This is a genomic window from Pseudomonas sp. ICMP 460 (assembly GCF_002723595.1).
Classification (GTDB): domain Bacteria; phylum Pseudomonadota; class Gammaproteobacteria; order Pseudomonadales; family Pseudomonadaceae; genus Aquipseudomonas; species Aquipseudomonas kitaguniensis.
Genome location: NZ_LKBR01000010.1, coordinates 1 through 57,004, shown reverse-complemented (window position 1 = coordinate 57,004; position 57,004 = coordinate 1). Strand labels below are relative to the sequence as shown.

Sequence of the window (57,004 nt, the reverse complement as noted above, 5' to 3'; positions counted from 1 at the left end):
CAGTGCAGCCAAAGCCACAGCGTTGAGGGTTAACAGAAGGGCGCTGTTCATGTTCTTGATCCGCAGTGGCTGGGTCGAATGGTTTTGTAGGATAAGTATTGCAGGTGTCGTGCCAATATTTTATGCCAATAAAAACAATGAGTTAGATATGTTTTTAGGTGCTTGAGCGTTGCAATTTGCAAGACTGGCATTTTGAGGGCGTGCAATTTGCACGACGCCGCCAAGTACCCGTATTTACGGGGCGAAACCGCAGTGCCTTATTCAAGGAACGGCCTACACTCAAAAAGCCCACGGACGACATGACAAAACCGACCTCGGCCGTTAACATGCACGCCGTCCGCCGCTGCGCGTTTCGCCTGGCAGCTGTCATTTGTCCCAGTAGCTCAATTGGATAGAGCATCCCCCTCCTAAGGGGAAGGTTGGCCGTTCGAACCGGCCCTGGGACACCATATAATCAAAGGGTTAGCGAGTTTTTTGTCTGACCCTTCGCTGTGGTTGTATTTTCCCTGCGGCAGCTGGCCGCCAATTACCTAAAAATTCGCCGTGCTCTGAAGCAATCAATGCTCACTCCTTTTTGTGTGATTGATTTCCTTGCTCCGTGCACCTGCGACGATTTGTGGCTAAATGCCATCGACCGTTGCACGCCCCTTTAGAATCCCCTCTTAAATCGTCTTGACGCCACTAGGCCAAATTCTGCGTGCCAGCTGGCCATGCAGTCCCGAACGAGACCTATACGGGGCGGGCGGTTGAGGGAAAACTAATAGTTTTGATAGTTGCGATTAAAATTACGAAATGACATCTTTTGATCCAGGACACGGATAATTAAGTAAGGGATGTTCATGCATTTAGTCATCACGGCAAACAGAAGGAAGGCCGCTGAATACTTGGCCTCAACGGCAGAGGAAGGGCAAGACTATCCTCAAAATCATTTTGATGAAATTGACCTGGAGAATATGCTTCAACATATTCCTGTTCAGAATAAGACTGATTTGATTGATTATGCGGAAGAGCATCGCGACTCTTTTTTGGAAAATGCGGTGTTGTTCAGCGAAACTTCCGGAACCACCGGTAAGCCGCTGCAAACGCCACGCGGTAATATCGAGCTGAATTGGAATACGCAGAACCAGATGTACGCGTACTCCAGGCTGTTAAAAAAAAAGCAGGACCGAGTTGCGATCATACACCCGGGCATGCTGAGTCCTTTTATTGAGGCTACGACATTTGCCTTGAGAAAACTCGAAGTCGGTTACGTCAAAGTTTTCCCTATCGAGGGTATCTGTGATTACCGTCGAATTCGTGATGTATTGGTCAGGTACCAAATTACCACCCTCATGACCACGCCATCGCTGGCGTTGAAAATTCTGTACGAGATCAAAAAACTTGGCGAGGGTGCGGCGCTAAAGCTGGACAAGGTATTGTTGACCGGGGAACTGATAACAGAAGCCTGTGAAGCAAACTTTAAAAAAATCCTGGGGCCGGCGTGTGAGGTCGTTGCTTTTGTATACGGCGGCAGCGAAACAGCCAGCCTGATGTACGGGATTGGTAACGGCCAATATCTGCCGTTTCAAGAAGATTTCATCTTTGAGATCGTCGATGGCGAGGTCACGATTGCCAACGCTGATGAGTACAGGGTCAAAGGTGAGTTGCACGTGACCTGGCTTAAAGGCGGGTTACTGCCGATAAAACGCTATAACACCAATGATGTGTTCGAAGTGACGGTCAAGAAGAATCACCCGTTCAAGTTCAAGCCCTTGGGGCGTATCGTAAATCTGCAGGCGGGCTACCCGAGCTCCGCTCGACTGGAAGAGCTGATTTACAGTGTGCAACAACCCATTTTCAACTACGTGGCGAACTGCTCCAGCAGCCAACGACGCATTGATGTTGATCTGGTTGCCTTGGGCAGTGATCAGGTGGTCGAAGAAGTGCGTTCGACGTTAACAAAAGAATTTCCGCAGTATGAAGTAACGGTGCGTTTGAACGTGGCGCAGGACCCGTTTTTGCAGTTTGCACCGAAGCCTAAACTCGCTCGTTATATGATCAATTAAGGATAGACACGATGACTTGGTGGATGGTTGACTTTTTAATTATGCTTGCCTACGGGTTACAGCATACCGTATTGACAACAAAGGCGCTGGTGCGTGGGTATAACGCGATATTGCCCGCGTGGAGCTGGAATATAAGTTACAGCATCATGTCGGTGATTACACTGCTGCTGGCTTTTCATTTTTGGGCGCCGTCGGGCGTTTATATCTTTTATCTGGCGCCCGGCAGCATTCCGTTTCACCTGATGACTATTTCGCTGGCCGCGTCGCTGTTTTTCTTCTTTTTCTGCTTTAAGTACACCACCTCGTTTTGGCAATGGCTGGGGGTTCGCCAGGTTGCGGCAAGGCTTAAAAACGAAAAGATGCCTGCGTATTACCGTGTCCGTCAGCAGGGTATAAAAAAGTACATCCGGTTTCCACACCACACGTGCCTGATTCTGTTGTTCTGGACTCACCCGGTGATGACGCTGGACACTTTGTTCCTGGCAATCGGCGCCACTATTTACCTCTACTTGGGTACTTATCATCAGGATTTGCGCGGGCTGGCAATGATTGGCGAATCCTGGCAGCAGTATCGAAATGACACGGCGCTTTTAATTCCGACACCGAAAGTATTAAAGCGTATGTACCGTGATTTGACCGGTAAAGGTGAAAGCGAAACGCACGTCGAAACCGCACCCGCCCATAGGGCGCATGCCGATCAACCGACCGCCGTCGAAAATAATTAAGAAGGATCTTTATATGTTCAATCAACAATTGCAGCATTTGCAAACCACACTCGAAAACCACGAGATCTACAACTACATCAACTCTCCAGCTCATCTGAAAATTTTCATGGAGTCCCACGTATTCGCTGTTTGGGATTTCATGAGCCTGGCAAAACGCCTTCAAATTGAACTCACCTGCACCCGCTTGCCATGGTTTACACCGACCGATGCCAAAAAAGCGCGGTTTATCAACGAAATTATTTTGGGTGAGGAAAGTGATCTGGGCGACGACGGCCTGCCCGCCAGCCACTTTGATATGTATCTGGCCGCCATGGCCGACATGGGGTGCTCCAGGCATAAATTTGACCTGTTTGAACAACATTACCGCAGCGGAGTTGAGCTTGAGCGGGCGCTTGAGTTGGCAGACGCACCGAGCTACGTCATCAACTTCGTTCGTCAGACGATTGACACCGCACTTAATGGGCGCGCCGAAGAAGCCGCCAGCAGCTTCTTCTACGGTCGTGAAGATGCCATTCCGCAGATGTTCCAGGCGCTGCTTGATCAATGGGGCCTGAAAAAGGAATCGGCACCCAGGTTTGTTCATTACCTGCAACGGCATATTGATCTGGACGGCGACGAGCATGGGCCGGCGGCCATGAAGATTCTGTCTGACCTGATCATCGACGAGCACGCCGAGGCCGCCGCGTTGCGGGCAGCCCAACAAGCAATCAGCGCGCGTATCACCCTATGGGACGGCATCCTGGCAGACATGAAAAAACATGACGCCGCAGCCCATCATCAAGAAGCCAGTACGAAGCTTGAATTAGCTTGAACCTATGACGCGAACAGGGACTGATCGATGATGGAATCACTAGTGCTCGCCGATGTGGTGGAGCCGATGTACCTTGATAAGAGCTATCTGCAAAAGCTCAGTACACAGTTTAAGCAAGACGGTTATCTGACCCTACGCAGTTTTTTATCCAAAGAAGTGTTCAGTCGTTTGAACGAAGAAACCTTCAAGTTACATGATCTGAGTGCCAAGCGTGATTTCGTCATGGCAGGCTATGAAACGCCACGGATTTTATCAGTGGCGGGCGGCAAGAAAATTCTGAAGAACACAGTCTTCATCCCGAGTTTATATGTGCATCATCAGTTGCAGACGGTATTGTCACTGCTCACGCAAAATAAACTCTATACCGTAAAACATCAGGAAGAGTGCATTGTTGCCAACTATCTTGATGGGCGGGGGCAGACGCATGGGTGGCATCTGGACGACCCGACCTATGCGCTGATTATCGTTCTGGATGCGCCCGCTGCAGGAAGCGGTGGGTGTGTTGAATATGTAGCAAAGTGGAAGGAGTTGTGCGCGCAGCTGGCCATCGACCCCTACAAGCAAGTCGACGCCGGATTGAATTTTGCCAAACGCCACGGCCTTATCAATAGCGTGCATCTGGAAGCCGGTGATTGTTACATATTGAATGCCGGTGACAATTTGCACAGGGTCACGCCTATTTCTGATAACTCCTCGCGCCGGCGGGTCATTAATATGGCGTTCGATCATCGTGAGTCGTTCACCTTCGGGAATACTGCCGATATTTTATATGCAGAAGAAGAGGTAGAGCATGCGTTCGCGATTTGATGACCGTGTTGTAGTGATCACGGGTGGTAATGGTGGTATCGGCGCGGCCACCGCACGTGCCTTTGCCGCTGAGCGCGCACAGGTCGTGTTGGTTGACAAAGTTATTGATGAAACGCTTTTGCAAGCGCTCATTGATGCAGGTACGAATTCCTCGGCGTATGCCGTGGATGTCACGGATGCCGAGCAGTGCCGCGTACTGATTGAAACAGTTATCCAGAAATACGATCGCATCGACGTCCTGTTTAATAACGCGGGTATTACCCGGCGCGCTTCAGTGGTGGATACGACGATAGAAGAATGGGATCAAGTCATCAGTGTCAACTTGAGATCGATCTTCCTGATGTCGAAATTTGCGATCCCTCATATGAAGCGTCGCGGCGCGGGCAACATTGTTAACACGGCGTCCGGCTGGGGCCTGGTGGGTGGAGGCAATGCGGCCAGTTACTGTGCGTCAAAAGGCGGCGTGGTCTTACTGACCAAAGCAATGGCGATTGATCATGGTCCCGACAATATCCGCGTCAACTGCATCTGCCCTGGCGATACCTTGACCCCTATGCTCTTCAACGAAGCCGAACAACTGGGGCTTGAAAGAAATGCCCTGGTCGATGCAGCGGCGACCCGCCCGTTAGGTCGAGCCGGTCAACCCAGTGAAATAGCCAGTGCCGTTTTGTTTCTGGCGTCCAGTGATTCGTCGTTTATTACCGGAGAAGGCCTGGTCGTCGATGGCGGCGGACTGGCTGGCTCCGCCTGAGGAAAGACCATGACCAACGCCTTGCGAATATGTATTGTCAAACTGCTGTTTACCGCGAGTAACTTTGTCATTCCGTTTTCAGCACTGTTCATTAGCAAACGGTATGACTTCGACGCCAGCGCGCTGGCGACGATGGTCACGGTTTTATCTGTCAGTTACCTCGTAGGTAATCTGGCGGGTGGGTACTTGGGTGACAAGTTTCAATCGCGTTCATTGTTGCTGCTGTTCTCTTTTTGCTCGTTGCTGAGCATGATTGTCGGCTCGATGGCGCTTGCGGCGACTGTTACGTTTACCGCTATCTCGGTATTTGCTGTTATGGCCGGGGCTGCAAATCCGGTACTCAGCAATTATTTGTCGAACAGCGTCGATGAATCGAATCGCGAGAGTTCGTTCGGTAATTTGTACTTGGCGAACAATATCGGGATTGCGATTGTTTTCATTGTTGGCGGTTTCCTGCTGGCACGTGGAGCACAGTATCCGTTGTATTTTTTTACAGTGCTGAGCGCGTTGAGCTTTTTGTGCACTGCGTTGTTGCTCAAGCCGGTTGCAGCGTCGTCGACGTCGGGCAGTCCCACGCCCAAGTCGGCAGACGTCGGTACTCTGTCCGCAATAATTGTGTGCAGTTTTATCCTGTTTTTCGGTTTGGCGTTCCTCGATGCTCAGCGTGAGTATCAGTTGCCGGTCTGGTTGGACAGTTTAAATAAAGACTCCAGTTCGGTACTGTTTGGCACGATCGGCATCGTCAACGCGGCGATTGTATTGTTGCTGACCAAATACGTCGTTAAGGTCACTTCAGCCATTGACCCCATCAGGAATATGGGGATTGCTGCGCTGTTTTACGGGTTTGGCTTTGGCATTCATTATTTTTTTGGCAGCGTGTACCCGGTGTTGGCGTTGGTAGTGTTGTGGAGTATTGGGGAGATTCTTGGCGCCACTTACATGAGCGTGTTCATTTCCAAAAATGCGCCTGTGCGGTACCGAGCTAAATTGTTCTCGTTGATCCCTGTGGTACTCACGCTTGGCAAAATCCTCTCGATCACCACCACCACGGGACTCGCGGTTGTGTATGGGATCAATTCAGGCTGGGTCCTGGCGTTTGGCGTGGGAGTTTTGGCGTTCATATTTTCGATTTCACTTTTAGCGTTCACTAAAAAGGCAGGCGCAGATGACACGGCTCGGTATCCTTCAGCTACCTTATAATTTGGACATTTTGAAGCAGATTACGACGCAGCTTTCGCATTTCAATGGGCACGTTTTTTTTATCGATACGGATGCCCGTATTTCGACTGTGAAAGCGTTCGAGCTGCCTTCCAATCTGCATTTCGTCGCGTGCGACTCTTACGCGGTCGAGTGTATTCAAGCGCTTTCAACCGATCTGCGATTGGATAACCTGATTTCATTGGCTGAGCTGGGGTTGATGCCCGCGTCTCAGGTCAGGGATCAATTGGCGATGCGCGGGCATAGCGCCGAGGTGGAAAAGCAATCGGTCGATAAACATGCAATGCGAGTTGCATTGGCCGCGGCGAGCTTGACGGGGGTAAAGTTTGAAAAAAGCACCCTTGGTCAACTGCCCGAGGTACTGGGTCGATTCGATCTCCCTGCCATTGTCAAACCGATCAGCCTGACGGGCAGCATTGGCGTGCAGCTGATAAAGCATATTTCGGAGATCGCGGATTACTCGAACAGGCTACAAAACAATGCCTATGCGAATGGCTGTGAACTGATCGTTGAAAGCTTTTTGCCTGGCGCGGAATTCAGTGTCGAAGGGCTGCTGCTTGACGGTGAGCTTCACATTTATGGCGTGACCGAAAAAGAGACAACCGAGCAGCCATATTTCGTCGAAACCGGCCATCGTTTCGACACCAACCATCGCTTGTTGCCTTGGCTGCATCCCGCCTTGAAAGAAGTTTTCGAGGCACTTGGAATGAGCATCTGCCCCTTCCATGTCGAGTTCAAGATCATTGATGGCCGCCTGGAGATCATCGAACTCCATAGTCGGTTTGGCGGTGACTTCATCACCAAGCTAATTGAATATTCGTCGGGTAACAAAGTCTTTCTTGAGTACGCTGAATTTTTGTGTTTCGGCAACCTGCCACGTATCAATCGTGCTGAAGCCCACGTGACGGCCGTTAAGTTCTCGACGGTGTCAGCAGGGCGTATTGCCTCAGTCTCTCCATTAAGTGAAGCGTTTATTGAAACGTTGTTAGAACATAAGGTCGGCGTCAAGGAGGGTGATGTGATAAACCCGGCGACCGGTTACTATGATCGCCCGGCCTATTTTATTTCAAAATTTAAAAGTCCGGACGACGAGGCGATTTTTCAAACGGCCTTCAGCCAATTCAAAATTCTGACCAACGAGAATGCCCTGCATGAGTGAACATCATTACGAAGTTGAAATTTCCTGGACCGGCAATCGCGGAACAGGCACCTCTGATTACAAGGCTTATGGTCGCGATTTTACGGCCACCTCCCAGGGTAAACCTGTTCTTCAAGGCTCTTCTGACCCTGCGTTCCTCGGTGACCCTGCCAAGTGGAACCCTGAAGACATGCTGGTCGCGTCAATTTCCGCGTGTCATAAGTTGTGGTATCTGCATTTATGCGCCGTTAACAAAATTATCGTCACCCGCTATGTTGATAACGCAGTGGGCTACATGGTGGATGAACACCCTACGCGCAAAGGGCATTTCACCAAGGTGATACTGCGCCCGGAGGTTGAGGTGACGCCGGGTTCAGATAAGGAACTCGCGATTAAATTGCACGAAGATGCGCATCACGAATGCTTTTTGGCCAATTCGGTGAATTTCGACATTCAATGTGAACCCACGCTAACATAACTGGTTGCAGGTGCTTGGATGAACGGTTTTGTACAAGGTAGTTTGTTGCACGAAGTTGGCCAGCAAGCGTTGGATGAATATCTTGAGCAGCGGCCAAGCACCGCTTTATTTTACGATCTGTACGCGGTGGGTGAGCGCGCGGCGTCAGCCCCGAAGATCGAAGACTACAGCGTCGCATGCGAGACCGTGTTGCGTTCCCGGATGCGCAGCATCGCCACGGTTATCCGAGGGCAGATCGAGCCGGGAATAGAAGCCGATTCGAAAATCCGCTTGCAGGCATTGGCGTCGCAGGTGGCTATCTTCGCCGGATACACAGACGCGCCGGTTGGATACATTGATACCTGGGCAGGCCATATACCCTTTATTATCAATCAGATCAACGGGCCACTCATTGATATACCTGAGGCGTTGGCCAATAGTTTTGCCGTGACGTGCGAAGCGGATGCAGTTTTCTACGTACAACGACTGGCATCACTGAACTATATGATAGCGAGCGTGGTGGAGAAATTTGAACACGATATGAAACAGGGATGGTATGCGCCTGATTCCATCCTGGTCAGAGCGGTTGCTACATTACGATCTTATATTGGCGTACCGCTGGACGTGCACCCGTTGTACGGTTCGTTCGCGTACACACTCAGCCTCTGTGAAAAGATTACGGCCGACAGTCGATTGTCTTTTTTGGACCGTGCTAAATCCATTCTGGAATCATCGATTTACCCGGCATATTCAGCAGCTATTGAGGCAGTGGAGCGTTTTCTTTCCTCGGATCATGCGCCGGTCCATTCGGTTCTGGATCTTCCGGGCGGCACCCAGTATTACCAGAAGGCTTTGCGGTATCAGGCCAATAGCCTGGACGGCGAGTTGCTTCACCAATTCGGGTTGGAGCAAATGGAGGCAGTCAACCAACGGTTGGCACGCTCTGCAGCCAATGTTGTGAGCACTGAAACGACCGAAAGCTACTTGCTGCAGCGCTCTGGTCAAAGCCTGGATTCATTTGATTTTACCCACGCCCTGCTGACTTACCTGGAAGAACTCAACGAGCGGGCATGTGCTCTGGCGGATGAGTGTGTTGAGGGCGCGTACCTTGAGGCGTTGTCATTCAAGGCAATACCACCGGCGCTGGAGGCATCCGCACCGTTTGCCAAATACACACCGGCAGGGCGGCATTCCCCGGCGATCTTTTGGGTGAATGCGGCGAAGGTTCGACAAATGCCGTTCAGTTTCCTTGAAGTGGTGGCTTTTCACGAGACGGTGCCCGGGCATCACTTGCAATTCTGCGTCGCGAGGCAGAACCCGGCGCTGCCGGTGTTACTGCAACTGAGTCTGTTCAACACCTTTATCGAGGGTTGGGCAACTTATGCAGAAGGGCTCGCGTCGACGCTTCAGCTGTACACAGACGCGGCCAGCGGCGAGCATTCGCACCTCAGAACCGAACAGTTGCGAGCCGCGCGTGTTGTCGCGGACACAGGGCTGCATGCCAAGGGCTGGACGCGCACTCAGGGTATAACTTTTCTTGAGGCGTGTGCCGGGCTCGACGCGGAGGACGCTGCGGCCGAAATCGATCGTTATCTTGCGGTTCCCGCTCAAGCGGCCGGGTATCAAGTAGGGCTGTCTACGATTCGCCAGCGTCGTTGCGATGAGTCTGCAAAGTACGGTGACGACTTTGATTTGAGCCGCTTCAATGCGGGTCTTTTAAGAAACGGCGCGGTCCCGTTTAATTATCCGGGCTGATAACCGAGCGCGTGCACAGTTTATGCACGCGCGCTCTTCGGGAGGTGGGTCGTCTTATTGCAATATGGCTTTTCTGGTGCGTTCCGACAGCAGAATTTTCAGCGCGACGGCACGTTCCACGCCAATTTGCTGAGCGGGGCCGAGTCGCTGCAGGTGAATACCCGAACGAATGAGCATTCGCTCTACACCGACAGTTGTCACGGTGACATAGCTGTCCAGTTGTTGTTCGAAACCAAACGCTATGACGGTTTTTATCGCTTCGGCGGTGATGTCTGAAAAGCTCATCACTCGTTTTTCTTCAGCGTTAATCGCGAATCGGCTGAGCTCCCATATTTTTTCCGAACAGGGCGCCTCTTCTCCGTTAAGCAACTCGCTGAAGGTGTGCTTGAGCATATAAGGGCCCGAGGTAGGCAAAAGCCGCCAGCAACCCTGCACATCATTATCTTCAAAGGTTTTCTTGATCAGCATATAGATAGGGTCTAAGGCATCGTAACCATCAATGTCCATACCATCAATAGTGTCGATCGCCCAGCCTTTACGTGTCTTGAATACATCGGCACGTAATTTGTACATGGAGATAATAGCTTGCTTGTTAAATTCGTTTTTATAACCCAGTGAATAAAGCATTTGTTTCCCCTCGCCGAAAATGTGTGAGGAGAATAATTCAAAATATTTCATTGATCAGCTATCAAAAATGATAGTGTCGATCGCAGCGTATTAGCGATATATTGTCTAGTAATGTACTCAAGGGCAGTCGATTAAGGCAGTGGCTTAGATATCAATGATGCCCAAGGAATAAGCTTTCACCACAGCAGCCTTGCGGCTATTAACGCCGAGAATATGGCGAGCCTTATTCAAGTGGAAGTTAATATTGGCTTCAGTGCACACGCAAATTCGAGCGATCTCCCACGACGTTTTTCCTATGGCGCACCACTTTAAAATTTCTATCGCCTTTTTTGACAGGGGATACAGCTCTGACGTTGTTTTGATGAGCGGGTTCGGTGTATGCAAGTAAGGTAAATAGCTGCCCAGTGCCAGCTCTTTGATTAACATAAGTTGTGGGAGGGTATCAGAAATATGACGGATCGTTTGGGGAGTGCTCTGGATATTATCCAGGCTTAAGCTGAATGTACCAATTTCTCCGCCAGGACCATGCAAGGGAAGCGTAATGCCGCTGCGAAGTCCGTGAGCACTCGCTTCTTCGAAGAAGTCTTTTTGCTGAACCGTTTGGTAAATGTCTTCGCGCCAGACGATGGGAAATACTTTGGTAAAACTATGCTCTACTACCGGGTCGATGAACGCGTAACCCGATTCATCATATTTTTTTCTCCATGCCTCATCGTAGTTGGAGCATATGATGGCGGATTCCAAGGGGGCGTTAGCTGTTTTTTTCAGACCGAACAAAAAGTCTGTATAGCCCAGCCTTTGCGTGCAATGGGTTAACTCTTCAAACCATTGCTTTTCAGAATTCGTTTGTAAAATCCCATTAAACTCTTCTAAAACCAGCAATTTTTATTCCCTCTGAATGTATATCCTGGTCGTCCTAATGCCAGACTTTCATCAACGCTCATCAATGGTGCAGATAAGCGCTTGCTGCTTTTTGCGCACCCAAATGGGGCGCGAAGATACGGTTGCGAAAGTGGCTGGGGAATGATAATTATTATTGATTGAGTTTTTTTATTTTTGGCTGCGTCGCAGAAAATAGAGGCTTTAAGGGGGGGATGTCAACCGCTCGTGAAGTCCTCCACCTTCTACCGTCAACGCCTATACATTCCTCATTCGGTCCGGCTTTAATTATTCGGTTTGCAGTCTGATTTGTTTTTGTAACATTCAGGATATACAAGCGGGGTTTTAACTTTAAAAACGTTGCCCGTGCCTGCTGAATAATACGCTCAGCACTCAGCGAAACGTTCATTACGATCTGTTTTTAGGGCAATCAATGTATCATTCCGGTTATTTAAGCGGGACGTCGTCTTACGTGTTATAGCGGGTTGGCTCTTTCGAACGCATTGAAAAACTTTGGTTATCGCCTGGCGGGTTGTCGATAGTCCCTTTAGAACGTTGTTTGCGGTGTTCAGGACCCGAGCAGAACCAAGCGGATTGATCAACGCATCTGCGTGCTTACGGGAAGGTTGGCCGTTCGAACCGGCCCTGGGACACCCTCTTTGTGGCGCTCCTGAAGCGCTCTCATAAAAAGCCTCGTTCAGATTTCTCTGACGGGGCTTTTTTGTGCGCGCCCTCAAACACCGGTCGAACCTTGCCGGCGATCAGGGTTCTCAGCAGGTGCGCGATGTATTTATCGCAACCCATGTACCTCGCACGCCGCCATGCAGCGTCTGAGCTAGTAAGCAAAATTTTCCCCCGGAAACAGCCCCTATTGCCTGTCCGTTCCCGGCAACCCCGGACTATCATGCCGATAGCCCTGTCCCTCACTGCAAGGAGCCGCTCGGAACGCCGATGCGCCAAATCTGGAAATCTTTTCGAGCCCTTTATTTCGCCTCCTTGATGATGCTGATCGGCTCCGGCCTGCTCAGTACTTACCTGGCCTTGCGCCTGGCGGCCGACCATGTCGACAGCCTGTGGGTAGGTGCGTTGATGGCGGCCAACTATTTTGGCCTGGTGCTGGGCGGCAAGATCGGGCATCGCCTGATCGCCCGGGTCGGGCATATTCGTGCGTATGCCACGTGCGCCGGGATCGTCGGTGCGGCGGTGTTGGGCCATGGCCTGATCAATTGGCTGCCGGCGTGGATCGTGCTGCGGATGATTGTGGGCCTGGGGATGATGTGCCAGTACATGGTCATCGAAAGCTGGCTGAATGAGCAGGCCGATGCCAAGCAGCGTGGCGTGGTGTTCAGCGGCTATATGATTGCGTCGTACCTGGGGCTGGTGTTGGGTCAGTTGATCCTGGTGATGCACCCGGAGCTGGGCCTTGAATTGCTGATGCTGGTCGCGCTGTGTTTTGCCCTGTGCCTGGTGCCCGTGGCCATGACGCGCCGCATTCACCCGGCGCCGCTGCACCCGGCGCCAATGGAGCCGCGGTTCTTTATCAAGCGTGTGCCGCAGTCGCTGAGTACCGTGCTGGGCGCGGGGTTGATCGTGGGTTCGTTCTACGGTTTGGCGCCGCTCTATGCGTCTCAGCAAGGCCTGACCACCGAGCAGGTCGGTCTGTTTATGGGTAGCTGTATTTTTGCAGGCTTGCTGGTGCAGTGGCCGTTGGGCTGGTTGTCGGACCGCTATGATCGCGCCTTGCTGATTCGTTGTTTTGCGTTGTGCCTGGCGGTGACGGCGTTGCCGTTGGCCGTGCTGACCAAGGTGCCGCTGGAAGTGTTGTTCGTGGCCGGGTTCTTGTGTTCGCTGGTGCAGTTTTGCCTGTACCCGCTGGCGGTGGCGTTCTCCAACGATCATGTGGAAGGTGATCGCCGGGTGTCGCTGACGGCGATGTTGCTGGTGACTTACGGCGTGGGTGCGAGTATCGGGCCGTTGTTGGCGGGTGTTGCCATGAAGCTGTTTGGCAGCCACATGCTCTATGTGTTTTTCAGCCTGTGCGGGTTGGTTCTGGTGTGGCGTATTCGGCCGAAGGCGGTCACCAACCTGCACCAGGTCGACGATGCGCCGCTGCACCACGTGGCGATGCCCGACAGCATGTCCAGCTCGCCGCTGGTGGTGTGCCTTGACCCGCGCGTGGACGAGGCGATCGTGCAGGAGCAAATGCAGGGGCCGGTGGACCCCGAGCCTGAAGCCGAGCCTGAGCCAGCGGCCGATGAGCCGCTGTTCGAAGGGCCGCCGGAGCCGCTGGGCCCGGACGAGCATCCGCATGACTTGAGCAGGGCGCGCCCCTGAACGCAAAAACGGGCAGATCCCATCAGGATCCGCCCGTTTTTTTTGCCGCGATTTTAAACGTTAAAAATCGTCGTCTTTGTCGAAACGTCGCGCTTCACGCTGCAACTGGTACACAAACCGCTCTACCTGGCGCTGCACCAAACCACTCATGTTGTGGAAGCGCACGCCGGCGAAAGTGATGTTGATGCGGTCTTCGAAGTGCAGGTGGCGCAGTTCGACAGAGGTGGTCATGCTGCCGAAGGGCAGGGCGGCGATAAACCGGTCATACACCTGGCCCAGTTGCAGGCGATCGGAAATGTCGCCTTCAAAGCGCAATTTGCAGCCGGTGGCAGAGATGTCGAGCAGTTTGCCGCTGACCGGCGCCCTGATCTTTTCGCCGCCCATCTCGATGTTCACCAGTTGCGCCAGCTTCAACGCGGCGCGAAACGCATTGCGCCGCTGATGGTAGACCACTTCGTCGGGCAGGCTGCCGGTGTAAATGCGGTGGCCATCTTTTTCTTTGATGGTCAGCGTGCCATTGCTTTCCCAGGCGACACGCACGCCGTCGTGGAAGCCTTCGACGCGGAACGGTTCGCCGTTCTCGAGATGGCGTTCGCCGTCACGCGGGATCATTTCGTCCAGGGTCAGCGTTTTGCTGTCAACGTCCACCAAATAGCTTTGGAAGCGCTGGCTGCGTTCGTGGAACGTAATGATCAGTGGGTCATGGCTTTCTTGCAGCATCCGCAAGGTGCTGGCGATTTCCAGAGGCGTGGTGAGCACCTTGGGTGGCTGCGGAGCATCTTCCGCATTAAGGGCGTTGAACACGGTTCTTCCATCTCCAGACAAAATACGACTACACGCAAGAACCGGCATTTTGCCAGCATGTAGCGCGCCTTGGATAGGGCGCGCTGTAAACCGGTGTCAAGCTTGGCTGCGGGTGCTTGGCTTGACCAGCCGCGAGGTGGAACCCTGGGCGTTGTAAAGCGCCGGAGGCTCTCCGCCGTGAAGGATTCGCAACTGGTTGGCGGTCGTGGCTTGCTGCAGCTGGATAGACTGACCGTTGAGCAGGTTGGCTTCCTGGCACTGGGCGAGCAACTGATTGAGTGCGGTGCTTTGCGCCAGCAACTGGTCGCCGACCGAAGAATGACTGGCCAGCTGTGCGAGCCCATCGTGATCGGGCGCAAGGCCGAGGCTGACGAGGATCTGGCTGCGCTTTTTGCCATGCTGCTCGAGCAGCACAATCAGCGACTGCTTGCGCGCCAGAATATCTTCCAGCAAGCGCATGTCCCGGCCATGCAAGGCCAGGGACTCTTCTTTGAGCAGCTCGAGCAAATGTTGCGTCGGCGCCAGATCATCAATGATCAGTTGAAGCAAATGTTCGTCGTGGTGCATGGCTGGCCTTGGGTTTTAAGCGTCCAAAAGCCCTGCGCAGGCATTTGCCTAGCGCGTGGCTTCGAAGTTAAGCAGCTTGCTGGCTACACGGTTGCTGTCGACTTTATAGCTGCCATCGGCGATGGCCTGCTTCAATTCGGCCACACGGGCTTTATTGACGACAGGTTGATCGCGCAGCGAGTCAGTGACCTTCTGCAACTGTTGAGCCTCATTGCTCAGGTGTACCGATTCCCCGCTTTGGCTGGCGCTGGCCTGTTCTGCCTTGGCGGCAGGCGCTGGCTGCGACTTGGCTTCTACGCTGTCCTTGGCACCGCTGGTACGCGTATTGCCGGGCAAAGCCGGGGCGTTATTTAAACGACTGAAATCAATGACCATGATAAAAAACCTCTGGGTATTTGGACGCTTGCCATGTTTTCGGCCATACCCGGACAAACTTTAGGCTCGATTGACAATAAACCTGCACGTACGCATCTATGGCGCACAGTGTAGGAAAAGCAGGCGTCCTGCGCCAGTGACTATAACGCTACCTCGACTTGCCCTGGCGCGGTGACTTGCGCTTTGATCACCCGGTTGGAGTTGAGGTTTTTAACCCTGATCTGTTCGCTCATGCCGCCGTTGGACAGCGCTTCCCCCGGCATTTTTACGGTAAGCCCGCCACTGCTGGCGGAAATCACCACTTGGTCGCCCTTGCGAATCACTTCGGCCTGTTCCAGGTGGACCAGGGTGATGACTTGGTCGGCCACCATTGGTCGGGTCAATCGCTGCCCCACGGCTTGGTCAACCGACGTCAGGTAGCCCTGGTTGATCAGGCTGATATCGCGTTCGCGCAAGCCTATGTCGTCGAAGCCGATGATGCCCAAGCGTTTTAATGGCCGCGTCACCACCACCACGTCGCGGAACAGTTTGACCTGCGCCGGCACAAACACGGTCCACGGCGAGGCGCCCTCGCAGCGCACTTTCACCGTGACCCGACCGATGGGCTGGGCGGGGCTTTCAAGCGAGGCTGTCAATTCTTTGTCGCACAGCGGCATGCGCAAACGCGGGTCCAACTGGTTCACTTGAATCTCATAACGCCCCGGCGTCTGGGTGGTTGCCAGATAATCTTCTACAGTGAACTCAAGAAAGCCTTGAGTGACGCCGATAAGAAGATCAGGCAAGGTGGCGTTATCTGCGCGGGCCGTGATGCCCGAGCCCAAGGCGAGCAACGCCAGCGAGACGCAGAGCAGTCTGCGGAACGTTGGAAGGCGAGGGCGTCGGGAAACTGTCATTTTAAGGTTCATGGCCAACTAAATATCAAAACAACAGCAAAGCTCGTGCCGTTTAGTGGTGGGTACGCGCTTCACTTTAGGTCTAGCCTAAGTTTTAGCGTAGGAGTCATGGCATGGCAGGTGTAATGGATTCAGTAAACCAGCGCACACAGCTGGTGGGGCAGAATCGCCTGGAGTTGTTGCTTTTTCGCCTGGATGGCAAACAGTTATATGGCATCAACGTGTTTAAAGTGCGGGAAGTGCTGCAATGTCCCAAGCTGACGATCATGCCCAAATCCAGCCCCGTGGTCTGTGGCGTGGCGAACATCCGTGGCGCGACCATCCCGATTCTTGACCTGGCCCTGGCCACAAGTTCGGCGGGTTTGCAGGATCGCGAAAACCCGTTCGTGATCATCACGGAGTACAACACCAAGACCCAGGGTTTTCTGGTGCGCTCGGTGGAACGCATCGTCAACATGAACTGGGAAGAGATCCATCCGCCGCCCAAGGGCACCGGGCGTGACCACTACCTCACGGCAGTGACACGGGTGGATAACCAGTTGGTCGAAATCATCGACGTGGAGAAGATCCTCGCCGAAGTCGCACCCACCTCGGAAACCATCTCGGTGGGCGTGGTGGATGCCGAAACGGCGCACAAGGCGGTATCGCTGCGTGTGCTGACGGTGGATGACTCCTCGGTGGCGCGCAAGCAGGTGACCCGTTGCCTGCAAACCGTCGGCGTCGAAGTGGTGGCCCTTAATGATGGTCGCCAGGCGCTGGATTATTTGCGCAAGCTGGTGGATGAAGGCAAGAAGCCGGAAGATGAATTCTTGATGATGATCTCTGACATCGAGATGCCGGAAATGGACGGCTACACGCTTACCGCCGAGATACGCAACGATCCACGCATGCAAAAGCTGCACATCATCCTGCATACTTCGTTGTCAGGTGTATTCAATCAGGCGATGGTCAAGAAAGTCGGTGCCGATGACTTCCTGGCCAAATTTCGCCCTGATGACCTGGCATCCCGGGTAGTCGACCGGATCAAGGCAGCAGATCACGGCTAGGGGAAATTCCCCTGGCGGTCACACGATTTAAGAGGCGGTATCATTGTCTACGGGTAATTTGGATTTCGAACAATTCCGGGTCTTCCTGGAAAAAGCCTGTGGCATATTGCTCGGTGAAAACAAGCAATATCTGGTATCCAGCCGCCTCAACAAACTCATGGAGCAGCAGGGCATCAAGTCCCTTGGCGAGTTGGTGCAGCGCATCCAGAGCCAGCCGCGCAGCGGGCTCAAGGAAATGGTGGTCGATGCCATGACCACCAACGAAACCCTGTGGTTTCGCGACACCTACCCCTTCGAGGTGCTCAAGAGCAAAGTGCTGCCGGAGGCCATCAAGGCCAGCCCGGGCCAGCGTCTGCGTATCTGGTCGGCCGCCTGTTCTTCGGGGCAGGAACCGTACTCGATTTCGATGTCCATCGATGAGTTCGAGCGAACCAACATGGGCCAGTTGAAGGCGGGTGCGCAAATTGTCGCCACTGACTTGTCCGGCACCATGCTCACCAACTGCAAGACCGGCGAGTACGACAGCCTGGCGCTCGGTCGTGGTTTGTCACCGGAGCGCCTGCAGCGTTTCTTCGACCCTAAAGGGGCGGGACGTTGGGCGGTCAAGGCGCCGATCAAAAGCCGGGTGGAGTTTCGCTCGTTCAATTTGCTCGACAGCTACGCCAGCCTGGGCAAGTTTGACATGGTGTTTTGCCGCAACGTGCTGATCTACTTCTCGGCAGAGGTCAAGAAAGACATCCTGTTGCGTATCCATGGCACGCTCAAGCGCGGTGGTTATTTGTTCCTCGGCGCTTCTGAAGCGTTGAATGGGTTGCCGGATCATTACCAGATGGTGCAGTGCAGTCCGGGTATTATTTACCAGGCCAAGTAAGCACTGAATAAAAAAACGGGAGGCCCCTTGAAGGCCTCCCGTTTTTTTATGCGCTGTCAAACGGTAGCAGCGTGTACTCAGGGCCTTTGTGTCATGCGGATATTGCCCAGCGACAGGCGATGTCGGCCCAGCGGAACGGCATCGTTGAACAGGCCGAGTGTGACGTTGCCGGTCATTGTGGCGACAAACGACCCGCTCCCGGACTGCTGGGTCAGGTTGATGTTCTGAACAGTCGGGCCGATTCGGCTGCCGTTGATTGTCAGGAAAACCATTGAGCCATCGGCGGGGTCGCCTGCGCTTGCGTCAAAGGCGAAATCGTACGTGCGGCCCGCGGTCACCCAAATGGTTCGGGTAATTATGTGGGACTTGGCAACCTCGCTGTCGGCTACGTCAGCGACTACCTGCCCTGCGACAATGCGCAACACGCCGCCCACGTAACTGCCTTGGGCTACCCAGCCCTGGAACGTACCGTCTTTGAAGTCCCACACCATGCCTGGCGTTGGCGGTATGACTATCGGGCGCCGGTTGATGGTCACGGTGGCGTCCGGTGCAGTCAGGGAAACCCCGCTACGCCTGATGCTCACCCGCAGCCGCACGCTGTTGCCCTCGTTCGCTTCAACACGTTCCCTGGGTATCTGAGCAATGAGTGAGGGCACGCCTTGGGCAATTGAAAAGCTTTGGTTATGGTCACCACCCAGAACATTGCTGATCATGTTGATATTGACAAAGTCCATGGGCAGTAAGGGGAAGCTGCACATGGCTTCAGCAGAGTTGCCCGTCAGCAGGCTGGTGTTCAGGTTTGGAATGGGCAGTGCCGAGTCTTGTAATGTGAAGCCGAGGGCTGGGACAGTCATCGTGGTAAGCCTCTTCCTTGCGCATGGAGGGATGTGCGCCCAATAGGGCATCCGATGCGGCAGGCACCACAACTGTCATAAATACCAGTGCAGACGGACGGTGCGACAGCGCGCTGCGTTTTAAATGACTGCGTCGCCGCGGTTGCCGCTCGCCATTAAAGCGGCAAAGGTGATTGCCGCTTTAATGGCGCGACGCGGAAGGCGGTTGCCGCTTTTCTGGCATTGCCGCCGGCAAACGCCGCGCAAACCCTTGAATTACGGGCTTTGCTGACATTGGCATGCACCTTGCTAAGACCTTGTTACGAAAAGCAGGTCAGCCTAAAGGTTTCCGCCATGAGCATCAGCTTCGATAAAGCGCTCGGTATCCACGAACAAGCCCTGGGCTTCCGCGCCCAGCGTGCCGAAGTCCTGGCCAACAACATTGCCAACGCCGACACCCCGAACTACAAGGCTCGGGACTTGGACTTCTCTGCTGTGCTCGCCGCCCAGCAAGACAAGACCAAGAACGGCACCTTCGCCTTGAACATGACCAACAACCGTCATATCGAAGCGCAAGGCCTGAGCAATGGTGACGAGTCATTGCTGTATCGCACGCCGATGCAGCCATCGATCGACCAGAACACCGTGGATGCCCAGCTGGAGCAATCGGCCTATGCCGAGAACTCGGTGAACTTCCAGGCCAGCTTCACCCTGCTCAACAGCAAATTCAAAGGGCTGATGTCAGCCCTGCGTGGAGAATAAGCCATGTCCTTAGCCAGTGTTTTTAATATTGCCGGCAGTGGCATGAGCGCGCAAACCACGCGCCTGAACACCGTCGCCAGTAACATCGCCAACGCCGAAACCGTGTCTTCGAGCATTGACCAGACCTACCGTGCACGTCACCCGGTGTTTGCCACCATGTTTCAGGGCGGCCAGAGCGGCGGCAGCGATTCGCTGTTCCAGAGCCAGGACGCCGCAGGCCAGGGCGTGCAAGTACTTGGCGTGGTTGAAGACCAGAGCAATCTGGAAGCGCGCTATGAGCCTAACCACCCCGCTGCGAACGAAAAGGGTTACGTCTACTACCCCAACGTCAACGTGGTCGAGGAAATGGCCGACATGATCTCCGCCAGTCGTTCGTTCCAGACCAACGCGGAAATGATGAACACCGCCAAAACCATGATGCAGAAGGTCCTGACCCTGGGTCAGTGATAAGGGGTGCCAAATAATGGCCATTGTTGATAGCACTTCTACGAACACGGCGGTTCAGGACCTTTTCAACACGAAGGTCAGCTCCGCAACAAACAATGTCGCAAGCGTTGCCTCGGCAGCCACCGGCAGCCAGTCGCTGGGCAAAGACGCGTTTCTGCAATTGCTGGTTACCCAGTTGAAAAACCAGAACCCGCTGTCGCCTCAAGACAACGGCGCATTTGTCGCACAACTGGCGCAGTTCAGCAGCCTGGAAGGGATTAACACCCTGAACGACTCGGTGAATTCGATCTCCAGCAACTTCAGCTCGTCGCAAGCGCTGCAAGCGTCGTCGCTGGTGGGGCGTTCGATCATCACCCAAACCGACAAAGCCACGGTCGACACCAGCAAGAGCATGACCGGCTCGGTGGCCGTGACTGCGGCGACGGGCAACGTTTCGGTGAAGATCACCGACGCAACCGGCAGTGTGGTGCGCACCCTCGATTTGGGCGCCCAAAGCGCCGGCGATGTGAGCTTTGTCTGGGATGGCAAGAACGACAGTGGTGAGGTCGCGACTCCCGGGACCTACACCTTTGCCGCTACCACCAAGAGTGACGCCGGCGATGCCGTTGCGCTTAGCACCTCATTGCCGGCAACGGTTACCAGCGTGACGCTGAGCAAGACCGGCGGCGAAATGCTGCTGAACCTTGCTGGCGGCATGGGCAGCGTCAAGCTGTCGCAAATTCAGACTATCGGTACATAGAGCCGGCTAACGACGGCAGAAGGAGAGAAACATGTCTTTTAACATCGGCCTTAGCGGCCTCTATGCGGCCAACAAACAACTGGACGTTACCGGCAACAACATCGCCAACGTTGCGACCACTGGCTTCAAGTCGTCCCGTGCGGAATTCGCCGATATTTACGCGGCGTCCAAGCTGGGCACTGGCCAGAACAGCATCGGCAACGGTGTGAACCTGGCGGCGGTGTCCCAGCAATTCACCCAGGGTGACGTCAATAACAGCGGCGGTACGCTGGACATGGCGATCCAGGGCGGTGGCTTCTTCGTACAGAAGGGCAGCGACGGCTCGCTGGAGTACACCCGTAGTGGCGCGTTCCGTTCCGACAAGGACGGTTACATCACCAACAACACCGGCACCTCGCGCCTGCAGGGCTACGCGGCAGACGATGAAGGCAATATCACCAAGGGCGGCCTGACCGACCTGAAACTGAACTTGTCGAACCTGCCGCCCAAAGCGTCCACCAAAGTGGATTCCAGCAGCAACTTGAACTCTTCGGAGCCGGTGATCGACCAAACGGCCAAGCCGTTTGATCCAACCGACACCAGCACCTTTACCACTCAATACAGCACCACGCTGTATGACAGCCAAGGTAACGCCCACCCGATGGTGCAGTACCTGGTGAAAACCGATGCCAACAAGTGGAACGCCTACACCCTGATCGATGGGCGTAACCTGGATGGCAGCGCACCGACCACCACCGGTACGACTGCACCTGTACCGTCCACGTTGAGTTTTGATGGCTCCGGCAAGCTCACGGGTATAGTCACCGGTACCACCTCGAGCACTACCTTGAACCTTACAGGTTGGGTGCCGGGCACTGTGACCGATGGCGTATGGAAGGCAAACGGCGCGAACGCCAACCCGACCGGTGTTGCTATCAACATGGCCAACATCACCCAGTACAACTCGGCGACCTACCGCAACCCGCCGACCACCGACGGTTACGCCACTGGCCAGATCACCGGCCTTAAAATCGACGGCAATGGCGTACTGTTTGCGACGTTCAGCAACCAGCAAAGCAAGGCTGTCGGCCAGATCTCCCTGGCCAGCTTCAACAACGAGCAGGGCCTGCAACCCGCCGGCAGTACTTCGTGGCGAGAGACTTTCGCTTCGGGCCAGCCGGGTTACGACACCCCGCAATCAGGCACCTTGGGTTCGATCGTGGCCAACTCGCTGGAGAACTCCAACGTCAACCTGACCAACGAGCTGGTGGACCTGATCAAGGCGCAGAGCAACTATCAGGCGAACGCCAAGACCATCTCTACCCAGAGCACCATCATGCAGACCATCATTCAAATGACTTGATGCACATGGCCTGACGCGTCACGAAAAACCAGCCCCTCGACCGAGGGGCTTTTTTTTGCCTGTCATTTGGCCTCAAGACTTTTCCGACTGCCTGCCCGGTTACCAGACGACACGCCTGTACTGGAACCGACCACAACGTTCTTTCCACACATCAATCACGAGGCATTCGATCCGTCATTACAAGGGGGCACAGTATGTGGAGTTCGTCGGTGTCCAGCCATGGGGCTGGAGGCGTGAATTATGGCGTGGGTGGGGCAGGCCAGTATCGGGGGGGAATCCTTTCAGACGGTAAAAAGGATGATGTGGATTCTGACAAAACCGCGATTTCCAATCTTCTAAAAGAGCTGACGGACGCCGAGAAAACCTCGAAAAACCAGACTGTTCAAGAGGTGCGTGACAAGCTCAATGCAAAACGAAAAGAGCTGGGGGACGAGAAGTTCAAAGAGATCCTGGAAGAGCTGAAGAAAGATGCGTCTGAGGGTTTACTCGCGCAACTGAAGCGGATGTTTCCGGACCTGTTTCCAGACGATTCAGCCCCAACCCCCTCTCCAGCACCTTCGCCAGGTGGTGGTGGGGGCGGTGGCGGCGGTGGTGGCAGCGTTAATCCGAGTAATTTTGGCCCCAAAGAGTCGATGAGTAACAAGCCTTTTACCCAGGGGGCTAATCACGCTAACTACACGCCTGACAAGAGTGATCCCGGTAAAAAACCAGGCATGGGCAAGGAGGCCGGCAATATTTGGACCGGTTTCAAACAGGGACCGGATGGAAACTGCACCACGGTTTCGGCAATCAAGGCCGCCATGATGAAGTTTGGTCAGAAGCCCACCGATGTGTTCAAGGATGTAAAAGAAGCAGGTGATGGCTATGACGTGCAGATGCGCGATGGGTTCCAGCTTCATTTGAGCAAGGGCGAATTGCAGGTGGCGGCGCAGCAGGCGCGATTTTTGGGCGATGATCCGGCCATGATGACCGACGCCAACTTCCTGTATGCGGCGAGCGCCAAGCGCGCGCAAATGGAAAACAATGATGGCACCGCAAGCGCCAGTTTCCTGCAGGCGACGGTTACGTTGAACGATGGCGAGTATGGTCGTGAATCGCTGGAACGCCTGGGGCTTAAAAATCACTACAGGACCTCCTCCAGCAGCGAGTTGGCCAATGGCGCGTTGGGTGTTGTGGACTTCGGCGGCCATTCAATGGCCGTGGTCGGTGGGCGGTTAGAGCTTTGGGGAAGTCGAGGTGGCAGGCCTCAAGAGGGTAATGCTTATGCGCTCATCTAAAGCGTGAGAGCTGCTTACCTGTAATCGAAAAAAAACCGACAACCCCTGAATGCTCCAAGGTTGTCGGCTTTTTTGAATCACGGGCGATTAAGCCCGCAACGGGCTCAGCTTATTGGCACGCTTCGCAATCCGGCTCGTCAATCGCGCAGGCCTTTGGCACTGGCGCCGGGCCGGCCGGTGCTGCGAGCACCGAATCGTCACCGTGGTTGCCGCCGCTGGAAACAGCGTTCAGCTTACCGGTGTTGATGGTCGACTTCTCGGTGCTGGTCGCGGCCAGGGCACGGAGGTAGTAAGTGGTTTTCAGGCCACGGTACCACGCCATACGGTAGGTCACGTCGAGCTTCTTGCCCGAAGCGCCGGCGATGTACAGGTTCAGCGATTGCGCCTGGTCGATCCACTTCTGACGACGGCTGGCGGCGTCAACGATCCACTTGGTGTCCACTTCGAAGGCGGTGGCGTAGAGCTCTTTGAGTTCTTGCGGGATGCGCTCGATCTGCTGCACGGAACCGTCGTAGTACTTCAGGTCGTTGATCATCACCGAGTCCCACAGGCCGCGGGCTTTCAGGTCGCGAACAAGGTAGGGGTTGATCACGGTGAATTCGCCCGACAGGTTCGATTTCACATACAGGTTCTGGTAGGTCGGTTCGATCGACTGCGACACGCCGGTGATGTTGGCGATGGTCGCGGTCGGTGCGATGGCCATGATGTTGGAGTTACGAATACCTTTTTGCACACGGGCACGTACCGGCGCCCAGTCCAGGGATTCGTTGAGGTCAACGTCGATGTACTTCTGGCCACGCTGCTCGATCAGGATCTGTTGCGAATCCAGCGGCAGGATGCCTTTGGACCACAGCGAACCTTCGAACGTCTGGTAGGCGCCGCGCTCGTCGGCCAGGTCGCAGGAAGCCTGGATCGCGTAGTAGCTGACCGCTTCCATCGACTTGTCGGCGAACTCGACCGCTGCATCCGAACCGTAAGGAATGTGCTGCAGGTACAAAGCGTCCTGGAAGCCCATGATGCCCAAGCCAACCGGGCGGTGCTTGAAGTTGGAGTTCTGCGCCTGTGGCACCGAGTAGTAGTTGATGTCGATAACGTTATCGAGCATGCGTACCGCGGTATTGACGGTGCGTTCCAGCTTGGCGGTGTCCAGCTTGCCGTTGACGATGTGGTTCGGCAGGTTGATCGAGCCCAGGTTGCAAACGGCGATCTCGTCCTTGTTGGTGTTCAAGGTGATTTCGGTGCACAGGTTCGAGCTGTGGACCACGCCCACGTGCTGCTGCGGGCTGCGCAGGTTGCACGGGTCTTTGAAGGTCAGCCATGGGTGGCCGGTTTCGAACAGCATCGAAAGCATTTTGCGCCACAGGTCTTTGGCCTGAATGGTCTTGAACAGCTTGATCTTGCCTGGGTACTGGGACAGCGCTTCGTAGTACTCGTAACGCTCCTCGAAGGCCTTGCCGGTCAGGTCGTGCAGGTCCGGGACTTCGGATGGCGAGAACAGGGTCCACTGGCCATCATCGAAGACGCGCTTCATGAACAGGTCAGGGATCCAGTTGGCGGTGTTCATGTCGTGGGTACGACGACGGTCATCACCGGTGTTCTTGCGCAGCTCGATGAACTCTTCAATGTCCATGTGCCAGGTTTCCAGGTAGGCACACACAGCGCCTTTGCGCTTGCCACCCTGGTTCACGGCCACAGCGGTGTCGTTGACGACTTTCAGGAACGGTACAACGCCCTGGGACTTGCCGTTGGTGCCCTTGATGTACGAACCGAGTGCACGCACCGGGGTCCAGTCGTTGCCCAGGCCGCCGGCGAATTTGGACAACATGGCGTTGTCGTGGATCGCGTGGTAAATGCCCGACAGGTCATCCGGCACGGTGGTCAGGTAGCAGCTCGACAACTGCGGGCGCAGGGTGCCGGCGTTGAACAGGGTCGGGGTCGACGACATGTAGTCAAAAGACGACAACAGGTTGTAGAACTCGATGGCACGGTCTTCTTTGTTCTTCTCTTCGATTGCCAGGCCCATGGCCACGCGCATGAAAAACACTTGCGGCAGTTCGAAGCGGATACCGTCCTTGTGGATGAAGTAACGGTCGTACAGGGTTTGCAGGCCCAGGTAGGTGAACTGCTGATCGCGCTCGTGGTTGATCGCCTTGCCGAGTTTTTCCAGGTCGAAGGTGGCCAGGATCGGGTTCAGCAATTCAAATTCGATACCCTTGGCGATGTAGGCAGGCAATGCCTTCGCGTACAGGTCAGCCATCTCGTGGTGGGTGGCGCTGTCGGCCACGCCCAGGAAACCCAGGCCTTCGGCCCGCAGGGTGTCCATCAACAGGCGCGCGGTCACGAACGAGTAGTTCGGCTCACGTTCAACCAGGGTACGGGCGGTCATCACCAGGGCGGTGTTAACGTCGGTCAGGGCCACGCCGTCGTAGAGGTTTTTCAGGGTTTCGCGCTGGATCAGCTCGCCGTCGACTTCTGCCAGGCCTTCGCAGGCCTCGGTGATGATGGTGTTCAGGCGGCCCAGGTCCAGCGGCGCAAATGTGCCGTCGGCCAGGGTGATGCGGATCGATGGGTGCGCTTGCACGGCCGCTTCTTCGGCCGGGGTACGTACGGCACGTTCCTTGGCGCGCGAATCGCGGTAGATCACGTAGTCGCGGGCTACTTTCTGCTCGCCGGCACGCATCAGGGCCAATTCAACCTGGTCCTGGATTTCTTCGATGTGGATGGTGCCGCCCGATGGCATGCGACGCTTGAACGTTGCCGAGACTTGTTCGGTCAGGCGGGCAACGGTGTCGTGGATGCGCGACGAGGCAGCAGCGGTGCCGCCTTCAACTGCAAGAAACGCTTTGGTGATGGCGACGGTGATTTTGTCATCGGTGTAAGGAACGACAGTCCCGTTACGCTTGATCACGCGCAGTTGGCCAGGTGCGGTGGCGGACAGATCCATATTCGAATCAGCGGCCTGCGGCACGGAGCCCTGCGGGTTCTCGCGAGTTGTGTCGGTTTGCATGGGGGGGTTGTCTCCACGTTCTATATTTGATTGCGAGTGCGAGGTTATCCCTGCAACACCCGTACCGCTTTCCATGTCGGGTATGGAGAACGGTTGCCATCCGCGTGAGCGATTTGGACTACAAGAAATCTGTTGGTTGCACGCTGCGTTAGCGATAAAGCGCTTGAGTTTCGAGCCACTTGTGTGGTTGGTCGAATGGGTCGAAAACCCCACATGTGGGGTCTGGCGTGCCGCCGAGGTACAAGATAATGCGTTTTTGTAGGGTTAGCAACGCAGTAACCTGTGGATAAGGCTGTGAGTAAAATGTGAAAGAAAGCTGCAATACCCGTGTAGGCCACGTAGCGACTGCGTTGAACCGTTTGTCATTAAATATTTCGGGCTTGAAACGGCATCTCAATTTTTGAGGGCGCGAACCCTACCATAAAAAAATGTGATCACCGAATGGATTTCCGCGCTTGTGCCGCAGGGCTGGCACGTGGCTACAATCTGCCCACTCACAGGCGTTGTTATGCCCAGAAAACATTACAAACTGGGTATGCCGGGTGAAGATCAGCATGTGCGTCCTGAACCATTTCTAATAACAACGAGGGTCACCCGTGGAGCAAGAAGCCTGGCACCTATTGATTGTCGAGGACGACGAGCGGCTGGCTGAGTTGACCCGCGACTACCTGCAAAGCAACGGCCTGCACGTGTCGGTGGAAAGCGACGGCGCCCTTGCGGCGGCGCGCATCATCGCTGAGCAGCCGGACCTGGTGATTCTCGACCTGATGCTGCCCGGCGAAGACGGCCTGAGCATCTGCCGCACGGTACGTGAACATTATGACGGTGTGATCCTGATGTTGACCGCGCGTACCGACGACATGGACCAAATAGTGGGCCTGGACATGGGCGCCGACGACTACGTGTGCAAACCCGTGCGCCCGCGCTTGTTACTCGCGCGCATCCAGGCCTTGCTACGGCGCAGCGAAACGGCTGTACCGCCGGCCGTCGAACACCAGCGCCGCCTGCAGTTTGGCCCGTTGCTGGTCGACAATGCGCTGCGCGAAGCCTGGCTGCACGGCGGCGCTATCGAACTGACCAGCGCCGAGTTCGATTTGCTGTGGTTACTGGTGGCGAATGCCGGGCGCATTTTGTCCCGCGAAGAAATCTTCATCGCCCTGCGCGGCATCGGCTACGACGGCCAGGATCGCTCCATTGATGTGCGCATTTCACGCATTCGCCCAAAAATCGGTGACGACCCGATTCACCCGCGCTTGATCAAGACCATCCGCAGCAAAGGCTACTTGTTCGTCCCTGAAGCCGCTGCCGATATGCCGCTGTGAACTCGATCTTCCTGCGGATTTACGGCGGCATGTGCGCCGCGCTGATTCTGGTCGCGCTGTTGGGGGTACTGGCCCTGCACCTGCTCAACGAGGTGCGCAGCGACCAATACCGCGAGCGCCTGGCCCACGGCACCTTCGCGCTGATGGGCGACAACCTGCAACCCATGAGCCCCATCGAGCGCCAACGTGCGCTGGCGATGTGGGAGCGTTTGCTTGGCATGCCCTTGGCGTTGCGCACGCTGAGCGATGCTCAGCTCGACTTGGGCCAGCGCAGCCGCCTGCAACGTGGCCAAGTGCTGGTTGAGCAGACCGGGCCGCATTCGGCGCGTGTGCTGCGCCAAGTCAGCGAACAGGAGCCGTGGGTGCTCACCGGCGAAGTGCAGCAGATCAGCGAACAACTGGCCCGCGCGACTATTTACTTGTTGGCCGACGAACTGGTGCGTTTTCCGGTCGCCGAGCAAGCGCAAAAGCTCGCCGACATCAAGCAAGCCAAGGGTTTTGGTTTTGACATGCACCTTATGACGCTTGCCCAGGCCGACATGGACGACGACCAGCGCCGCCGTGTAGCGGAGGGCGATACCGTGATGGCCTTGGGCAAGGGCGGCGATTCGATCCGGGTGTTTGCCGGCATGGCCGGTACGCCTTGGGTACTGGAGATTGGCCCGCTGTATCAAATGAACCCGTACCCGCCGCAATGGCTGATTTTGATCGCGCTGATCAGCCTGACCTTGATCGGCCTGATCGTGTATTTGCTGGTGCGCCAGCTTGAACGGCGCCTTAAAGGCCTGGAAGCGGCGGCCACGCGCATCGCCAAAGGCAGCCTGGATGTTCGCGTACCTGCGCGCGGCGCCGATTCGGTGGGGCGTTTGGCGGCCGCCTTTAATGACATGGCCGAGCACTTGCAGCAATTATTGGCGATCCAGCGCGAACTGGTGCGCGCGGTCTCCCACGAGCTGCGCACGCCGGTGGCCCGCCTGCGCTTTGGTCTGGAGATGATCGGCGACGCCGCCACTCCCCAGGCAAGGGCCAAATACATGCAGGGCATGGACAGCGATATCGAGGACCTCGATGGCCTGGTAGACGAAATGCTCACCTACGCACGTTTGGAGCAGGGCGCGCCGGCGCTGAATTTCCAGCGGGTCGACCTCAGTGCGTTGCTCGACCAAGTGATTGGCGAGTTGTCGCCACTGCGCCCGCACGTCACGGTGACTCGCGGTATATGCCTGTCATCGGCGCATTGGGACGACGCGTGGGTGGATGCCGAGCCGCGTTATTTGCACCGTGCGTTGCAAAACCTGGTGAGCAATGCGATGCGTCACGCTCAAGGCCAGGTGCTGATCAGTTATCAGGTGGGCCAGGTGCGTTGCCGCATCGATGTGGAAGACGACGGCCCCGGCGTGCCGCAAAGCGCCTGGGAACGCATTTTTACCCCGTTCCTGCGCCTGGACGACAGCCGCACCCGAGCATCAGGCGGGCATGGCCTGGGTTTATCGATTGTGCGGCGGATTATCCATTGGCATGGCGGGCGGGCGTTGATCAGCAAGAGCAACAACCTCGGCGGCGCGTGTTTCAGCTTGAGTTGGCCGCGCGATCAGCAAAAAGCATAAGGTGATCGCCTCCACACGCTGAAGCGCTTTTTTATGGGAGCGGGCTTGCTCGCGATAGCGGCTTATCAGTTGAAAAATACGTGTCTGACACACAGCAATCGCGAGCAAGCCCGCTCCCACAGTTGAGTGCTTTCGGCTTGGTGTGATCAGCGCTGGTTTGCTTGCGATTGCGCTGTATCACGCGCCGATAGCCACCAGGCTCAACAACTGCTCCCCATTCACCGCAAATTGTGCGGCCAGCTCCGTGCCGGGGCACCACTCGGCAGACAGGTCCGTGAGCAACCGCAACCGCACATGGCCGCTGTGTGACCACTCCACCACCTCGGCATGCTCAAAGTAGAAGCGCTTCTGCACAATCGGGTAGAGCGCCTTGAACAGGCTTTCCTTGGCCGAAAACGTCAGCGTCACCAGCAACGCAATCTGCTCGCGCGGCACGCTCGCCATGCGTTGCAGTTCGTCTACGGTAAGAATTTCCCCGGCCAAACGCTCCGCGCGTTCCAGCGGCAGTACATTTTCCAGGTCCATTCCCAGCCCGCGCCATTGCGCTTTATGCCCGACAATCGCCGCCGCATGCCCGGTGCTGTGGGTAATGGAGCCACTGATGTGCGCAGGCCACACCGGCGCACGGTCTTCGCCGATGGCCGGTATGCAATGGAGCTGGTCAAGCTGGTGCAGCGCCGCGCGGGCGCACACGCGGCCCGCCAGGAACTCGGCCTGACGCTTGGCCACCGAGCGCTGGATGCTGGCGGGTGGCGGCACGGCGCTGCGCTGAAAGTCATCGGCGACTAATAAGGCCGGGTCGAATCGAGTGCTCACAAACACCGTGCCAGGTAGCGGGACGGGCAGTGGCCAACGGGCATCGAGTGGGGTGCAGCAAGCGGGTAGAGGCGTCATGCGCGGTATTTTGCCGAGTTGGCGTGCCGCTGGATAGCCCATTACGGTTCAGGCGCGGTTCAGAGCCCGTTCAGGGGGAGTTCAGGGGCGCCTGCGTAGTCTGGCTGCAACAGGCAAACGCACAGAGGTAAGCACCATGACTGCGATCAAAAAGCTGATGTTGGCGTTAACCATGCTCAGTGCCACGGCGGGCGTGCAGGCTTCGGACGCCACGTTTTCGGGCTTTGGCAGCGAGAGAAGCAAAAAAACCAGCACCCTGATCCAGCGTGTCAGCTTCGAAGATGCGGGCAGCCAAGCCGCGCCGTGGGGCCAGTCCCTGGGGCAAACCAGCCCACAAGCAGACTATCGCGCCGGCTACGAACACCTGACGGGCCAATACAATGGCATTAAACTGCGCCCGCAAGACTTGCAGGGCCGCTATGATACCCCTCAGTCGGACAGTTGAATTGCCTTGGAGAGCCTTATGAAATTGCTGGTGGTGGAAGATGAGGCGCTGTTGCGTCATCACCTGTTGACCCGCCTCACCGACAGTGGGCACGTGGTCGAAGCCGTGGCCAATGCCGAGGAAGCCTTGTACCAGACCGGGCAATTCAACCACGACCTCGCCATCATCGACTTGGGGCTGCCCGGCATGGGCGGCCTGGACCTGATCCGGCAACTGCGCGCCCAGGCCAAGACCTTTCCGATTCTGATCCTTACCGCGCGCGGCAACTGGCAGGACAAAGTCGAAGGCTTGGCCGCCGGTGCCGACGACTACGTGGTCAAGCCGTTCCAGTTCGAAGAACTGGAAGCGCGGATGAACGCCTTGTTGCGCCGCTCCAGCGGTTTCACCCAGTCGACCATCGTCGCCGGGCCGTTGCTGCTGGACCTCAACCGCAAGCAAGCGTCGCTGGATGAGCAGCCGTTGGCGCTGACCGCTTACGAGTACCGAATTCTCGAGTATTTAATGCGCCACCATCAACAGGTGGTCGCCAAGGACCGCTTGATGGAGCAGCTCTACCCCGATGACGACGAGCGTGACCCGAACGTCATTGAAGTGCTGGTCGGGCGCCTGCGCCGCAAGCTGGAAGGCCCGGCCGGGTTCAAGCCGATCGACACCGTGCGTGGCTTGGGCTACCTGTTCAATGAGCGCTGCCGTTGATTCGCTCGTTACGTGTGCGCTTGATGCTCGCGGCTGCCACCTTGGCCGTGCTGTTTATGCTGGGCTTGTTGCCCGCCATGCAAGGTGCGTTCAGCCTGGCGCTGCAGGATTCCATCGAGCAGCGCCTGGCGTCGGACGTGACCACCCTGATTTCTGCCGCGCGGGTTGAAAACAATCGCTTGGTGATGCCGGCGCAGTTGCCCGACGAACGCTTCAACCTCGCCGATAGCCGGCTGCTCGGCTACATCTACGACCGTGAAGGCCATCTGGTATGGCGTTCGCGCGCGACCCGCGAAGAGAACATCAACTACAAACCGCGCTACGACGGACGCGGCAACGAGTTCGCACGCATTCGCGAGGCCAGCGGCCAGGAATTCTTCGCCTATGACGTAGAGGTCAAGCTGCTGGGCGGCAAAAGCGCGGCGTTCAGTATCGTCGCCCTGCAACCGGTGCGCGAATACCTGACGACCCTCGAAGGCCTGCGCGAAAACCTCTACCTGGGGTTCGGCGCGGCCTTGCTGGTGTTGTTGACGCTGTTGTGGCTGGGTTTGACCTGGGGCCTGCAAGCCCTGCGACGCTTGAGCCAGGAGCTTGACCAAATCGAAGGCGGCACCCGCGAAAGCCTTACCGAAGAACACCCTCGTGAACTCTTGCGGCTTACCGGTTCCCTCAACCGCCTGTTGCACAGCGAGCGCGAGCAACGGGCGCGCTACCGAGACTCCCTCGACGACTTGGCGCACAGCCTGAAAACCCCGCTGGCGGTGTTGCAGGGCGTCAGCGAAGACATGGCCCAGCGCCCGCAGGAGCGCAGCCAAGCCTGGGTGCTGCAGTCGCAGATCGAACGCATGAGCCAGCAGATCGGTTACCAGTTGCAGCGCGCCAGCTTGCGCAAAAGCGGCCTGGTGCGCCATCAGGTGCGTTTGGAGCCCGTGCTGCAAAGCCTGTGCGACACGCTGGACAAGGTCTACCGCGACAAGCGCGTGACCATCAACGTCGAGCTGCCGCCGGAGTGTGATGTGCCCATCGAGAAGGGCGCCTTGCTGGAAATGCTCGGCAACCTGCTCGAAAACGCCTACCGCCTGTGCTTGAGCGAAGTGCGCATCAGCGTGGTGGAAGACCTCGAAGGCACGGATTTGTATATCGAGGATGACGGCCCTGGCGTGCCGCCTGACCAGCGCGCGCGTATTTTGCAACGCGGCGAGCGACTGGACCGCCAGCATCCGGGGCAGGGGATTGGTCTGGCGGTGGTCAAAGACATCATCGAAAGCTACGGCGCCACGTTGACCCTCGGCGATTCGCCGCTGGGTGGCGCAGCGTTCAAGATCCATTTCCCCGCCGCCTGAGCGCATTCTTTTGTGGCGAGCGGGCTTGCTCGCGTTGGGCTGCGAAGCGGCCCCAATTCAGTCACCACAGTTTATCCAGACAGAACCCGGTTGAATGGTTTCAGGGCCGCTGCGCGCCCCAACGCGAGCAAGCCCGCTCGCCACAAGGCCCGCTCGGCACAAGGGCCGCTCGCCGTAACATCACCATCTGCCACAAGTCAGCTGCCGGCGCAGACCCTGTGGGAATACGCTATAAAATAGTCAGCCGCGCCCCAAAATCCTCTTCAAGGCGGATATCCGCCAAATTATTGGACGCGATCGGTTCGCCTGGCGGAATTCCGCCACCTTATCGTGCGCGATCAAGCGGCGTTTGAAACCTCTAGCCCTGATGTCTAAAGGCCTTCAGCGATTTTCAGCAAAGTGGCACGGCGTTTGCGATAAGGATTCCAGCGCAGGCTTTGTCCTACAGGTCTCGCAAACAACAAATCCCTCCAGTGCAGGAGGGTTCGCAATTCAAGTGCCGTGGGCAATGGCGGATATTTGCCACACGGGACGATTGAGGAAACTTGCAATGACGACTCGTCAGCCAATCTACAAATCCCTGTATTTCCAGGTGATCGTCGCAATCGTAATCGGTATTTTGCTCGGTCACTTCTACCCGCAAACCGGCGTGGCCCTCAAGCCACTGGGTGACGGGTTTATCAAACTGATCAAAATGGTCATTGCCCCGATCATCTTCTGCACCGTTGTCAGCGGCATCGCCGGCATGCAAAGCATGAAGTCGGTTGGCAAAACCGGCGGCTACGCGCTGCTGTACTTCGAAGTGGTGTCCACCATCGCACTGCTGATTGGCCTGATCGTCGTCAACGTTGTGCAACCGGGCGCCGGCATGCACATCGACGTGGCGACCCTGGACGCTTCGAAAGTCGCTGCCTATGTGACTGCCGGTGCAGACCAGAGCATCGTTGGCTTCCTGCTTAACGTGATCCCGAACACCATCGTCGGCGCATTCGCTACCGGCGATATTCTGCAAGTGCTGATGTTCTCGGTGATCTTCGGTTTTGCCCTGCACCGCCTGGGTGCCTACGGCAAGCCGGTGCTGGACTTCATCGATCGTTTCGCACACGTGATGTTCAACATCATCAACATGATCATGAAACTTGCGCCAATCGGTGCCCTGGGCGCCATGGCGTTCACCATCGGCGCCTACGGCGTAGGCTCGTTGGTGCAGTTGGGCCAGTTGATGATTTGCTTCTACATCACCTGCATCCTGTTCGTGGTTGTGGTGCTGGGCGCCATCTGCCGCGCGCACGGTTTCAGCGTGTTGAAACTGATCCGCTACATCCGTGAAGAGTTGTTGATCGTACTGGGTACTTCCTCGTCCGAATCCGCACTGCCTCGCATGCTGATCAAAATGGAGCGTCTGGGCGCGAAGAAATCCGTAGTAGGCCTGGTGATCCCGACCGGCTACTCCTTCAACCTCGACGGTACGTCGATCTACCTGACCATGGCTGCTGTGTTCATCGCCCAAGCGACTGACACGCACATGGACATCACCCACCAGATCACCCTGTTGCTGGTGTTGCTGCTGTCCTCCAAAGGCGCGGCTGGCGTAACCGGTAGCGGCTTCATCGTGCTGGCTGCGACCCTGTCGGCTGTTGGCCACCTGCCGGTTGCCGGCCTGGCGCTGATCCTGGGTATCGACCGCTTCATGTCCGAAGCCCGCGCGCTGACCAACCTGGTGGGTAACGCTGTTGCCACCCTGGTTGTGGCCAAGTGGGTCAAGGAGTTGGACGAAGACAAGCTGCAGGTAGAGCTGGCTTCCGGTGGTCGCGGTATCTCCGACACCCGTGAAGAAGATGACCTGGGCGTGGCCGAAGGCCCTGCACCTGTCGTCAAGTAACACGCTGATGGTGTGCATAGCACCTGAAACGCTGCAAACGCCCCGACCTGTTCGGGGCGTTTGCGTTTCTGGTCGGTCACTTTTGAGCGTTTTGATTTACATTGAGTCATGCCTTCATGCGTTTCCATTAGATGAAACTCACAGCGGCCAGCTCGTTCCAAGACTGATTAGCCCGCCGTATTGACGCGGCATCGCCTGCAGGAGTGTTGATGGACAGTGTGGATTTGAATGTCCTGCGCAGCGTGCTCGAATGGCGCCGCGCCGGAGAACGCGTGGTGTTGTACAGCGTGGTTCAGACGTGGGGCAGCGCACCGCGCCCGCCGGGTGCGATGCTGGCCTTGCGCGGCGACGGAGTGGTGATCGGCTCGGTGTCGGGCGGTTGCATCGAGGATGACTTGATCGCCCGGTTGCAGGACGGTCGCCTGCCTGCTGATGGGCCGCCTGTGCAGCTGGTGACCTACGGCGTCACCCGCGATGAGGCCGCGCGTTTTGGTCTGCCTTGCGGCGGCACGTTGCGCCTCACAGAAGAGCGGGTGGACGACTGGCGCTGGGTCGAAGAGCTGTTGCAGCGTTGTGAAGCGCATCAAATTGTCGCGCGCGAATTGGACCTGGGCACCGGCAACGTCACCCTGAGTGGCGCGAGCAAGACCGATGTTGTGACCTTCGACGGCGAACGCCTGCGGGCCATTTACGGCCCTCGCTGGCGACTGTTGTTGATCGGCGCCGGGCAGTTATCACGCTACGTGGCTGAAATGGCACGGTTGCTGGATTTTGAAGTGCTGATCTGTGACCCGCGCGAAGAGTTTGTTTACGGCTGGGAAGAGCACCACGGCCGCTTCGTGCCGGGCATGCCGGATGAGGCGGTGTTGAATATCCAGACCGACGAGCGCACGGCCATCGTCTGCCTCACCCACGACCCGCGACTCGACGACATGGCGCTGCTGACGGCGCTGAACTCCACGGCGTTCTACATCGGCGCCCTCGGCTCGCGGGTCAATAGCCAAAAGCGCCGGGAGAACCTCACCGAGCTGGGTTTATCCGCCGAGGCGATTGCACGCTTGCATGGGCCGATCGGTTTGCACATCGGCAGCCATACCCCGGCGGAAATTGCGCTGTCGCTGATGGCCGAAATCGTCGCGATCAAGAATGGCGTGGCGCCCACCCAGAAAAAACCGCAGCCGATGCTGGCGCAATGAGTGTTAGCGCAATTGTGCTGGCGGCAGGGCAGGGCAGTCGTTTCAGGGCTGAGGCGGGAGCGGATACAGACAAACTGCTGGCCGATTGCATCGGGCGCGATGGCGTCACCCGGTCGGTGATCGAGCAGGTGCTGTTGAGCCTGCCGGCGCAGGTCGTAAAGCGCTGGGTGGTTACCTCACCGGACCGGCATGAAGTGATTCGCTTGGCACAGGCTTACGGCTGCGAAGTGTTGCTGCTGCAATCGGCGGGCATGGGCGACAGCATTGCAGCCGCCGTTGCGGCCAGTGGCCCAAGCGATGGCTGGCTGGTGCTGCTGGGGGACATGCCGTTTATTTTGCCGTCGAGCATTGAGCGAGTGTTGGCGAACCTGGAGGGCATCAACGTGCCGGTGCACGCTGGCCACTATGGGCACCCGGTTGCGTTTGGTCGTGCGTTCGGCCCAGCGTTAATGGCGTTGACGGGAGATCGTGGGGCCAGACCGTTATTTGCGCAGACGACGGTGCATGAAGTGCAGGTGCAAGATCCCGGCGTACTTTGGGATGTGGATGTGCCGCACTTACTGGATTTCGCGCCCATCTGAAACGCTCCGCGTCATCGCTCTTGATCGTTCCCACGCTCTGCGTGGCAACGCATCCCGTGACGCTCTGCGTCACCGCTCTACAGCGGGACGCGGAGCGTCCAGGGCGGCATTCCCACGCAGAGCGTGGGAACGATCATCAGCTATAAAAAAAGCCCCGCCTGATCTCTCAGGCGGGGCTTTTTAGTAGCGTCTGGAATCAGACGAGCGGTTTAGGCTCGTGCTCTGCTTCCTCAGCCTTATGCTCAACCACAGCTTCAACAGCCGGGGCTGGCGCCTCGATCACTTCGGCAGCAGCCGGTGCAGAAGCAGCGGCAGCAGCGGCGGCCTCAGCTTCCTTGCGACGGCGACGCACTTCACGTGGGTCATTCGGCGCACGACCGTTTTCGGTCAGGGCACTGGCAGGCGCAGCTTCGACCACCGGCGCGGCGACTTCAACAACCACCGGCGCTTCGATCACTGGCGCTGGCTCGGCAACCACAACCGGAGCGGCTTCAACCACTTCGGCAACCGGTGCGGGCGCTTCCTCTACCACTGGGGCAGGGGCTGGTGCTTCAACCGGAGCGGCTGGCTCGGCAGTCCACTGGAAGGCGGTCTGTTCTTCGCGAACTTCACGCACCTGTGGGGCAGCTTCGACAACCGGCGTTTCAGCAGCCGCTTCAACCACTGGCTGAGGCTCAACCACCGGTGCAGGCTCAACAGCCGCCACTTCCACTTCTGGTTGGGCTTCGCGAACCGGTGCAACTTCCACGTCCGCAACCACTGGGGCTTCGATCGGGGTAGTGGCTTCAACCACCGGGGCTTCAACAGCGGGTGCTTCAAACGCTGGCGCTTCGACTACCGGGGCTTCAAACGCAGACGCTTCAACTACTGCAGTTTCCGCGACGGGTGCTTCTACCGCAGCCGTCTCTTCGACAGCAGCCGTAGCGCGTTCAGCTTGCTCGTGAGCTTGGGCTTCAGCGGGTGCACTGATAACCGAGCTGGCAACGGCAGCGGTCACGGCCAGGCCGGCAGCCAGTTCGGCGCCAGTCGGTTCGGCTTCTGTGTGCTCGCCGGACTCTTCCGAGCCTTCGATCACATTGCCGTTGGCATCACGCTGACGCTCACGACGGTTGCTGCGACGACGCTGGCCACGGGAGCGGCGGCGTGGACGATCGCCTTCGGCGTTGTCCTGGCCGTCATCCTGCAGTTGCTCTTCGCCGGTCAGTACTTCTTCTTCCTCGCTGGTGGCAGCGGCTTGCTCGGCGCGTGGTTGACGCTCTTCACGCGGTGCACGCGGTTGGCGTTCTTCACGTGGGGCGCGTTCTTCGCGCGGCTGGCGAGCCGGGCGTTCTTCGGTGGTGGCTTCGGCAGCGACGGCCGGTGCGGCGTCCAGCGGCTCGCGCAGCTCACGTACACGTTCTTCACGCTCGCCACGCGGCTTGCGATCTTCACGTGGGGCACGTGGGGTGCGGGGTGCGCGCTCTTCACGCGGTGCACGTTCTTCACGCGCTACAACCGGCGTTTCTTCACGGGCTTCGCGTGGTGCACGCTCTTCACGTGGCGCGCGTTCTTCACGCGGTGCACGTTCTTCGCGAGGCTTGCGCTCTTCGTCACGGCGGCCGTTGCGGTTACGGCTTTGCTGGCGACCGTTGCGACGTTCTTCGTTGCGCGCTGGGCGCTCGGTGGCCGGTTTTTCGACCACAACCGGAGCAACAGGCTCCTCTTTGGTGGCGAACAGGCTGACCAGCGACTTCACCAGGCCTTTGAACAGGCTTGGCTCAGGCAGGGCGGCCGGTGCGGCAACCGGCGCAGCTGCTTCAGCAGGCACGGGTGCGTTGGCGCGGGCCGGGGCAGTCTTCACGGCTGCTTCCTGGCGAACCAGGGTGCGGGTCGCGGCGGCCGGCTGAACTTCTTCGACTTCGGCAGCGGCAGCCGCGATTTCGTAGCTGGACTGGTTGGTGTGCGCTTCCGGGCTGTCATCACGCAGGCGCTGCACTTCGAAGTGCGGCGTTTCGAGGTGATCGTTCGGCAGGATGACGATGCGGGCACGCGTGCGCAGTTCGATCTTGGTGATCGAGTTGCGTTTTTCGTTGAGCAGGAAGGCTGCAACCGGGATCGGCACTTGCGCGCGGACTTCAGCGGTGCGGTCTTTCAGCGCTTCTTCTTCGATCAGGCGCAGGATCGCCAGGGACAGCGATTCAACGTCACGGATGATGCCGGTGCCGTTGCAACGCGGGCAGACGATGCCGCTGCTCTCGCCCAGGGATGGACGCAGGCGCTGACGCGACATTTCCAGCAAGCCGAAGCGCGAGATGCGCCCGACTTGTACGCGGGCACGGTCGGCTTCGAGGCATTCGCGGACTTTTTCTTCCACGGCGCGCTGGTTTTTGGCCGGGGTCATGTCGATGAAGTCGATCACGATCAGGCCGCCGATGTCACGCAGGCGCAGCTGGCGGGCGATTTCTTCAGCCGCTTCCAGGTTGGTCTGCAGGGCGGTTTCTTCGATGTCGCTGCCTTTGGTGGCGCGCGCCGAGTTGATGTCGATGGACACCAGGGCTTCGGTCGGGTCGATAACAATGGAGCCGCCGGAAGGCAGTTCGACCACGCGCTGGAAGGCGGTCTCGATCTGGCTTTCGATCTGGAAACGGTTGAACAGCGGAACGCTGTCTTCGTACAGCTTGATCTTGCTGGCGTACTGCGGCATCACCTGGCGGATGAAGGTCAGGGCTTCGTCCTGCGCTTCAACGCTGTCGATCAGCACTTCGCCGATGTCCTGGCGCAGGTAATCGCGGATGGCGCGGATGATCACGTTGCTTTCCTGGTAGATCAGGAACGGCGCGGAACGGTCCAGGGACGCTTCTTTAATAGCGGTCCACAGTTGCAGCAGGTAGTCGAGGTCCCACTGCATTTCTTCGCTGCTGCGGCCCAGGCCTGCAGTGCGCACGATCAGGCCCATGTCGGCCGGTGCGATCAAGCCGTTCAGCGCTTCACGCAGTTCGTTGCGCTCTTCGCCTTCGATGCGACGGGAAATACCGCCGGCACGCGGGTTGTTTGGCATCAGCACCAGGTAGCGGCCAGCCAGGCTGATGAAGGTGGTCAGGGCAGCGCCCTTGTTGCCACGTTCTTCTTTTTCGACCTGAACGATAACTTCCTGGCCTTCGGTCAGGACGTCCTTGATATTCACGCGGCCTTCAGGGGCTTTCTTGAAGTATTCGCGCGAGATTTCTTTGAGGGGCAGGAAGCCGTGGCGCTCGGAGCCGAAATCGACAAAGGCAGCCTCAAGGCTTGGTTCGATGCGAGTGATACGGCCTTTATAGATATTGGCCTTCTTTTGCTCGCGTGCACCGGATTCAATGTCCAGGTCGTAGAGGCGTTGGCCATCTACCAGTGCAACACGCAACTCTTCGGGTTGGGTTGCGTTAATCAGCATTCTTTTCATGTTGTACCGTCGGTTTCCGGGCTGCCGGAAACGGCGTTCGGCACACACGACTTCTCACGGTCGGTGTCAGGTGCGTCAAGAGTGGTTGGCCACTCCAGTGTCCAGCAAAACCCGCCAATAGGGGCCGGTATCGCGACGGACGCGTCCTGCTTGTTAGCGGTGGTGACAAAGGCACCACTTCAACAAAAGCTAAGGTCAGGAGGAGGAATCAACCGGCGACTGTGGACGAGATGAAGCGTCTAAATATAAGCCTAGTGCTACACAGTCCGACGGTTGTGCATCTCCACCCTACACGTATCCCTGATAATTCGGGTGCTGCCGCGCGCAGAATCCGCAGCGGGTTGGCATTTACCGTGTTCTCCAATGGGGAGTTCACGCTCATGGCTAAACAAGACTGGGTGCGGGCGACTGCGCTCGCACTCAGCTCTTAACAGGCGTTGTTTCCGAAGCATTCGCCATGGTCTGGCTCAAGACTGACTGCACTTTGTGAACTGGCCGTAAATATCGGCGCAAAAGGCGAGTATTTACTCTGCTTTTTGCACTCGCTTCAGGCCTCATGTCACCTGCGCTCGTTACAATCCCGAGCCTCCCAAGGTGGCGAAAGCCCCGTAGGACGGCCTCGCGTCCTGATGAATTGCGATGGTCAGGGCCGGCAGTTTGCCGCAAGTCCTCTGTCCAGGCCGCTTTTGACGGCGTTCGCGACTATAGCAGCAATGATTAAGTGCTTCAATTCCATAAAAAATTGTTATCATCGCCGCCATGACGACTACCGCCCCCCAGACCCCCAGCGTCCAGCTGCTCGAGGTCTCGCCGGAATATGCCGGCCAACGCATCGATAATTTTCTATTGGCCAGGCTCAAAGGCGTGCCCAAGACCTTGATTTACCGCATTTTGCGTAAAGGCGAAGTGCGCGTGAACAAGGGTCGCATCAAGCCCGAGTACAAGCTGCAGGCAGGCGATATCGTCCGTGTGCCGCCGGTTCGCGTGCCTGAACGTGACGAGCCGGTGCCACTCGCCCAAGGCCTGTTGCAGCGCCTAGAGGCGTCGATTGTGTTCGAAGACAACAAACTGATCGTGATCAACAAGCCCTGCGGCATTGCGGTTCACGGCGGCAGCGGCCTGACGTTCGGGGTAATTGAAGCCTTCCGTCAGTTGCGCCCGGATGCCAAGGAGCTGGAGTTGGTGCATCGCCTGGACCGCGACACGTCCGGCCTGTTGATGATTGCCAAAAAACGCAGCATGTTGCGCCACTTGCACACCGCGCTGCGTGGCGATGGTGTCGACAAACGCTACATGGCGCTGGTGCGTGGCAATTGGGCAAGTTCGATCAAGAGCGTTCGAGCGCCGTTGCAAAAGAGCAACCTGCGCTCCGGCGAGCGCATGGTCGAAGTGGACGAGGAGGGCAAAGAAGCGCTGACCCTGTTCAAGGTGCTGCGCCGTTTCGGCGACTTCGCGACGATGGTCGAGGCCAAGCCGGTTACCGGGCGTACTCACCAGATTCGTGTGCACACCCTGCACGCAGGCCACTGCATTGCAGGCGACACCAAGTACGGCGACGAGGATTTCTCCAGGGAGATTCGCGACCTCGGCGGCAAGCGCCTGTTTTTGCACGCTTACATGCTGACGGTGCCGCTGCCCGATGGCGGTGAGTTGAAGTTGCAGGCCCCGGTCGATGATATGTGGGCCAAGACCGTGGAGCGTTTGAGTGTCGCGCCGTGAATATAAGCTGCTGATTTTTGATTGGGACGGTACGCTGGCGAACTCCATTGGTCGGATTGTCGAGTCGATGCACATGGCCTCGACCCGTTCCGGCTTTGCGTTGCGCAGCGACCTGGCGGTCAAGGGCATCATCGGCTTGGGTTTGCCTGAGGCGATCCGCACCTTGTACCCGGCAATCGACGAGCCAGCGCTGATAGCGTTTCGTCAGCACTACGCCGATCACTACATCGCGCTGGAAGCCGAGCCTTCGCCGCTGTTTGACGGCGTAAGGCAATCTCTGGAGGCGTTTCGCGCCGACGGTTATCACTTGGCTGTGGCCACCGGCAAGGCCCGTCGCGGGCTTGACCGGGTACTCAAGGCCCATGGCTTTGAAGATTATTTCGACATCACCCGTGCGGCGGATGAAACCGCCAGCAAGCCTCATCCTCTGATGCTTGAGCAGATCATGGCTCACTGCGGCGTAGCGCCGAGCCAGGCACTGATGGTGGGCGACGCGTCCTTCGACCTGATGATGGCGCGCAACGCCGGTATGCACAGTGTCGCGGTCAGCTACGGTGCGCAGGCTGCCGAGGCCTTGCAGCAATACGAGCCCCGGCTGACGATTGATCATTTTTCCGAACTGCAGGCCTGGCTCAACCAGGCCCAATAAGTCTTTGCTGGGGTTAATGGCATGAGTGATGAGTGGAAAGCGCCTGAAACGGCCGACCGTGGCGATGATAAAAGCTGGAAGCTGCTCGAGAAGACGCTCTTGGCCAGCGTGCAGGAGCAGCGCCGTTCGCGGCGGTGGGGGATCTTCTTCAAGTTGCTGACGTTCGTGTACCTGCTCGGCATGCTGGCGTTGTTCAGCCCGCTGATGGACATGGAAAAAAGCGCTACCCGTAGCAACCATTACACGGCCTTGATCGAAGTGCGCGGGGTGATTGCCGACAAGGAATCCGCCAGCGCCGACAACATCGTCACCAGCCTGCGTGCTGCGTTTGAAGACCCCAAGGTCAAAGGCGTGATTCTGCGTATCAACAGCCCGGGCGGCAGCCCTGTGCAGTCGGGTTATGTGTACGACGAAATTCGCCGCCTGCGCGCGTTGCACCCGGATACCAAGCTCTACGCGGTGATCGCCGACCTGGGCGCCTCGGGTGCCTATTACATCGCCAGTGCGGCTGATCAGATCTATGCCGACAAGGCCAGCCTGGTGGGCTCGATTGGTGTGACCGCGGCCGGTTACGGGTTTGTCGGCGCCATGGAGAAGCTGGGTGTGGAGCGCCGTACTTACACCTCCGGTGAACATAAATCGTTCCTTGATCCGTTCCAGCCGCAAAAGGCCGATGAAACCCAGTTCTGGCAGGGCGTGCTGGACACGACCCATCGCCAGTTCATCGCCAGTGTGAAGCAAGGCCGTGGCGATCGTCTGAAGGATAAGGACCATCCGGAGTTGTTCTCCGGGTTGGTGTGGTCAGGCGAGCAAGCGTTGCCGCTGGGCTTGATCGACGGTCTGGGCAGTGCCAGTTCGGTGGCGCGCGACGTGATCGGCGAGAAAGAGCTGGTCGACTTCACCGTTGAGGAATCGCCGTTTGATCGCTTCTCGAAAAAGCTTGGCGCCAGCGTGGCCGAGAAGTTGGCCATGTACATGGGCTTCCAGGGCCCGACCTTGCGCTGATCTATCGAGGCTTGCATAGCTCGACATGTGGAAGCTGAACATGTGGGAGGGGGCTTGCTCCCGATGGCGATGGGTCAGTGACGGCTAAGCTGGCTGATGTACCGCTATCGGGAGCAAGCCCCCTCCCACATTGGTTTTGCGGTGTATTTAAGGGGTTACTCGCCTTCCGCCATTCCAAAAGCCGAAATTGCGCTGATCTTCCGAGGCTTGCATAGCTCAACATGTGGAAGCTCAAAATGTGGGAGGGGGCTTGCTCCCGATGGCGATGGGTCAGTGACAGCCAAGCTGGCTGATGTACCGCTATCGGGAGCAAGACCCCTCCCACATTGGTTTTGCGGTGTATTTAAGGGGTTTACTCGCCTTCCACTATTCCAAAAGCCGACCTTGCGCTGATCTATCGAGGCTTGCATAGCTCAACATGTGGAAGCTGAACATGTGGGAGGGGGCTTGCTCCCGATGGCGGTGGGTCAGTGATAGTTAAGCTGGCTGATGCACCGCTATCGGGAGCAAGCCCCCTCCCACATTGGTTTTGCGGTGTATTTAAGGGGTTACTCGCCTTCCGCCATTCCAAAAGCCGAAATTGCGCTGATCTTCCGAGGCTTGCATAGCTCGACATGTGGGTGCTGAACATGTGGGAGGGGGCTTGCTCCCGATGGCGGTGGGTCAGTGACGGCTAAGCTGGCTGATGCACCGCTATCGGGAGCAAGCCCCCTCCCACATTTGGTTTTGCGCTGTGTTTAAGGAATTTGCACACCTTCGGCGAGCAACATGTCCACCAGGCGAATCAGCGGCAAGCCGATAAGGCTGGTGGCATCCGTGCCTTCGGTGCTTTGGAACAGGCTCACACCCAACCCCTCAGCCTTGAAGCTGCCCGCGCAGTCATACGGTTGCTCGATACGCAGGTAGCGCTCGACACGCTCAGCGTCCAGCACGCGCATCTGTACGGTGAAGGGCACGCAATCGACTTGGCAGTGGCCGGTCTGGCTATTGAGCAGCGCCAGGCCGGTGAGGAAGCTTACGCGCTTGCCGCTGGCCGCCAGCAACTGCTCACGGGCGTTTTCGAAGGTGTGGGGTTTGCCGATGATCCGGCCGTCGAGCGCCGCCACCTGATCCGAGCCGATAATCAGATGCCCGGGGTAACTGGTTGCGAGGGCGCGGGCTTTTTCTTCAGCGAGGCGCATGACCAGCTCGATGGCGGGCTCATTTTCGCGATGGCTTTCGTCGATGTCCGGCGAGCTGCAGATGAACGGTAGATGCAGCCGGCTGAGTAATTCCCGGCGATAAACCGAGCTGGATGCGAGTAATAAAGGCAGCATGGGCGTCTCCTCAGGGCGGTTGCGAATTCTAGCGGCGTGACCCGCTGACGCACAGGGCTGAATTTCCTTTGACATGGCTGGGTGCATCCCTATAATGCTGCGCCTATGTTGAATGACCCGATTCCACCTCACGTTGACCCGCGCAAATTGGCTGATCGTGGCACTTCCCTTCAAGGTGAATTGCTGCTGGCCGATTTGGAGAGACTCTGCGACCCGCTTTCCGACACTGTCGGTACGGTGCAGGCTAAATTCGTTTTTGAACGAGATGAACGTAAATCTGTGGTAATTCACAGTTTTATCGACACCGAAGTCAAAATGGTTTGCCAGCGTTGTCTTGAGCTGGTCACCCTGCCGATTCACAGCGAGTGCAGTTATGCTGTGGTGAAGGAGGGTGCGAATACCCAGTCGTTGCCGAAAGGTTATGACGTGCTGGAACTGGGCGAAGATCCTTTGGATCTGCATGCACTGATCGAGGAGGAGCTTTTGCTCGCCTTGCCCATTGTGCCTGCTCATCATCCGGAAGAATGCCAGCAGCCGGAGGGGCTCGATGATGAGTCCGAACCGAGCGAGGACGAGGTAACGCGGTCCAACCCGTTCAGTGTATTGGCGCAGTTAAAGCGTGACCCAAACGTTTAGGAGTTAATCAATTATGGCTGTTCAGCAGAACAAAAAATCCCGCTCTGCCCGTGACATGCGTCGTTCGCACGATGCCCTGACGGCAAGCACTTTGTCTGTAGAAAAAACCACCGGTGAAATTCACCTGCGTCACCACGTATCGCCAGAAGGCGTATACCGTGGCCGTAAAGTGATCGACAAGGGCGCTGACGAGTAATCACTTGTCTGCTCAAGTCATCGCGATTGACGCAATGGGCGGGGACTTCGGTCCCCGCAGCATTGTTCAGGCCTGCATTGCCAGCCTGTCTGCAACGCCCTCGCTGCACCTGACCCTCGTTGGTCAACCCTCCCTGATTGAAGAACTGATTGCCAGCCATCCGGCGGTGGATCGCGCGCGCCTGACGATTACGCCGGCCAGCGAAACCATTAGCATGGATGAAAAGCCGGCGACGGCCCTGCGTGGCAAACCCGACTCTTCGATGCGCGTGGCGCTGGAGCTATTGCGAGACGGCAAGGTGCAAGCCTGTGTCAGTGCTGGCAATACCGGTGCGTTAATGGCGTTGTCGCGGCATGTCCTCAAGACGCTGCCGGGTATTGATCGGCCGGCGATGGTGGCGGCCATTCCGACGCAGAAGGGCTATTGCCAACTGCTCGACCTGGGCGCAAACGTCGATTGCACTGCCGAGCACCTGTTCCAGTTTGCGCTGATGGGCTCGGTGGCCGCTGAGGCGCTCGGTGTGGCGCGGCCGCGGGTAGCGTTGCTGAATATCGGCACCGAAGACATCAAGGGTAACCAGCAGGTCAAGCGAGCCGCCAGCCTGTTGCAGGGTGCGCGGGGTTTGAACTACATCGGCTTTGTCGAGGGTGACGGCCTGTACCGTGGCGAGGCGGATGTGGTGGTGTGTGACGGGTTTGTCGGTAATATCCTGCTCAAGTCCAGCGAAGGCCTGGCAACCATGATCGCCACGCGTATCGAGGCGTTGTTCAAGCAGAACCTGGCGTCACGCATGGTGGGCGCGTTGGCGCTGCCATTAATGCGCCGCTTGCAGGCTGACCTGGCACCGGCGCGGCACAATGGTGCGAGCTTTTTAGGGCTGCAGGGCATCGTGGTGAAAAGCCATGGCTCGGCGGGCGTGCAAGGCTTTCAGAGTGCCATAGCGCGGGCGTTGATCGAGATCCAGGAAAACCTGCCGCAACGCCTGCACGGCCGTCTAGAGGATCTGTTGCCTTAGGCGAATTGGCCCGGGAATGCTTAAATGTGACCGGCCAGTTCAATTGACCATCCAATCTGTCAGTTTCGTGCGCTCCCACCGTAGGAGTGTGCATTTTTGACGACCAGATCATTAGGGGCTTGTTACATGTCTACATCCCTCGCATTCGTCTTTCCAGGGCAAGGTTCGCAGTCCCTCGGCATGTTGGCCGAGTTGGGCGCGCAATACCCGCTGATCCTGGAAACCTTCAAAGAAGCTTCCGATGCTCTGGGCTACGACCTGTGGGCATTGACCCAGCAGGGGCCGGAAGAGCAACTCAACCAAACCGACAAAACCCAGCCGGCCATCCTGACCGCCTCGATCGCCTTGTGGCGTGTGTGGCTGGCGGAAGGCGGCGCGCGCCCGGCTTATGTGGCCGGTCACAGCCTGGGCGAATACAGCGCTCTGGTTGCAGCGGGCAGCCTGACCCTCGCTGAAGCGGTCAAGCTGGTCGAGCGCCGTGGTCAGTTGATGCAAGACGCGGTTCCGGCCGGGCAGGGCGGCATGGCCGCTATTCTTGGGCTGGACGATGCTGTGGTGATCGAAGCCTGTGCCGAAGCGGCGCAAGGTGAAGTGGTCAGCGCGGTGAACTTCAACTCGCCGGGCCAGGTGGTGATCGCCGGTGCCAAGGCTGCGGTTGAACGTGCCATCGAAGGCTGCAAGGCGCGTGGTGCAAAGCGCGCCTTGCCATTGCCGGTCAGCGTGCCGTCGCACTGTGAGCTGATGCGCCCGGCCGCCGAGCGGTTTGCCGAGTCGATTGCCGCCATCAACTGGCAGGCACCGCAGATCCCGCTGGTGCAGAACGTCAGTGCGGCCATTGCCGTCGACCTCGATACCCTCAAGCGCGACCTGCTGGAACAACTCTACAAGCCTGTGCGCTGGGTTGAGTCGGTTCAGGCGCTGGCCGCCAAGGGCGCCACCGAGTTGGTCGAGTGCGGCCCCGGCAAAGTCCTGGCTGGCCTGAACAAGCGCTGCGCCGACGGCGTATCGACCGCCAACCTGAATACCCCGGATGCCTTCGCTGCTGCTCGCGCGGCGCTGGTCTGAACTCTGAATCCTGAACCACGATCCCCGAACTTAGGAGAAGCCTGCATGAGTCTGCAAGGTAAAGTTGCACTGGTTACCGGCGCCAGCCGTGGCATTGGCCAGGCGATTGCCCTGGAACTGGGCCGTCAGGGTGCCGTTGTGATCGGCACCGCCACATCCGCCTCGGGTGCCGAGCGTATTGCCGCAACCTTGAAGGAAAACGGCGTTCAAGGCACCGGCCTCGAGCTGAACGTAACCAGCGACGAATCGGTTGCGGCTGTTTTGGCTGAAATTACTGCACAGTTCGGCGCACCGGCTATTCTGGTAAATAACGCCGGTATCACCCGCGATAACCTGATGATGCGCATGAAAGACGACGAGTGGTACGACGTGGTCGATACCAACTTGAACAGTCTGTTTCGCCTGTCCAAGGGCGTTTTGCGTGGCATGACCAAGGCGCGTTGGGGCCGAATTATCAATATTGGCTCCGTAGTGGGTGCCATGGGCAACGCAGGCCAAGTAAACTACGCTGCGGCCAAGGCTGGTCTGGAAGGTTTCAGCCGTGCATTGGCACGTGAAGTCGGTTCGCGTTCGATTACGGTCAACTCGGTGGCCCCAGGGTTCATCGACACCGATATGACCCGCGAGCTGCCGCAAGCACAGCGTGAAGCGTTGCTGACACAGATTCCGCTGGGCCGTCTGGGCCAGGCTCAAGAGATCGCGAATGTGGTCACTTTCCTGGCATCCGACGGTGCGGCATACGTGACTGGGGCTACAATCCCGGTTAACGGCGGGATGTACATGAGTTAAATTGTGACGGATCGCTTCAAAAAAATGTCATACGAGCTGTCTAAAATCCGTTATAAAGCTGCAACTTAATTTATAGGCAGGTGGTCGGCCGGGTACGCGGGTGAAGCTTTCAGTTGAAAAACTGAAAAGGCTTTCTATACACTTACCCACTGGCCAGCTGCCTGAATTTGTCCATTAGGAGTTAAACAAGGTATGAGCACCATCGAAGAGCGCGTCAAGAAAATCGTTGCCGAGCAACTGGGCGTTAAGGAAGAAGAAGTCAAAAACGATTCTTCCTTCGTAGAAGACCTGGGTGCCGATTCCCTTGACACCGTTGAGCTGGTGATGGCTCTGGAAGAGGAATTCGAGACCGAAATCCCGGACGAAGAAGCTGAAAAAATCACTACTGTTCAAGCTGCTATCGACTACGTTACTGCCCACCAGGCGTAATAGTTTGTAGTCGTCGCTTGTTGTTAGGGAAAACCGCACTGCTGTAACGGCGTGCGGTTTTTTCTTTAGCTCAGATGAAACTTTTGGTCTGATGAAGCGTGAGCGCTGAAGCGAAGTGTCGTCATCAAGAAAAAGGAGAGTGCTGTGTCGCGTAGACGCGTCGTAGTCACCGGTATGGGTATGCTGTCGCCACTGGGTACGGATGTGCCGAGCAGTTGGCAGGGCATTCTGGCTGGTCACAGTGGTATTGGTCTGATCGAACACACTGACCTTTCTGCCTATTCCACCCGTTTTGGCGGCTCGGTAAAGGGCTTCAATGTCGAGGAATACCTCTCGGTCAAAGAATCCCGCAAACTCGACCTGTTCATTCAATACGGCCTGGCAGCCGGTTTTCAGGCGGTGCGTAATGCCGGCCTGGAGGTCACCGACGCCAACCGTGAGCGCATCGGCGTGGCCATGGGTTCGGGTATTGGCGGTTTGACCAATATCGAAGAAACCAGCCGCACGCTGCACGAATCCGGCCCCCGTCGAATTTCACCGTTCTTCGTACCGGGCTCGATCATCAATATGATTTCCGGTTTCCTGTCCATCCATTTGGGGGCACAGGGGCCTAACTACGCCATTGCCACCGCCTGCACCACCGGCACGCATTGCATCGGCATGGCGGCGCGCAATATCGCCTACGACGAAGCGGACGTGATGATCGCCGGTGGCGCCGAAATGGCGGCCTGTGGTCTGGGCATGGGCGGCTTCGGCGCGTCCCGTGCGCTGTCAACCCGCAATGACGAGCCAACCCGGGCCAGCCGTCCGTGGGACAAAGGCCGTGACGGTTTTGTGCTGTCCGACGGTGCCGGCGCCTTGGTACTCGAAGAGCTGGAGCACGCCAAAGCGCGTGGCGCCACCATCTACGCGGAACTGATCGGCTTCGGCATGAGTGGCGATGCCTACCACATGACCTCGCCACCGTCCGACGGTGCCGGTGCCGCGCGTTGCATCACCAATGCGTTGCGTGATGCCAAGGTCAACCCCGACCAGGTGCAGTACATCAACGCCCATGGCACGTCGACGCCGACCGGCGATTTGGCCGAAGCCGAAGCTATCAAGTCGGTGTTCGGCGAGCACGCCTACAAACTCGCAGTCAGCTCAACCAAGTCGATGACCGGTCACCTGTTGGGTGCAGCGGGCGCGGTCGAGGCGATCTTCAGCGTGATGGCCATCAAGGACCAGGTCGCTCCGCCGACCATCAACCTTGATGAGCCGGACGAGGGCTGCGACCTGAACTTCGTGCCTCATGAAGCGCAGCCAATGCCGATCGACGTGGTTATCTCCAACTCGTTCGGGTTTGGCGGCACCAACGGTTCCCTGGTGTTCCGCCGGTTCGCCGAGTGATGCAAAGCTGGGTCGACGGTCAGCCAGCGGACAGCGTGCCCCTGAAAGATCGCGGCCTGGCGTACGGCGATGGCCTGTTTGAAACCATCGCCGTCAGGGCTGGGCAGCCTGTGCTGCTCGACCGTCACTTGCAACGCCTTGACCAGGGTTGCAAGCGCCTCGCCTTGCTGGCGGACCACGCGTTGATCCGCAGCGAAGTGTTGGCCTATGCCGCCGCCTTGGGTGACGGTGTACTCAAGTTGATCCTCACCCGTGGCGACAGCCTGCGCGGTTATGGCATTAACCCCGGCGCGCCGGTGCGCCGTATCTTGCAGGGCAGTCCGCCGGCACCTTATCCCGAAACGCATGCAACCGACGGCATTCGCCTGTTTGCGTGCGCTACACGCTTGGCCGAGCAGCCGTTGCTGGCCGGTCTGAAGCACCTCAACCGCCTCGAACAAGTGATCGCCCGCGCCGAATGGCAAGATGCCGAACACGCCGAAGGTTTGATGCTGGATATGTCTGGGCGCGTCATCGAAGGCGTGTTCAGCAATCTGTTTGTTGTACGCAATGGCTTGTTACTGACCGCTGATCTGAATCGTTGCGGGGTTGCCGGCGTCATGCGCGCGGAAATTCTGGCCCAAGCGCAGGCGCTGGGCATCCCGCAGGCTGTGGTTGATATTAGCCTTGAGCAGTTGCAGCAGGCCGACGAGGTCTTTGTGTGCAACAGCGTTTATGGCATTTGGCCGGTGCGTGGCTACGCTGCGATGAGCTGGCCGGTTGGCCCGCTCACCCGTAAACTGCAGGGCATTGTTCGCGCGCTATTGGATATTTGAGTTGATACGAAAACTGGTTTTACTGCTGCAGATCGCCTTGGTTTCCGCAGGCTTGGTGCTCGGCTTCTCGGCCTGGAAGCTCAATTGTGCCTTGAAGCAGCCCCTGAACCTGCCCCAGGAGCAATTGCTCGACGTGCCTGCCGGGTGGACCCCGACCGGCACCTTCAATCGTCTTGAAGCGGACGGCGTGCTCGACGATGCCTTCTGGTTACGCCTTTACTGGCGCTTCAACCTCGACGGTCAGCCGTTGCACAGCGGTGAATACCGCATGACGCCAGGCCTTACCGCCGAAGGTTTGATTGGCCTGTGGCAACGCGGCGAAGTGGTGCAATACAGCCTGACGCTGGTAGAGGGCTGGAACTTCCGCCAAGTGCGCTCAGCGCTGGCCAAGCATGAAAAGATCGTGCAAACCCTCAGCGGCCTTGGCGACAGCGAAGTCATGGAACAACTCGGTCACCCCGGCGTGTTCCCCGAAGGGCGCTTCTTCCCCGATACCTACCGCTTCGTGCGCGGCATGACCGACGTCGACTTTCTGAAAAAGGCCTACAACCGCCTGGACGATGTGCTGGCCCAGGAGTGGAGCAAGCGCGCTGCCGATGCGCCGTACACCGACCCTTACCAAGCGCTGATCATGGCCTCCCTGGTGGAGAAAGAGACCGGTGTGCCGGAGGAGCGTGGGCAGATTGCCGGCGTGTTCGTGCGCCGCCTGAAGATCGGCATGCTGCTGCAGACCGACCCCACGGTGATCTACGGCTTGGGCGAGCGCTACAACGGCAAGTTGACCCGCGCGCACCTCAAGGAAGCCAACCCTTACAACACCTACATGATTGCCGGCCTGCCGCCGACACCGATCGCCATGGTCGGCCGCGAGGCGATCCACGCAGCATTGAACCCGGTGCCGGGCACTAGCCTGTATTTCGTCGCGCGTGGCGACGGCAGCCATATTTTCTCTGATGACCTGGATGCGCATAATGCCGCCGTGCGTGAGTTTCAACTCAAGCGCCGCGCGGATTACCGTTCCAGCCCGGCGCCGACGGCAAAGCCTGCGCAAGAGCCGGCGCCAGCTGCCGATGCACCGGTAGATGCGCCCGCAGACAAACCTGTCGGCGCACCGACCGACGCACCGACCGATGCGCCGGTAGAAACGCCGGCCGAGCCTGCCCCGGACAGCACCACGCCGCAAAGCCCGCAATGACTCTGACTAAGGACTGCCTGTGACTGGCTTGTTTATAACCCTGGAAGGCCCGGAAGGCGCCGGCAAAAGCACCAACCGCGATTACCTGGCCGAGCGCTTGCGTTTGGACGGCATCGAAGTGGTGTTGACCCGTGAGCCCGGCGGTACGCCGTTGGCTGAACGCATCCGCGAGGTGTTGCTGGCGCCAGGTGAAGAGCCGATGAACCCGGACGCCGAGCTGCTCTTGGTGTTTGCCGCCCGTGCCCAGCACCTGGCCGAAGTGATTCGCCCGGCCCTGGCACGCGGTGCGGTGGTGATTTGCGACCGTTTCACCGATTCCACTTACGCTTATCAGGGCGGTGGCCGGGGCTTGTCGCTGGAACGCATCGCCACCCTGGAAACCTTCGTGCAGGGCGATCTGCGCCCCGACCTGACGCTGGTGTTCGACTTGCCGGTGGAAGTCGGCCTGGCTCGCGCGAGTGCCCGCGGTCGCCTCGACCGTTTTGAGCTCGAGGGCCAAAAGTTCTTCGGCGCCGTGCGCAGCGCGTTTCTCGAACGTGCCAGGGCTGAACCTGCGCGTTATTACCTGCTCGACGCGGCCCAGCCCTTGGCGCAGGTGCAGCACGCCATTGATGCGCTGGTGCCAAACCTGTTGGAGCGCGCCCGTGGCTGAAGCCTATCCATGGCAGGCCAGCCTGTGGCAGCAATTGGCCGGGCGCGCCCAGCACGCGCACGCCTATTTGCTGCACGGGCCAATCGGTATCGGCAAGCGGGCGTTGGCCGAGCGCCTCATGGCGAGCCTGTTGTGCCAGCGGCCGGTCAATCTTGAAGCCTGCGGAGCGTGTAAATCCTGCCTGTTGCTCAAAGCCGGCAGCCACCCCGACAACTATGTGCTGGAACCTGAGGAAGCCGACAAGGCGATCAAGGTCGACCAAGTGCGTGATCTCGTCGGTTTCGTGGTGCAGACCGCGCAGATGGGCGGGCGCAAGGTGGTCCTGATCGAGCCGGTGGAGGCGATGAACATCAACGCCGCCAACGCCTTGCTCAAAAGCCTGGAAGAGCCTTCGGGCGACACGGTCTTGTTGCTGGTGAGCCACCAGTCCAGCCGGTTGTTGCCAACCATTCGCAGCCGCTGCGTGCAGCAAGCCTGCCCGTTGCCGAGTGAGGCGATGAGTTTGCAATGGCTGGCGCAGGCGCTACCTGCGTGTTCCGACGACGAACGCGTCGAGTTGCTGACACTGGCCGCCGGCTCACCGCTGGCCGCTGTGAAGCTGCAAGCCCAAGGCGTGCGCGAGCAACGGGCGCTGGTCGTGGACGGGGTCAAAAAGCTGCTCAAGCAAGAGCAGTCCGCCACGCAACTGGCTGAAACCGCCTGGAAAGATATTCCGTTGCTGCTGCTGTTCGACTGGTTCTGCGACTGGTCGAGCCTGATCCTGCGCTACCAGTTGACCCAGGACGAAAGCGGCCTGGGCCTGCCGGACATGCGCAAGGTGTTGCAGTACCTTGCGCAGAAGAGTGCACAAGACAAGGTGCTGAACATTCAGGACTGGATTTTGGCCCAGCGCCAGAAGGTCCTTGGCAAAGCCAACCTCAACCGCGTGCTGTTGCTTGAAGCGCTGCTGGTGCAGTGGGTCGGCCTGCTCGGCCGCCGTTAATTTCCGAGGCCTGCGGGTGTATCGTTGGCCACACACGTTGCGTAACTTAAGTCGTAATTTCCTATGCTCGTAGATTCCCATTGCCACCTTGACCGTCTCGACCTTGCCCAGCATGGCGGTTCCCTTGACGCCGCACTTGAGGCTGCCCGCCAGCGTGGGGTAGGGCACTTTCTGTGCATCGGCGTGAGCGCCGAGAACGCCGCTGACGTCAAAGCGCTGGCTGAGCGTTATGCCGACGTTGATTGCTCGGTGGGCATTCACCCGCTGGACCTCAAACCCGGTGAAGCGCCTGCGCTTGATTGGTTGTTGGGCGAACTCAACCATCCGCGCGTGGTAGCGATTGGCGAAACCGGCCTGGACTACCACTACGAGCCCGAAGCTGCCGAGCTGCAGCAAGCGTCCTTTCGCTTGCACCTGCAAGCCGCCCAGCACACCGGCAAACCGGTGATCGTGCACACCCGTGGCGCCCGCGCCGACACCCTGGCGCTGCTGCGCGAAGCCGCATTGCCGCAGGCCGGCGTGCTGCATTGCTTCACCGAAGATTGGGCCATGGCCAAGGCCGCCCTGGACTTGGGGTTCTACATTTCGCTGTCGGGCATCGTCACCTTCCGCAACGCCGATGCCCTGCGCGACGTCGCGCGCCAAGTGCCGGCCGACCGCCTGCTGGTGGAAACCGACTCGCCTTACCTGGCGCCCATCCCGCATCGCGGCAAGCCGAACCTGCCCGAATACGTACGCGACGTGGCGGACTACCTGGCGATGCTGCGCGGTGAGTCGTATGAGCGTTTTGCCCAACAGACCACCGAAAACTTCAAGCGCCTGTTCCCGCTGGCTCACGTCGGCGCTTAACGGCGCCGGGTAATGCGCCAAACCGCGGGCAAAAAAAACCCGGGTTCTGGGGGGGGAATCCGGGTTAAGGCCATTAGGAGTAAATAAAGGGTACGCAGTCCGTCGGTACCCAGGTCGACGCGTCACTTGGGGGAGATGCCACGTCGACAGTTCAAGTATTGATCAGTATCCCATTCAGTCCAGCCGCATCTGATCGTTTTTTAAACAGATTTGGAATACGCGCGCTTCGCTTGAGTTCTCATTGAACGGGTGCACAGCGGTGGTTGTTGTGTATGGTTTCTGACTGACATCAATGAAATCGTTGGCGAGCGGGAAGTAAAACGCACGGCGGGTTCACATAGACGTTGCTCGTCGACCGTTCAGTCGGGATAATCCCTTCATCGGGTAAATCGTATCGCCACGTATCCGTGGCCTGGCGCAACCCACCCTATTCAACTCTGCAGACCTCTTTCTCATGCACAAAGAACCCCGTAAGGTCCGAGAGTTTCGCCGCCGTGAGCAAGAAATTCTCGACACCGCGCGCAAGCTGTTCCTCGAACAAGGTGAAGACAGCGTCACCGTCGAGATGATCGCGGATGCCGTGGGCATCGGCAAAGGCACGATCTACAAGCACTTCAAATCCAAGGCCGAAATCTACCTGCGGCTGATGCTCGACTACGAGCGTGATTTGAACGAGCTGCTGCACTCGGCTGATGTCGATAAAGACAAAGAAGCCCTGTCGCGGGCTTACTTCGAGTTCCGCATGCGTGACCCGCAGCGCTACCGCCTGTTCGACCGCCTGGAAGAAAAAGTGGTCAAGGGCAATCAGGTACCGGAAATGGTCGAGGAGTTGCACAAGATTCGCGCCTCGAACTTCGAGCGCCTGACCCTGCTGATCAAAGGTCGTATCAGCGAAGGCAAGCTGGAAGATGTGCCGCCGTATTTCCACTACTGTGCCGCCTGGGCCTTGGTGCATGGCGCCGTGGCGCTGTACCACTCGCCGTTCTGGAGCAATGTGCTGGAAGATCAGGAAGGCTTCTTCCAGTTCCTGATGGACATCGGCGTGCGCATGGGCAACAAGCGCAAGCACAGCGCCGAGCTACCGGGTACGGAGCCGAAAAACGGCGAAACCCCGGCTACTTAAGCGTTCCCCCCACAGTGATGGCGCAATGATTTACTGCCAGTTGCTGTACCCCAGGAATATACTCAGGCAAGGATCTTGCTAAGAGCTGATTAATGAGTCAGCTTTTAGTGTGCCCGAACAATCCTCTGCCGGAGTGATCCATGATCGTTGATCGTCAAGGCAGGCGGTTCCGCAATTTGCGGATCAGCCTGACCTCAGCCTGCAATTACGCGTGTACTTACTGCGTGCCGGACGGCAAGCGGCTGGTGGCTGCCCAAGACGAACTCTCGGCCGATGCCATGGCCAGGGGCGTTGCGTACCTGATTGAAGCGGCCGGTATCGACCGGCTGCGCATTACCGGCGGCGAGCCGCTGGTCAGCCCCAAACTGGAAGCCTTTATGGGCGCCGTGGGGCAGATGGGCCTCAGTGATATTAGCCTGACGACCAACGGCCAACTGCTGGCGCGCAAACTGCCGTTGCTGGTGGAGGCGGGCATTCGGCGTATCAATGTGTCGCTCGATACGCTGGACGCAGATGCGTTTCGCCGTATTGCGCGGGGCGGCGATCTGGCCACGGTGCTTGACGGCATGGAGCAGGCGAGGGCGGCCGGGATCAAGATCAAGGTGAATATGGTGCCGTTGCGCGGGCAGAACCTTGATCAGGTGATGCCGCTGCTGGATTACTGCCTCGAACGTGGCTATGAGCTGCGTTTTATCGAGCTGATGCGCATGGGGCACTTGGCCAAAGACTCTAATGCGTTCTTGCAGCAATTCGTCAGTTTGCAGCAACTGCTGGGTTTGATTGGCGAGCATCATGAGTATCTGCAGGCCGATGCGCCGGTGGACGCTACCGCTGTGCGCTACGAAGTGCCGGGCAAGGGGTTTTTTGGTGTGATTGCCAACGAGAGCGTGCCGTTCTGCCGTACGTGTTCACGGCTGCGGTTGTCCTCGACCGGTTGGTTGCATGGTTGTTTGTCGTCGAGCAATCGTCACTATGTCGGTGACTTGCTGGACAAACCACGCCATCAGGCGCTGCCGGCGTTGCAGGGTTTGTTGATGAAGGCGCTTGGTGACAAGCAGGAAGTTGCGTTTTCGGGTGGGGCGACCATTATGAAGATTATTGGCGGCTGAGCCGGTTCTGTGGGGGTGTTCTTCAGGTTGGGTATATATCCGGTATTTTGGTTATGGCTTGTATCGGTTTCGCTCTTACAGCCAGCCCTTTCAAGGTCTTTGATAAAATCCCCCAAAACGCCAGTCAGGGGAACGAAATCGATGTGGGCAGAAGTTCTAGCGCGGTTTGAGAAAAAA

Annotated in this window: 54 protein-coding genes and 1 tRNA gene (1 of these 55 cut by a window edge); 43 read left to right on the top strand and 12 right to left on the bottom strand. The window is 57.7% G+C overall.

Annotated features, from left to right (window positions below; genetic code table 11):
- Nucleotides 1–51, bottom strand: partial view of a hypothetical protein gene (locus AO240_RS08835; RefSeq protein WP_099236220.1) — the start only. 174 nt of this gene lie to the left of the window's left edge; 51 of the gene's 225 nt are visible here — the first part of the coding sequence; its start codon is at nucleotides 49–51; its stop codon lies beyond the left edge, outside the window.
- 321 nt (nucleotides 52–372) lie between these two features.
- Here AO240_RS08835 and AO240_RS08830 point away from each other — a divergent pair.
- The 10 genes from AO240_RS08830 (at nucleotide 373) to AO240_RS08785 (ending at nucleotide 9,707) form a co-directional block, all read left to right on the top strand.
- Nucleotides 373–449 (top strand) — tRNA-Arg (locus tag AO240_RS08830).
- 390 nt (nucleotides 450–839) lie between these two features.
- A complete protein-coding gene (locus AO240_RS08825) occupies nucleotides 840–2,045 on the top strand; it encodes a CoF synthetase (protein WP_158231391.1) in 1,206 nt (401 codons plus the stop codon).
- An 11-nt stretch (nucleotides 2,046–2,056) separates the two neighbouring features.
- Nucleotides 2,057–2,770 carry a hypothetical protein gene (locus AO240_RS08820; RefSeq protein ID WP_177445802.1) on the top strand — a complete coding sequence of 238 codons (714 nt, stop codon included), beginning with the start codon at nucleotides 2,057–2,059 and terminating at the stop codon, nucleotides 2,768–2,770.
- A 13-nt stretch (nucleotides 2,771–2,783) separates the two neighbouring features.
- A complete protein-coding gene (locus tag AO240_RS08815; protein WP_099236218.1) occupies nucleotides 2,784–3,581 on the top strand; it encodes a DUF3050 domain-containing protein in 798 nt (265 codons plus the stop codon).
- 27 nt (nucleotides 3,582–3,608) lie between these two features.
- A complete protein-coding gene (locus tag AO240_RS08810; protein WP_099236217.1) occupies nucleotides 3,609–4,388 on the top strand; it encodes a hypothetical protein in 780 nt (259 codons plus the stop codon).
- Complete coding sequence (locus tag AO240_RS08805) at nucleotides 4,372–5,139, top strand: SDR family NAD(P)-dependent oxidoreductase (protein WP_058414110.1); 768 nt, start codon at nucleotides 4,372–4,374, stop codon at nucleotides 5,137–5,139. The genes AO240_RS08810 and AO240_RS08805 overlap by 17 nt, the downstream gene beginning before the upstream one ends.
- Nucleotides 5,140–5,148: 9 nt before the next feature.
- Entirely contained in the window at nucleotides 5,149–6,339 is a 1,191-nt protein-coding gene (locus tag AO240_RS08800; RefSeq protein ID WP_099236216.1) for an MFS transporter, read from the top strand.
- Nucleotides 6,305–7,516, top strand: a complete 1,212-nt coding sequence (locus AO240_RS08795) for an ATP-grasp domain-containing protein (protein WP_099236215.1) — start codon at nucleotides 6,305–6,307, stop codon at nucleotides 7,514–7,516. Before AO240_RS08800 ends, AO240_RS08795 begins: the two co-directional genes overlap by 35 nt.
- Nucleotides 7,509–7,973 (top strand): OsmC family protein, encoded by a 465-nt coding sequence (locus AO240_RS08790; protein WP_099236214.1) that lies wholly within the window; start codon nucleotides 7,509–7,511, stop codon nucleotides 7,971–7,973. Before AO240_RS08795 ends, AO240_RS08790 begins: the two co-directional genes overlap by 8 nt.
- Before the next feature lie 18 nt (nucleotides 7,974–7,991).
- Complete coding sequence (locus AO240_RS08785; RefSeq protein WP_099236213.1) at nucleotides 7,992–9,707, top strand: DUF885 family protein; 1,716 nt, start codon at nucleotides 7,992–7,994, stop codon at nucleotides 9,705–9,707.
- A gap of 54 nt (nucleotides 9,708–9,761) precedes the next feature.
- Here the strand turns inward: AO240_RS08785 and AO240_RS08780 are convergent, their stop codons facing one another.
- Together AO240_RS08780 and AO240_RS08775 are read right to left on the bottom strand one after the other, a co-directional pair.
- The gene (locus tag AO240_RS08780) at nucleotides 9,762–10,385 is read right to left on the bottom strand and encodes an acyl-homoserine-lactone synthase (protein ID WP_256585899.1); all 624 of its coding nucleotides are present in this window, start codon (nucleotides 10,383–10,385) and stop codon (nucleotides 9,762–9,764) included.
- 93 nt (nucleotides 10,386–10,478) lie between these two features.
- Entirely contained in the window at nucleotides 10,479–11,216 is a 738-nt protein-coding gene (locus tag AO240_RS08775; protein WP_099236212.1) for an autoinducer binding domain-containing protein, read from the bottom strand.
- Between the two features lie 948 nt (nucleotides 11,217–12,164).
- Here AO240_RS08775 and AO240_RS08770 point away from each other — a divergent pair.
- The gene (locus AO240_RS08770) at nucleotides 12,165–13,547 is read left to right on the top strand and encodes an MFS transporter (protein ID WP_099236211.1); all 1,383 of its coding nucleotides are present in this window, start codon (nucleotides 12,165–12,167) and stop codon (nucleotides 13,545–13,547) included.
- Nucleotides 13,548–13,607: 60 nt separating this feature from the next.
- Here AO240_RS08770 and AO240_RS08765 read toward each other — a convergent pair whose 3' ends face one another.
- From AO240_RS08765 to flgA, 4 genes are all read right to left on the bottom strand, one after another.
- Nucleotides 13,608–14,351: a flagellar brake protein gene (locus AO240_RS08765; protein ID WP_099236210.1), complete on the bottom strand. Its 744-nt coding sequence runs from the start codon at nucleotides 14,349–14,351 to the stop codon at nucleotides 13,608–13,610.
- A 96-nt stretch (nucleotides 14,352–14,447) separates the two neighbouring features.
- Nucleotides 14,448–14,918 carry a flagella synthesis protein FlgN gene (locus AO240_RS08760; protein ID WP_099236209.1) on the bottom strand — a complete coding sequence of 157 codons (471 nt, stop codon included), beginning with the start codon at nucleotides 14,916–14,918 and terminating at the stop codon, nucleotides 14,448–14,450.
- A gap of 48 nt (nucleotides 14,919–14,966) precedes the next feature.
- Nucleotides 14,967–15,293: a flagellar biosynthesis anti-sigma factor FlgM gene (gene flgM / locus AO240_RS08755; protein WP_058414101.1), complete on the bottom strand. Its 327-nt coding sequence runs from the start codon at nucleotides 15,291–15,293 to the stop codon at nucleotides 14,967–14,969.
- A 140-nt stretch (nucleotides 15,294–15,433) separates the two neighbouring features.
- Nucleotides 15,434–16,198, bottom strand: a complete 765-nt coding sequence (gene flgA, locus AO240_RS08750) for a flagellar basal body P-ring formation chaperone FlgA (protein WP_058414100.1) — start codon at nucleotides 16,196–16,198, stop codon at nucleotides 15,434–15,436.
- 101 nt (nucleotides 16,199–16,299) lie between these two features.
- On the opposite strand from flgA, the gene AO240_RS08745 reads away from it, so the two are divergent.
- Both AO240_RS08745 and cheR read left to right on the top strand, forming a co-directional pair.
- Complete coding sequence (locus AO240_RS08745; RefSeq protein WP_058414099.1) at nucleotides 16,300–17,232, top strand: chemotaxis protein CheV; 933 nt, start codon at nucleotides 16,300–16,302, stop codon at nucleotides 17,230–17,232.
- 43 nt (nucleotides 17,233–17,275) lie between these two features.
- Nucleotides 17,276–18,103, top strand: a complete 828-nt coding sequence (gene cheR, locus AO240_RS08740; protein ID WP_099236208.1) for a protein-glutamate O-methyltransferase CheR — start codon at nucleotides 17,276–17,278, stop codon at nucleotides 18,101–18,103.
- Between the two features lie 77 nt (nucleotides 18,104–18,180).
- Here the strand turns inward: cheR and AO240_RS08735 are convergent, their stop codons facing one another.
- On the bottom strand, nucleotides 18,181–18,957 hold the full coding sequence (locus AO240_RS08735) for a hypothetical protein (RefSeq protein ID WP_099236207.1): 777 nt from the start codon (nucleotides 18,955–18,957) through the stop codon (nucleotides 18,181–18,183).
- A gap of 333 nt (nucleotides 18,958–19,290) precedes the next feature.
- On the opposite strand from AO240_RS08735, the gene flgB reads away from it, so the two are divergent.
- From flgB to AO240_RS08710, 5 genes are all read left to right on the top strand, one after another.
- Nucleotides 19,291–19,698, top strand: coding sequence for a flagellar basal body rod protein FlgB (flgB, locus tag AO240_RS08730; protein ID WP_049711905.1), 408 nt, complete (start codon nucleotides 19,291–19,293; stop codon nucleotides 19,696–19,698).
- 3 nt (nucleotides 19,699–19,701) lie between these two features.
- The gene (gene flgC, locus AO240_RS08725) at nucleotides 19,702–20,145 is read left to right on the top strand and encodes a flagellar basal body rod protein FlgC (protein WP_058414097.1); all 444 of its coding nucleotides are present in this window, start codon (nucleotides 19,702–19,704) and stop codon (nucleotides 20,143–20,145) included.
- Nucleotides 20,146–20,161: 16 nt separating this feature from the next.
- Nucleotides 20,162–20,884 carry a flagellar hook assembly protein FlgD gene (flgD, locus tag AO240_RS08720; protein WP_099236206.1) on the top strand — a complete coding sequence of 241 codons (723 nt, stop codon included), beginning with the start codon at nucleotides 20,162–20,164 and terminating at the stop codon, nucleotides 20,882–20,884.
- 31 nt (nucleotides 20,885–20,915) lie between these two features.
- Nucleotides 20,916–22,226, top strand: a complete 1,311-nt coding sequence (flgE, locus tag AO240_RS08715) for a flagellar hook protein FlgE (RefSeq protein ID WP_099236205.1) — start codon at nucleotides 20,916–20,918, stop codon at nucleotides 22,224–22,226.
- 194 nt (nucleotides 22,227–22,420) lie between these two features.
- A complete protein-coding gene (locus AO240_RS08710; protein ID WP_177445801.1) occupies nucleotides 22,421–23,503 on the top strand; it encodes a hypothetical protein in 1,083 nt (360 codons plus the stop codon).
- Between the two features lie 109 nt (nucleotides 23,504–23,612).
- On the opposite strand, the gene AO240_RS08705 is transcribed toward AO240_RS08710, so the two are convergent.
- The gene (locus tag AO240_RS08705) at nucleotides 23,613–26,510 is read right to left on the bottom strand and encodes a ribonucleoside-diphosphate reductase subunit alpha (RefSeq protein ID WP_099236204.1); all 2,898 of its coding nucleotides are present in this window, start codon (nucleotides 26,508–26,510) and stop codon (nucleotides 23,613–23,615) included.
- Nucleotides 26,511–27,106: 596 nt separating this feature from the next.
- On the opposite strand from AO240_RS08705, the gene AO240_RS08700 reads away from it, so the two are divergent.
- Both AO240_RS08700 and AO240_RS08695 read left to right on the top strand, forming a co-directional pair.
- A complete protein-coding gene (locus AO240_RS08700; RefSeq protein ID WP_099236203.1) occupies nucleotides 27,107–27,832 on the top strand; it encodes a response regulator in 726 nt (241 codons plus the stop codon).
- The gene (locus tag AO240_RS08695) at nucleotides 27,829–29,439 is read left to right on the top strand and encodes an ATP-binding protein (RefSeq protein WP_099236202.1); all 1,611 of its coding nucleotides are present in this window, start codon (nucleotides 27,829–27,831) and stop codon (nucleotides 29,437–29,439) included. The genes AO240_RS08700 and AO240_RS08695 overlap by 4 nt, the downstream gene beginning before the upstream one ends.
- Before the next feature lie 177 nt (nucleotides 29,440–29,616).
- Here AO240_RS08695 and AO240_RS08690 read toward each other — a convergent pair whose 3' ends face one another.
- Entirely contained in the window at nucleotides 29,617–30,333 is a 717-nt protein-coding gene (locus AO240_RS08690; RefSeq protein ID WP_099236282.1) for a 4'-phosphopantetheinyl transferase, read from the bottom strand.
- Nucleotides 30,334–30,469: 136 nt separating this feature from the next.
- Between AO240_RS08690 and AO240_RS08685 the strand changes: the two genes are divergently transcribed.
- The 6 genes from AO240_RS08685 (at nucleotide 30,470) to AO240_RS08660 (ending at nucleotide 36,476) form a co-directional block, all read left to right on the top strand.
- Complete coding sequence (locus AO240_RS08685) at nucleotides 30,470–30,778, top strand: hypothetical protein (RefSeq protein ID WP_099236201.1); 309 nt, start codon at nucleotides 30,470–30,472, stop codon at nucleotides 30,776–30,778.
- A gap of 18 nt (nucleotides 30,779–30,796) precedes the next feature.
- Nucleotides 30,797–31,474, top strand: a complete 678-nt coding sequence (locus AO240_RS08680) for a response regulator transcription factor (protein WP_003214228.1) — start codon at nucleotides 30,797–30,799, stop codon at nucleotides 31,472–31,474.
- Complete coding sequence (locus AO240_RS08675) at nucleotides 31,471–32,817, top strand: ATP-binding protein (protein WP_099236200.1); 1,347 nt, start codon at nucleotides 31,471–31,473, stop codon at nucleotides 32,815–32,817. Before AO240_RS08680 ends, AO240_RS08675 begins: the two co-directional genes overlap by 4 nt.
- 550 nt (nucleotides 32,818–33,367) lie before the next feature.
- Nucleotides 33,368–34,699, top strand: coding sequence for a dicarboxylate/amino acid:cation symporter (locus AO240_RS08670; RefSeq protein ID WP_099236199.1), 1,332 nt, complete (start codon nucleotides 33,368–33,370; stop codon nucleotides 34,697–34,699).
- Between the two features lie 209 nt (nucleotides 34,700–34,908).
- On the top strand, nucleotides 34,909–35,895 hold the full coding sequence (locus AO240_RS08665; RefSeq protein ID WP_099236198.1) for an XdhC family protein: 987 nt from the start codon (nucleotides 34,909–34,911) through the stop codon (nucleotides 35,893–35,895).
- Nucleotides 35,892–36,476, top strand: a complete 585-nt coding sequence (locus AO240_RS08660; RefSeq protein ID WP_099236197.1) for an NTP transferase domain-containing protein — start codon at nucleotides 35,892–35,894, stop codon at nucleotides 36,474–36,476. The genes AO240_RS08665 and AO240_RS08660 overlap by 4 nt, the downstream gene beginning before the upstream one ends.
- 196 nt (nucleotides 36,477–36,672) lie before the next feature.
- On the opposite strand, the gene rne is transcribed toward AO240_RS08660, so the two are convergent.
- The gene (gene rne / locus AO240_RS08650) at nucleotides 36,673–39,894 is read right to left on the bottom strand and encodes a ribonuclease E (RefSeq protein ID WP_099236195.1); all 3,222 of its coding nucleotides are present in this window, start codon (nucleotides 39,892–39,894) and stop codon (nucleotides 36,673–36,675) included.
- 759 nt (nucleotides 39,895–40,653) lie between these two features.
- Between rne and rluC the strand changes: the two genes are divergently transcribed.
- The 3 genes from rluC to AO240_RS08630 are packed head-to-tail and all read left to right on the top strand — an operon-like array spanning nucleotide 40,654 to nucleotide 43,267.
- Nucleotides 40,654–41,613 carry a 23S rRNA pseudouridine(955/2504/2580) synthase RluC gene (gene rluC, locus AO240_RS08640; protein WP_099236193.1) on the top strand — a complete coding sequence of 320 codons (960 nt, stop codon included), beginning with the start codon at nucleotides 40,654–40,656 and terminating at the stop codon, nucleotides 41,611–41,613.
- Nucleotides 41,600–42,262 (top strand): HAD-IA family hydrolase, encoded by a 663-nt coding sequence (locus tag AO240_RS08635; RefSeq protein WP_099236192.1) that lies wholly within the window; start codon nucleotides 41,600–41,602, stop codon nucleotides 42,260–42,262. Before rluC ends, AO240_RS08635 begins: the two co-directional genes overlap by 14 nt.
- A gap of 21 nt (nucleotides 42,263–42,283) precedes the next feature.
- Complete coding sequence (locus AO240_RS08630; protein ID WP_099236191.1) at nucleotides 42,284–43,267, top strand: S49 family peptidase; 984 nt, start codon at nucleotides 42,284–42,286, stop codon at nucleotides 43,265–43,267.
- Nucleotides 43,268–44,004: 737 nt separating this feature from the next.
- Here AO240_RS08630 and AO240_RS08625 read toward each other — a convergent pair.
- Complete coding sequence (locus tag AO240_RS08625) at nucleotides 44,005–44,583, bottom strand: nucleoside triphosphate pyrophosphatase (RefSeq protein WP_099236190.1); 579 nt, start codon at nucleotides 44,581–44,583, stop codon at nucleotides 44,005–44,007.
- Nucleotides 44,584–44,688: 105 nt separating this feature from the next.
- Here AO240_RS08625 and AO240_RS08620 point away from each other — a divergent pair, with 105 nt between their 5' ends.
- From AO240_RS08620 to AO240_RS08555, 14 genes are all read left to right on the top strand, one after another.
- The gene (locus AO240_RS08620) at nucleotides 44,689–45,219 is read left to right on the top strand and encodes a YceD family protein (protein ID WP_015885435.1); all 531 of its coding nucleotides are present in this window, start codon (nucleotides 44,689–44,691) and stop codon (nucleotides 45,217–45,219) included.
- 13 nt (nucleotides 45,220–45,232) lie between these two features.
- Nucleotides 45,233–45,415 carry a 50S ribosomal protein L32 gene (rpmF, locus tag AO240_RS08615; RefSeq protein WP_008152339.1) on the top strand — a complete coding sequence of 61 codons (183 nt, stop codon included), beginning with the start codon at nucleotides 45,233–45,235 and terminating at the stop codon, nucleotides 45,413–45,415.
- A gap of 4 nt (nucleotides 45,416–45,419) precedes the next feature.
- Nucleotides 45,420–46,430, top strand: a complete 1,011-nt coding sequence (gene plsX, locus AO240_RS08610; protein ID WP_099236189.1) for a phosphate acyltransferase PlsX — start codon at nucleotides 45,420–45,422, stop codon at nucleotides 46,428–46,430.
- A 126-nt stretch (nucleotides 46,431–46,556) separates the two neighbouring features.
- Entirely contained in the window at nucleotides 46,557–47,495 is a 939-nt protein-coding gene (fabD, locus tag AO240_RS08605; protein ID WP_058412351.1) for an ACP S-malonyltransferase, read from the top strand.
- A 45-nt stretch (nucleotides 47,496–47,540) separates the two neighbouring features.
- Entirely contained in the window at nucleotides 47,541–48,284 is a 744-nt protein-coding gene (gene fabG / locus AO240_RS08600) for a 3-oxoacyl-ACP reductase FabG (protein ID WP_058412350.1), read from the top strand.
- Between the two features lie 192 nt (nucleotides 48,285–48,476).
- Complete coding sequence (gene acpP, locus AO240_RS08595) at nucleotides 48,477–48,713, top strand: acyl carrier protein (protein WP_058412349.1); 237 nt, start codon at nucleotides 48,477–48,479, stop codon at nucleotides 48,711–48,713.
- A gap of 144 nt (nucleotides 48,714–48,857) precedes the next feature.
- Entirely contained in the window at nucleotides 48,858–50,102 is a 1,245-nt protein-coding gene (gene fabF / locus AO240_RS08590; RefSeq protein ID WP_099236188.1) for a beta-ketoacyl-ACP synthase II, read from the top strand.
- Nucleotides 50,102–50,917 (top strand): aminodeoxychorismate lyase, encoded by an 816-nt coding sequence (pabC, locus tag AO240_RS08585; RefSeq protein WP_099236187.1) that lies wholly within the window; start codon nucleotides 50,102–50,104, stop codon nucleotides 50,915–50,917. Before fabF ends, pabC begins: the two co-directional genes overlap by 1 nt.
- Before the next feature lies 1 nt (nucleotide 50,918).
- Nucleotides 50,919–52,112 carry an endolytic transglycosylase MltG gene (mltG, locus tag AO240_RS08580; RefSeq protein ID WP_099236186.1) on the top strand — a complete coding sequence of 398 codons (1,194 nt, stop codon included), beginning with the start codon at nucleotides 50,919–50,921 and terminating at the stop codon, nucleotides 52,110–52,112.
- Between the two features lie 19 nt (nucleotides 52,113–52,131).
- Nucleotides 52,132–52,764 (top strand): dTMP kinase, encoded by a 633-nt coding sequence (tmk, locus tag AO240_RS08575; RefSeq protein ID WP_099236185.1) that lies wholly within the window; start codon nucleotides 52,132–52,134, stop codon nucleotides 52,762–52,764.
- Nucleotides 52,757–53,746, top strand: a complete 990-nt coding sequence (locus AO240_RS08570; RefSeq protein ID WP_099236184.1) for a DNA polymerase III subunit delta' — start codon at nucleotides 52,757–52,759, stop codon at nucleotides 53,744–53,746. Before tmk ends, AO240_RS08570 begins: the two co-directional genes overlap by 8 nt.
- Nucleotides 53,747–53,809: 63 nt before the next feature.
- Nucleotides 53,810–54,595 (top strand): TatD family hydrolase, encoded by a 786-nt coding sequence (locus tag AO240_RS08565; protein ID WP_099236183.1) that lies wholly within the window; start codon nucleotides 53,810–53,812, stop codon nucleotides 54,593–54,595.
- A 454-nt stretch (nucleotides 54,596–55,049) separates the two neighbouring features.
- Entirely contained in the window at nucleotides 55,050–55,718 is a 669-nt protein-coding gene (locus AO240_RS08560) for a TetR/AcrR family transcriptional regulator (protein ID WP_099236182.1), read from the top strand.
- A gap of 140 nt (nucleotides 55,719–55,858) precedes the next feature.
- On the top strand, nucleotides 55,859–56,827 hold the full coding sequence (locus AO240_RS08555; protein WP_058412341.1) for a GTP 3',8-cyclase MoaA: 969 nt from the start codon (nucleotides 55,859–55,861) through the stop codon (nucleotides 56,825–56,827).
- Nucleotides 56,828–57,004 lie beyond the last annotated feature (177 nt).

What these genes read in the sequence shown, in the direction of transcription:
- AO240_RS08560 (WP_099236182.1), top strand. Translation starts at nt 55,050, where the DNA reads ATGCACAAAGAACCCCGTAAGGTCCGAGAGTTTCGCCGCCGTGAGCAA.
- AO240_RS08670 (WP_099236199.1), top strand. Translation starts at nt 33,368, where the DNA reads ATGACGACTCGTCAGCCAATCTACAAATCCCTGTATTTCCAGGTGATC.
- AO240_RS08790 (WP_099236214.1), top strand. Translation starts at nt 7,509, where the DNA reads ATGAGTGAACATCATTACGAAGTTGAAATTTCCTGGACCGGCAATCGC.
- rpmF (WP_008152339.1), top strand. Translation starts at nt 45,233, where the DNA reads ATGGCTGTTCAGCAGAACAAAAAATCCCGCTCTGCCCGTGACATGCGT.
- AO240_RS08805 (WP_058414110.1), top strand. Translation starts at nt 4,372, where the DNA reads ATGCGTTCGCGATTTGATGACCGTGTTGTAGTGATCACGGGTGGTAAT.
- AO240_RS08625 (WP_099236190.1), bottom strand. Translation starts at nt 44,583, where the DNA reads ATGCTGCCTTTATTACTCGCATCCAGCTCGGTTTATCGCCGGGAATTA.
- rluC (WP_099236193.1), top strand. Translation starts at nt 40,654, where the DNA reads ATGACGACTACCGCCCCCCAGACCCCCAGCGTCCAGCTGCTCGAGGTC.
- fabD (WP_058412351.1), top strand. Translation starts at nt 46,557, where the DNA reads ATGTCTACATCCCTCGCATTCGTCTTTCCAGGGCAAGGTTCGCAGTCC.
- AO240_RS08785 (WP_099236213.1), top strand. Translation starts at nt 7,992, where the DNA reads ATGAACGGTTTTGTACAAGGTAGTTTGTTGCACGAAGTTGGCCAGCAA.
- rne (WP_099236195.1), bottom strand. Translation starts at nt 39,894, where the DNA reads ATGAAAAGAATGCTGATTAACGCAACCCAACCCGAAGAGTTGCGTGTT.
- AO240_RS08710 (WP_177445801.1), top strand. Translation starts at nt 22,421, where the DNA reads ATGTGGAGTTCGTCGGTGTCCAGCCATGGGGCTGGAGGCGTGAATTAT.
- flgB (WP_049711905.1), top strand. Translation starts at nt 19,291, where the DNA reads ATGAGCATCAGCTTCGATAAAGCGCTCGGTATCCACGAACAAGCCCTG.
- acpP (WP_058412349.1), top strand. Translation starts at nt 48,477, where the DNA reads ATGAGCACCATCGAAGAGCGCGTCAAGAAAATCGTTGCCGAGCAACTG.
- AO240_RS08555 (WP_058412341.1), top strand. Translation starts at nt 55,859, where the DNA reads ATGATCGTTGATCGTCAAGGCAGGCGGTTCCGCAATTTGCGGATCAGC.
- AO240_RS08705 (WP_099236204.1), bottom strand. Translation starts at nt 26,510, where the DNA reads ATGCAAACCGACACAACTCGCGAGAACCCGCAGGGCTCCGTGCCGCAG.
- flgA (WP_058414100.1), bottom strand. Translation starts at nt 16,198, where the DNA reads ATGAACCTTAAAATGACAGTTTCCCGACGCCCTCGCCTTCCAACGTTC.
- AO240_RS08760 (WP_099236209.1), bottom strand. Translation starts at nt 14,918, where the DNA reads ATGCACCACGACGAACATTTGCTTCAACTGATCATTGATGATCTGGCG.
- AO240_RS08825 (WP_158231391.1), top strand. Translation starts at nt 840, where the DNA reads ATGCATTTAGTCATCACGGCAAACAGAAGGAAGGCCGCTGAATACTTG.
- AO240_RS08620 (WP_015885435.1), top strand. Translation starts at nt 44,689, where the DNA reads ATGTTGAATGACCCGATTCCACCTCACGTTGACCCGCGCAAATTGGCT.
- AO240_RS08690 (WP_099236282.1), bottom strand. Translation starts at nt 30,333, where the DNA reads ATGACGCCTCTACCCGCTTGCTGCACCCCACTCGATGCCCGTTGGCCA.
- AO240_RS08745 (WP_058414099.1), top strand. Translation starts at nt 16,300, where the DNA reads ATGGCAGGTGTAATGGATTCAGTAAACCAGCGCACACAGCTGGTGGGG.
- flgC (WP_058414097.1), top strand. Translation starts at nt 19,702, where the DNA reads ATGTCCTTAGCCAGTGTTTTTAATATTGCCGGCAGTGGCATGAGCGCG.
- AO240_RS08800 (WP_099236216.1), top strand. Translation starts at nt 5,149, where the DNA reads ATGACCAACGCCTTGCGAATATGTATTGTCAAACTGCTGTTTACCGCG.
- flgD (WP_099236206.1), top strand. Translation starts at nt 20,162, where the DNA reads ATGGCCATTGTTGATAGCACTTCTACGAACACGGCGGTTCAGGACCTT.
- pabC (WP_099236187.1), top strand. Translation starts at nt 50,102, where the DNA reads ATGCAAAGCTGGGTCGACGGTCAGCCAGCGGACAGCGTGCCCCTGAAA.
- AO240_RS08680 (WP_003214228.1), top strand. Translation starts at nt 30,797, where the DNA reads ATGAAATTGCTGGTGGTGGAAGATGAGGCGCTGTTGCGTCATCACCTG.
- AO240_RS08685 (WP_099236201.1), top strand. Translation starts at nt 30,470, where the DNA reads ATGACTGCGATCAAAAAGCTGATGTTGGCGTTAACCATGCTCAGTGCC.
- AO240_RS08810 (WP_099236217.1), top strand. Translation starts at nt 3,609, where the DNA reads ATGATGGAATCACTAGTGCTCGCCGATGTGGTGGAGCCGATGTACCTT.
- flgE (WP_099236205.1), top strand. Translation starts at nt 20,916, where the DNA reads ATGTCTTTTAACATCGGCCTTAGCGGCCTCTATGCGGCCAACAAACAA.
- AO240_RS08820 (WP_177445802.1), top strand. Translation starts at nt 2,057, where the DNA reads ATGACTTGGTGGATGGTTGACTTTTTAATTATGCTTGCCTACGGGTTA.
- AO240_RS08780 (WP_256585899.1), bottom strand. Translation starts at nt 10,385, where the DNA reads ATGAAATATTTTGAATTATTCTCCTCACACATTTTCGGCGAGGGGAAA.
- AO240_RS08565 (WP_099236183.1), top strand. Translation starts at nt 53,810, where the DNA reads ATGCTCGTAGATTCCCATTGCCACCTTGACCGTCTCGACCTTGCCCAG.
- AO240_RS08815 (WP_099236218.1), top strand. Translation starts at nt 2,784, where the DNA reads ATGTTCAATCAACAATTGCAGCATTTGCAAACCACACTCGAAAACCAC.
- AO240_RS08795 (WP_099236215.1), top strand. Translation starts at nt 6,305, where the DNA reads ATGACACGGCTCGGTATCCTTCAGCTACCTTATAATTTGGACATTTTG.
- AO240_RS08770 (WP_099236211.1), top strand. Translation starts at nt 12,165, where the DNA reads ATGCGCCAAATCTGGAAATCTTTTCGAGCCCTTTATTTCGCCTCCTTG.
- AO240_RS08665 (WP_099236198.1), top strand. Translation starts at nt 34,909, where the DNA reads ATGGACAGTGTGGATTTGAATGTCCTGCGCAGCGTGCTCGAATGGCGC.
- flgM (WP_058414101.1), bottom strand. Translation starts at nt 15,293, where the DNA reads ATGGTCATTGATTTCAGTCGTTTAAATAACGCCCCGGCTTTGCCCGGC.
- AO240_RS08630 (WP_099236191.1), top strand. Translation starts at nt 42,284, where the DNA reads ATGAGTGATGAGTGGAAAGCGCCTGAAACGGCCGACCGTGGCGATGAT.
- AO240_RS08660 (WP_099236197.1), top strand. Translation starts at nt 35,892, where the DNA reads ATGAGTGTTAGCGCAATTGTGCTGGCGGCAGGGCAGGGCAGTCGTTTC.
- AO240_RS08735 (WP_099236207.1), bottom strand. Translation starts at nt 18,957, where the DNA reads ATGACTGTCCCAGCCCTCGGCTTCACATTACAAGACTCGGCACTGCCC.
- fabG (WP_058412350.1), top strand. Translation starts at nt 47,541, where the DNA reads ATGAGTCTGCAAGGTAAAGTTGCACTGGTTACCGGCGCCAGCCGTGGC.